The organism is Paenibacillus sp. FSL L8-0641 (assembly GCF_038006265.1).
Taxonomy (GTDB): domain Bacteria; phylum Bacillota; class Bacilli; order Paenibacillales; family Paenibacillaceae; genus Paenibacillus; species Paenibacillus polymyxa_D.
In genome coordinates this window covers 3261856-3319526 of sequence record NZ_JBBOUW010000001.1, presented here as the reverse complement: position 1 = coordinate 3319526, position 57671 = coordinate 3261856, and the positions used below count along the sequence as shown (strand labels likewise).

49 protein-coding genes and 1 pseudogene (1 of these 50 running past the window's edge) are annotated in these 57671 nt (G+C 46.4%); 42 read left to right on the top strand and 8 right to left on the bottom strand.

The features are described 5' to 3' along the window. Positions 1 to 50 carry the final stretch of a tyrosine--tRNA ligase gene (gene tyrS / locus MKY16_RS14875; RefSeq protein ID WP_165150271.1) on the top strand. The gene continues 1204 nt to the left of window position 1, outside the view, so 50 of the gene's 1254 nt are visible here — the last part of the coding sequence; its start codon lies off the left edge, out of view; its stop codon occupies positions 48 to 50. Positions 51 to 251: 201 nt separating this feature from the next. Continuing rightward, positions 252 to 1121, top strand: coding sequence for an AraC family transcriptional regulator (locus tag MKY16_RS14870; protein ID WP_029517647.1), 870 nt, complete (start codon positions 252 to 254; stop codon positions 1119 to 1121). A gap of 78 nt (positions 1122 to 1199) precedes the next feature. Here MKY16_RS14870 and rpsD read toward each other — a convergent pair whose 3' ends face one another. Further along, entirely contained in the window at positions 1200 to 1799 is a 600-nt protein-coding gene (gene rpsD, locus MKY16_RS14865) for a 30S ribosomal protein S4 (RefSeq protein ID WP_013310919.1), read from the bottom strand. 436 nt (positions 1800 to 2235) lie between these two features. Here rpsD and MKY16_RS14860 point away from each other — a divergent pair, with 436 nt between their 5' ends. The 5 genes from MKY16_RS14860 (at position 2236) to MKY16_RS14840 (ending at position 7223) form a co-directional block, all read left to right on the top strand. After that, positions 2236 to 4221 carry a sensor domain-containing diguanylate cyclase gene (locus MKY16_RS14860; RefSeq protein ID WP_340885835.1) on the top strand — a complete coding sequence of 662 codons (1986 nt, stop codon included), beginning with the start codon at positions 2236 to 2238 and terminating at the stop codon, positions 4219 to 4221. A gap of 194 nt (positions 4222 to 4415) precedes the next feature. Further along, positions 4416 to 5267 carry a hypothetical protein gene (locus MKY16_RS14855; protein ID WP_340955869.1) on the top strand — a complete coding sequence of 284 codons (852 nt, stop codon included), beginning with the start codon at positions 4416 to 4418 and terminating at the stop codon, positions 5265 to 5267. A gap of 76 nt (positions 5268 to 5343) precedes the next feature. After that, on the top strand, positions 5344 to 6459 hold the full coding sequence (locus MKY16_RS14850; protein ID WP_029517644.1) for an aminopeptidase: 1116 nt from the start codon (positions 5344 to 5346) through the stop codon (positions 6457 to 6459). Between the two features lie 89 nt (positions 6460 to 6548). Continuing rightward, a complete protein-coding gene (locus MKY16_RS14845) occupies positions 6549 to 6791 on the top strand; it encodes an HPr family phosphocarrier protein (RefSeq protein WP_013310915.1) in 243 nt (80 codons plus the stop codon). Between the two features lie 141 nt (positions 6792 to 6932). Continuing rightward, positions 6933 to 7223, top strand: a complete 291-nt coding sequence (locus MKY16_RS14840; RefSeq protein ID WP_007431028.1) for a YlaN family protein — start codon at positions 6933 to 6935, stop codon at positions 7221 to 7223. A 140-nt stretch (positions 7224 to 7363) separates the two neighbouring features. Here MKY16_RS14840 and cax read toward each other — a convergent pair whose 3' ends face one another. Then, positions 7364 to 8434, bottom strand: a complete 1071-nt coding sequence (gene cax, locus MKY16_RS14835; RefSeq protein ID WP_029517643.1) for a calcium/proton exchanger — start codon at positions 8432 to 8434, stop codon at positions 7364 to 7366. A gap of 314 nt (positions 8435 to 8748) precedes the next feature. On the opposite strand from cax, the gene MKY16_RS14830 reads away from it, so the two are divergent. After that, positions 8749 to 9114, top strand: coding sequence for an Asp23/Gls24 family envelope stress response protein (locus tag MKY16_RS14830; RefSeq protein WP_013310912.1), 366 nt, complete (start codon positions 8749 to 8751; stop codon positions 9112 to 9114). Between the two features lie 224 nt (positions 9115 to 9338). Here MKY16_RS14830 and ftsW read toward each other — a convergent pair whose 3' ends face one another. Then, entirely contained in the window at positions 9339 to 10598 is a 1260-nt protein-coding gene (gene ftsW / locus MKY16_RS14825) for a putative lipid II flippase FtsW (RefSeq protein ID WP_340955867.1), read from the bottom strand. A gap of 249 nt (positions 10599 to 10847) precedes the next feature. On the opposite strand from ftsW, the gene MKY16_RS14820 reads away from it, so the two are divergent. The 9 genes from MKY16_RS14820 to MKY16_RS14780 all read left to right on the top strand — a co-directional run bounded on the left by MKY16_RS14820 (position 10848) and on the right by MKY16_RS14780 (position 20212). Beyond that, positions 10848 to 12053: a M20 family metallopeptidase gene (locus MKY16_RS14820; RefSeq protein ID WP_340955866.1), complete on the top strand. Its 1206-nt coding sequence runs from the start codon at positions 10848 to 10850 to the stop codon at positions 12051 to 12053. Positions 12054 to 12137: 84 nt separating this feature from the next. Further along, complete coding sequence (locus tag MKY16_RS14815) at positions 12138 to 12566, top strand: CBS domain-containing protein (protein WP_029517640.1); 429 nt, start codon at positions 12138 to 12140, stop codon at positions 12564 to 12566. A 297-nt stretch (positions 12567 to 12863) separates the two neighbouring features. Beyond that, positions 12864 to 14630: a DNA repair helicase XPB gene (locus MKY16_RS14810; RefSeq protein WP_340955864.1), complete on the top strand. Its 1767-nt coding sequence runs from the start codon at positions 12864 to 12866 to the stop codon at positions 14628 to 14630. A 6-nt stretch (positions 14631 to 14636) separates the two neighbouring features. Next, positions 14637 to 16661, top strand: coding sequence for a helicase-associated domain-containing protein (locus MKY16_RS14805; protein WP_340955862.1), 2025 nt, complete (start codon positions 14637 to 14639; stop codon positions 16659 to 16661). A gap of 108 nt (positions 16662 to 16769) precedes the next feature. Beyond that, complete coding sequence (locus tag MKY16_RS14800; protein ID WP_013310906.1) at positions 16770 to 17210, top strand: YlbF family regulator; 441 nt, start codon at positions 16770 to 16772, stop codon at positions 17208 to 17210. 38 nt (positions 17211 to 17248) lie between these two features. Then, a complete protein-coding gene (locus tag MKY16_RS14795) occupies positions 17249 to 17509 on the top strand; it encodes a YlbG family protein (protein WP_029517637.1) in 261 nt (86 codons plus the stop codon). A gap of 228 nt (positions 17510 to 17737) precedes the next feature. Continuing rightward, positions 17738 to 18175: a hypothetical protein gene (locus MKY16_RS14790; protein WP_340885824.1), complete on the top strand. Its 438-nt coding sequence runs from the start codon at positions 17738 to 17740 to the stop codon at positions 18173 to 18175. A gap of 211 nt (positions 18176 to 18386) precedes the next feature. Continuing rightward, a complete protein-coding gene (locus tag MKY16_RS14785) occupies positions 18387 to 19343 on the top strand; it encodes a selenium metabolism-associated LysR family transcriptional regulator (protein ID WP_069010585.1) in 957 nt (318 codons plus the stop codon). Further along, on the top strand, positions 19343 to 20212 hold the full coding sequence (locus MKY16_RS14780) for a PHP domain-containing protein (RefSeq protein ID WP_039270856.1): 870 nt from the start codon (positions 19343 to 19345) through the stop codon (positions 20210 to 20212). The genes MKY16_RS14785 and MKY16_RS14780 overlap by 1 nt, the downstream gene beginning before the upstream one ends. Before the next feature lie 93 nt (positions 20213 to 20305). Here MKY16_RS14780 and MKY16_RS14775 read toward each other — a convergent pair whose 3' ends face one another. Continuing rightward, the gene (locus MKY16_RS14775; RefSeq protein ID WP_165150248.1) at positions 20306 to 22051 is read right to left on the bottom strand and encodes an Rqc2 family fibronectin-binding protein; all 1746 of its coding nucleotides are present in this window, start codon (positions 22049 to 22051) and stop codon (positions 20306 to 20308) included. Positions 22052 to 22280: 229 nt separating this feature from the next. On the opposite strand from MKY16_RS14775, the gene MKY16_RS14770 reads away from it, so the two are divergent. The 20 genes from MKY16_RS14770 (at position 22281) to spoVM (ending at position 46425) form a co-directional block, all read left to right on the top strand. Continuing rightward, entirely contained in the window at positions 22281 to 25079 is a 2799-nt protein-coding gene (locus MKY16_RS14770) for a calcium-translocating P-type ATPase, SERCA-type (protein WP_029517633.1), read from the top strand. 109 nt (positions 25080 to 25188) lie between these two features. Then, positions 25189 to 26022: a diaminopimelate epimerase gene (gene dapF / locus MKY16_RS14765; protein ID WP_029517632.1), complete on the top strand. Its 834-nt coding sequence runs from the start codon at positions 25189 to 25191 to the stop codon at positions 26020 to 26022. Between the two features lie 195 nt (positions 26023 to 26217). Then, positions 26218 to 27578, top strand: a protein-coding gene (locus MKY16_RS14760) for an IS1182 family transposase (protein WP_340954273.1) whose coding sequence is annotated in 2 segments (ribosomal slippage) — positions 26218 to 26785 and positions 26785 to 27578 — 1362 coding nt in all. Because the reading frame shifts where the segments join, the coding sequence is not laid out codon by codon here. Positions 27579 to 27808: 230 nt separating this feature from the next. Beyond that, the gene (locus MKY16_RS14755; protein WP_029517196.1) at positions 27809 to 28831 is read left to right on the top strand and encodes a hypothetical protein; all 1023 of its coding nucleotides are present in this window, start codon (positions 27809 to 27811) and stop codon (positions 28829 to 28831) included. A 147-nt stretch (positions 28832 to 28978) separates the two neighbouring features. After that, positions 28979 to 30865, top strand: coding sequence for a bifunctional homocysteine S-methyltransferase/methylenetetrahydrofolate reductase (locus MKY16_RS14750; RefSeq protein WP_340955859.1), 1887 nt, complete (start codon positions 28979 to 28981; stop codon positions 30863 to 30865). A 35-nt stretch (positions 30866 to 30900) separates the two neighbouring features. Then, positions 30901 to 31788, top strand: a complete 888-nt coding sequence (locus MKY16_RS14745) for a YicC/YloC family endoribonuclease (protein ID WP_029517198.1) — start codon at positions 30901 to 30903, stop codon at positions 31786 to 31788. A gap of 56 nt (positions 31789 to 31844) precedes the next feature. Then, positions 31845 to 32105, top strand: coding sequence for an extracellular matrix/biofilm regulator RemA (remA, locus tag MKY16_RS14740; RefSeq protein WP_005548256.1), 261 nt, complete (start codon positions 31845 to 31847; stop codon positions 32103 to 32105). 14 nt (positions 32106 to 32119) lie between these two features. Beyond that, complete coding sequence (gene gmk, locus MKY16_RS14735) at positions 32120 to 32692, top strand: guanylate kinase (protein ID WP_013310894.1); 573 nt, start codon at positions 32120 to 32122, stop codon at positions 32690 to 32692. A gap of 122 nt (positions 32693 to 32814) precedes the next feature. Further along, positions 32815 to 33018, top strand: coding sequence for a DNA-directed RNA polymerase subunit omega (rpoZ, locus tag MKY16_RS14730; RefSeq protein ID WP_013310893.1), 204 nt, complete (start codon positions 32815 to 32817; stop codon positions 33016 to 33018). Between the two features lie 90 nt (positions 33019 to 33108). Next, positions 33109 to 34413 (top strand): bifunctional phosphopantothenoylcysteine decarboxylase/phosphopantothenate--cysteine ligase CoaBC, encoded by a 1305-nt coding sequence (gene coaBC / locus MKY16_RS14725; protein WP_029517199.1) that lies wholly within the window; start codon positions 33109 to 33111, stop codon positions 34411 to 34413. Beyond that, a complete protein-coding gene (gene priA, locus MKY16_RS14720; protein WP_029517200.1) occupies positions 34413 to 36989 on the top strand; it encodes a primosomal protein N' in 2577 nt (858 codons plus the stop codon). Before coaBC ends, priA begins: the two co-directional genes overlap by 1 nt. A gap of 139 nt (positions 36990 to 37128) precedes the next feature. Beyond that, a complete protein-coding gene (gene def, locus MKY16_RS14715; protein ID WP_013310890.1) occupies positions 37129 to 37626 on the top strand; it encodes a peptide deformylase in 498 nt (165 codons plus the stop codon). A 6-nt stretch (positions 37627 to 37632) separates the two neighbouring features. Next, positions 37633 to 38592 carry a methionyl-tRNA formyltransferase gene (gene fmt / locus MKY16_RS14710; protein WP_340955857.1) on the top strand — a complete coding sequence of 320 codons (960 nt, stop codon included), beginning with the start codon at positions 37633 to 37635 and terminating at the stop codon, positions 38590 to 38592. Continuing rightward, complete coding sequence (gene rsmB / locus MKY16_RS14705) at positions 38589 to 40004, top strand: 16S rRNA (cytosine(967)-C(5))-methyltransferase RsmB (protein ID WP_340955854.1); 1416 nt, start codon at positions 38589 to 38591, stop codon at positions 40002 to 40004. Before fmt ends, rsmB begins: the two co-directional genes overlap by 4 nt. A gap of 187 nt (positions 40005 to 40191) precedes the next feature. After that, positions 40192 to 41232, top strand: coding sequence for a 23S rRNA (adenine(2503)-C(2))-methyltransferase RlmN (gene rlmN, locus MKY16_RS14700; protein WP_029517204.1), 1041 nt, complete (start codon positions 40192 to 40194; stop codon positions 41230 to 41232). Between the two features lie 6 nt (positions 41233 to 41238). After that, the gene (locus tag MKY16_RS14695; protein ID WP_069012748.1) at positions 41239 to 42015 is read left to right on the top strand and encodes a Stp1/IreP family PP2C-type Ser/Thr phosphatase; all 777 of its coding nucleotides are present in this window, start codon (positions 41239 to 41241) and stop codon (positions 42013 to 42015) included. Then, positions 42012 to 44291, top strand: a complete 2280-nt coding sequence (pknB, locus tag MKY16_RS14690) for a Stk1 family PASTA domain-containing Ser/Thr kinase (RefSeq protein WP_340955852.1) — start codon at positions 42012 to 42014, stop codon at positions 44289 to 44291. Before MKY16_RS14695 ends, pknB begins: the two co-directional genes overlap by 4 nt. Before the next feature lie 72 nt (positions 44292 to 44363). Continuing rightward, a complete protein-coding gene (rsgA, locus tag MKY16_RS14685; RefSeq protein WP_029517207.1) occupies positions 44364 to 45281 on the top strand; it encodes a ribosome small subunit-dependent GTPase A in 918 nt (305 codons plus the stop codon). Between the two features lie 4 nt (positions 45282 to 45285). Continuing rightward, on the top strand, positions 45286 to 45954 hold the full coding sequence (rpe, locus tag MKY16_RS14680; RefSeq protein ID WP_029517208.1) for a ribulose-phosphate 3-epimerase: 669 nt from the start codon (positions 45286 to 45288) through the stop codon (positions 45952 to 45954). Positions 45955 to 46344: 390 nt separating this feature from the next. Further along, positions 46345 to 46425, top strand: a complete 81-nt coding sequence (gene spoVM, locus MKY16_RS14675; RefSeq protein WP_010345573.1) for a stage V sporulation protein SpoVM — start codon at positions 46345 to 46347, stop codon at positions 46423 to 46425. Between the two features lie 224 nt (positions 46426 to 46649). Here the strand turns inward: spoVM and rpmB are convergent, their stop codons facing one another. Then, entirely contained in the window at positions 46650 to 46838 is a 189-nt protein-coding gene (gene rpmB / locus MKY16_RS14670) for a 50S ribosomal protein L28 (RefSeq protein WP_013310881.1), read from the bottom strand. A 509-nt stretch (positions 46839 to 47347) separates the two neighbouring features. Here rpmB and MKY16_RS14665 point away from each other — a divergent pair. From MKY16_RS14665 to MKY16_RS14650, 4 genes are all read left to right on the top strand, one after another. Continuing rightward, a complete protein-coding gene (locus MKY16_RS14665; RefSeq protein ID WP_069012746.1) occupies positions 47348 to 49132 on the top strand; it encodes a DAK2 domain-containing protein in 1785 nt (594 codons plus the stop codon). 49 nt (positions 49133 to 49181) lie between these two features. Next, positions 49182 to 50051: a DegV family protein gene (locus MKY16_RS14660; RefSeq protein WP_069012745.1), complete on the top strand. Its 870-nt coding sequence runs from the start codon at positions 49182 to 49184 to the stop codon at positions 50049 to 50051. Between the two features lies 1 nt (position 50052). Then, positions 50053 to 52101, top strand: coding sequence for an ATP-dependent DNA helicase RecG (gene recG / locus MKY16_RS14655; protein ID WP_340955850.1), 2049 nt, complete (start codon positions 50053 to 50055; stop codon positions 52099 to 52101). Between the two features lie 111 nt (positions 52102 to 52212). Further along, a complete protein-coding gene (locus MKY16_RS14650) occupies positions 52213 to 52500 on the top strand; it encodes a stage VI sporulation protein F (RefSeq protein ID WP_013310877.1) in 288 nt (95 codons plus the stop codon). Positions 52501 to 52650: 150 nt separating this feature from the next. Here the strand turns inward: MKY16_RS14650 and MKY16_RS14645 are convergent, their stop codons facing one another. Continuing rightward, positions 52651 to 53919: a DNA polymerase IV gene (locus MKY16_RS14645; protein ID WP_340955848.1), complete on the bottom strand. Its 1269-nt coding sequence runs from the start codon at positions 53917 to 53919 to the stop codon at positions 52651 to 52653. Positions 53920 to 54135: 216 nt separating this feature from the next. Between MKY16_RS14645 and MKY16_RS14640 the strand changes: the two genes are divergently transcribed. Continuing rightward, positions 54136 to 56661, top strand: coding sequence for a transglycosylase domain-containing protein (locus tag MKY16_RS14640; protein WP_029517213.1), 2526 nt, complete (start codon positions 54136 to 54138; stop codon positions 56659 to 56661). A gap of 14 nt (positions 56662 to 56675) precedes the next feature. Here MKY16_RS14640 and MKY16_RS14635 read toward each other — a convergent pair whose 3' ends face one another. Both MKY16_RS14635 and MKY16_RS14630 read right to left on the bottom strand, forming a co-directional pair. Continuing rightward, entirely contained in the window at positions 56676 to 56978 is a 303-nt protein-coding gene (locus MKY16_RS14635; protein WP_029517214.1) for a Ger(x)C family spore germination C-terminal domain-containing protein, read from the bottom strand. A 140-nt stretch (positions 56979 to 57118) separates the two neighbouring features. Beyond that, positions 57119 to 57541, bottom strand: a pseudogene (locus MKY16_RS14630) (spore germination protein); the annotation flags it as partial. Positions 57542 to 57671: the final 130 nt, after the last annotated feature.

Below are 57671 nucleotides of genomic sequence, written 5' to 3'. Positions count from 1 at the left end.
ACATTGTGCAGGTAGGTAAACGGAAATTTGCTAAAATCAAGCTTGGATAATGAAAATATATTCAAAAGCAGCTCTGAGATTGTCTCGATCTCAGCGTTGCTTTTTTATTTCTGCCAAGTGAAAAGTCATGGTAAACTTAGCACAAATAATCAAACATGTAGGTGAAGAGTTATACATAATGAAAACGTGGGTTGCACAATTTGAGTGTAGGATCGATAATCAGAACAATTACGAGTGTGGGGAAGGATTATATGGACTATTTTAAACGAATTCAGTGTGCGATTGAGTTTATTGAATTGAATCTCCGGGAGGATCTAAAAATTGCCGATATTGCTTCACAGGCATGCTTTTCAGCTTTTCATTTCCAGCGGGTTTTTCAGGCCATTTCGGGTTTTACGGTTCAACAGTATATAAGAAGGAGAAGATTGTCCGAGGCGGCTGAACAGCTAAAACAATCCAATCAAAAAGTGTTGGACATTGCTATTGAGTTTCAGTACAACTCGCAAGAAGCCTTTACCCGCGCTTTTGAAAAGAATTTTGGGATCACCCCTGGGAAATATCGTAACAGTGATATTGAGCTTCCTGGACAAAGCAAAATTAATTTTCTGGATTATCAAAAAAATACGAAGGGGGATTTGGATGTGAACAAGCCAGTGATATTGCAGCTCGAAACGACCAAAATTATAGGGTATGAATATAAAACAAATCTGAATAATGAGCAGCACTATAAAGAAATTCCAGGATTTTATGGGCACTTTGGAGCCAATGAATATTTTATGTGTATCCCGAACAAGATCGCACCGGGAATGTCATATGGGGTTGCCTGTCGATTTGAAGACAATGGTGCATTTTCATTTGTGGTGGGCGAGGCAGTTGAAAAAGAGTCAAATGAACTGGCAGAGGGTTTCATATATATGGAGATTCCAGCAGGGAAGTATGCTGAGTTTGACGCTTCGGGTTCAGATGGACGGGTTCAGAATATACGAGACTTTATCTATGGCACATGGCTTCCTAATTCTAATTTTGAACGGAGGGAGGGACCAGATTTTGAAATTACGGACGTGATGAATTCCTCCTATCCAGATCATTTGAGCATGAAAGTATACATCCCCATTGAATAAAACTCTCAGGCTCGATCATAAGGAATATAAAAAAAGCACCCGAATAAATTCGGGTGCTTTTTGGTGCTAATGCAGGGATTAGCGGTTGTAGAATTCGACGATTTGTTTTTCATCGATATCTTGGGACAATTCGCCACGCTCAGGCAAACGAATGAATTTACCTTCCAGAGCTGCGTCATTGTACTCCAGGTAAGCTACCAAGTGGTTGCGGTTTTCCAAAGCTTCTTTGATGGAAGACAGGGAACGACTTCTTTCACGAAGACCGATCACGTCGCCAGGGCTTACTTGGTAAGAAGCGATGTCAACTTTTTTACCGTTCACAGTAACGTGACCGTGAGCTACCAATTGACGTGCGCCTGCACGGGAATTAGCAAAGCCAAGACGGAATACAAGGTTGTCCAGGCGGCTTTCCAGCAAGAACATAAAGTTTTCACCAGCGATACCGTGCATGTGTTGAGCTTTGTTGAACAGGGTACGGAATTGTTTTTCACCCAAGCCGTACATGTGACGCAACTTTTGTTTCTCTTGAAGCTGCATACCGTAGTTGCTGATTTTTCTCCGTTGGTTTGCACCATGTTGTCCCGGAGGGAAAGGGCGTTTCAATTCTTTACCTGTGCCGCTCAGGGAAATACCGAGACGACGGCTCAATTTAAATTTAGGACCAGTGTAACGTGCCATTATAGAGTTAACTCCTTCATAATTAAAATTTGAGTTGGGGCTCTCTTTGCGCTCCAATTTGTTCGGCGCTACCTATTAAGGTGAGACGCACTACTGACAGAAAAGTTCAGCCGCTGTCCTGTCAGCAACAAAAAAGATGAGGGTGACACAAACTGTTACGCCCAAAATTTAAGATCCGCACAGTAGATAGTTCTGCCGTACAGTCTTTTTCAATAATATATACTACATGTAAGAGTAGGTCAATGTCAAGAAGAGAAAAAGAATGAAAACGTCAAATTTTGTCGATAGGGCTTTAGAACTAAAAAAGTGGGACGAATTTCTGGAAAATGGATGCAAATTTCTAGAGTTGGGAGTAAAATAGATCATATTATGAGCTATAGTGGTGTATAGCCGCTGTCTTGGTACAGCTAATTTTGCTGTGAAGGAGCGCCTTAATATGTCGGAATTTTCAACAACGGATCAGCAAATGCTTGACAGTAAAACGGTCCAGGCTAGCGGTGCTCCGCTGTTTGATGATAAAGGATATACTTCTTTTGCCTGGCTCCAGAACATGGATATGACACCCTATGATTTCCCCTATATTAACCAGCTGCTTGTTCAAGGATATCGGAGTTGGTTACAACAGGGCAATGGTATATCCTGGATTAACGAAGAATATACTGCTGTTTTTAATTTTATAGGTGTTCGTGTTGCTGGTAAAAAAGAAGATGATGACGAGGATTTGGATTTGGTCGAACGTTGTTGCATATCTAGAGAGATGGAAGTGAGCCAGCGCAAACTTCGTGATGGAAGCCTTGCGTTTGTGTATATGGTTCCCATACTATGCCGTAATTACAAGAGCGAGCCCTTTGCCGCTCTTCGTTTTACACGGCCTGCTCAACATTCTGTCCCAAATCTGGACACATTGTTATCAGCTGCTTTACATTTTAAATCCTGCTTTTACACGAAGTTTGAGTACATATTTATGGAAGATGTCCTTGGGATGCGGAATCGAAGCGATCATGAAGGTAGACGCCGTTCTATTTTATTTCAGATTGTAAAACGGATGCATGACAAAATTGACGTAGAAGGCGTGCTGGATGAGGTATTCGGGAGCATCGCCTATTTGTTTCCCCATGTAGATATCACCTTGTATATGAGTCAGGATCGACATAGTCGCAATCCGCAGGTCAAACCTTTACTGCTGCATGAACGGGACGAAGATGTATGCGTCCGTGCATTTATGAAAGGGCAAATGGCTGTGAATGAGCCTGTCGGTACACAAGATGAAATAACTGAAATCGGCATCCCATTACGTGGTAAGCAGGGCGTATACGGTGTTTTCCATATGATTCTTCCATCGGGCGCGGATAGTATGAAAAAAGTGGATGTAGAGCTGATTGCCATGATGGCGGATACGGCTGGCACCGCATTTGAAAATGCAAAGCTGCTTGAGCAATCGAATGTACTTATCCATGAATTGCGTCTCATTAATGAACTGGTTCAGCGCTTGAATCAGAGCCTGAAGTTAAATGAAATATTTGAATTTGCCGTGCAGGAGTTATTAAAAATGTTCATGGCGGACTTTTGTTGTATTGTACAGCTTGACCAGGATGGAAACTGTTTTAAGGTCATGTCGAGTAATGTGGAAAGCTTAAGACTGGAAAGTTACCCTCTTGAAGATGGATTTGCTGGACTAATACGCTTAACAGGGGAACCAGTGATTGTGTCGGACTATAGAAAGGATGGGAAGATATCCTCTCATTTTATGGATGCGACGCACTCCCAGTCTTTGATGGCTGTACCTATGAAGACCAGCGGTACTCCTAAAGGGGTTATACTATTGTCCAGCAAGCTTCCGCACTTTTTCTCTTACGATAATTACAAAATGTTGCAAATGCTAGCCCCTCATATCGGGTTGGCGGTAACCAATGCTATGCTGCACGCTGAGGTGCGGCGGTTGGCTAATATGGATATGTTAACAGGTCTGTATGTACGTCATTATGTGGACCAAATCATTCAGCAACATCAGGAAAAGGATTTCTGTGGATCTCTTATTTTGGTAGATATTGATCAATTCAAACAGGTGAATGATACGCATGGGCATCAGACGGGTGACGAAATTTTGAAAAGCGTCAGCAATATCGTTCGTTCGGCGACTCGCGATGAGGATGTATGTGCGAGATGGGGCGGCGAGGAGCTTGCCATTTATTTACCGCAGCTGGGGGTACAGCAAGCGCTCGGATATGCAGAAAAAATACGTTACCGCGTACAGCATGAAACTGAGCCTCAGGTGACTGTTTCTTGCGGGATTGCTGAATGGAACTGGCTGGACGAGCAGATCAGTATTGAATCTTTATTTTATAGGGCTGATATGGCCTTGTACGAAGCGAAAAATGAAGGACGCAATCGAATAGTTGTTGATCATGTAGCCAATGTGTAGAGAATATTCCTAGGGAATGTTCTCTTTTTGTCTTGTATAACCCATTGCGGACAGGTAATCCTAAACGTAGCTATATCGTGTGTATGATTGAACTATAGGGATAACACGATGAAGTGAACCAGGTAGCATAACTGGCTTGAAGCAGGATTATTGCTCATGAGTACAGTTATGTTCAGGATAGGACGGATGATGGGATGCATTGGAAAAAGCAATGGATGATGCAGGTTTGTGGTGTGTTGCTTGTAATAGGTGTGTTAAGTGGTTGTGCACTGGATCGACAATATACGCCTGAGCAGATTTTTAAGAGAGCAGTTGCAGGAATGGCTGGCAAAGAGATGGTAACGTTTACTGGACGGACTGCAATTAGAGCAGACAGTGGTCTGCCAACGAATAAGCAGTTTGAATATCGCGGTAGGCTAAGAAATCACGATGAATTGACCATGCACTGGGGTTCTGCAGAGGCTTTCCGTAAGCAAGGTGGCTACACAGCTCTGAAACAAGGTAAGTCCGAGCATGATGTTACACAGGAACGTTTTATTCGTCAGAGTGGGAAATGGGTTTCGCTGACATCCGGTTATCCTCCTGTGGTTGGAAATGGTATGTTAAATCGCTTCAATCCGATTCAGGAGCTTGAGGAATTAAATACACTGAATAAGAGCATTCGTATGGAAACGGGAGCTGCCCGGGGAACTTGGGTGTTGAGGATTGAACCGGAATCTGCTTCGGCAAAGCGCTGGTTGAAAGATCGTTTAATAAAAGAAATGAATACGTTAAACCCTCAACTCGTGATATTAAAAACGCAGCAGACAGGAACGAATCGAGAGCTGCGAAAGAAGCTGAGCCAAATATGGGCGCAAAGTTGTGAGGATATGAATAACCAGCTGGAGCAATCCATTGTGCATACGGTGTATCATTTGACCATAGATCGCCAAACAGGTTTACCCTTAAAGCTTTCATCCGAATGCCAGATTACCCGACAGGGAGAAAATGAAGATCTGCATCAAGAGGCTTTGATAACCAGAGTTACTTTTGAGGACTACAAGTAACGTGGCGGGCGTGATACAATGAATTTTGAATTAACCATCGTTCAAAAAGAATGAAATAGAGAAGGAGAGACACTACATGAAAGATCCTAGAATACTTAAGCTGGCGGAAAATCTGGTAGGTTACTCTGTTGAAGTGCAGCCTGGAGAAAATGTATTAATCGAAATGATTGGTACAGAGCGCGACTTACTTAACGCCATCATTCATGAAGTTGGTAAAAAAGGTGGAAATGTTTTTGTACAACTTACAGACCGTAAGGTACAGAGCACCATGCTTCGTCACGCGACAAAGGAGATGCTGGAGACCTGGGCTGAGATTGACCTTAACCGGATGAAGCAAATGCACTGCTATATCGGAATTCGTGCAGGTGAAAATGTAAATGATTTGTCAGATGTGCCGGAAGATAAAATGAAATTGTATAATTCCATTTATCAGCATGCGGTACATAGCGAACAACGGGTGAAACACACCAAATGGGTAGTGCTGCGTTATCCGAATGACAGCATGGCTCAATTGGCGAATATCAGCACAGAAGCGTTCGAAGATTTTTATTTCGATGTGTGTAATCTGGATTATGCAAAAATGGACAAAGCTCAAGATGCATTGGCAGACCTGATGAATCGGACGGACAAGGTACGGATTAGTGGACCGGGTACGGATTTGAATTTCTCTATTAAGCAAATTGGAGCTATCAAGTGTTCAGGTCAATGTAATATCCCGGATGGCGAAGTATACAGCGCGCCTGTACGTGATTCCGTTAACGGAACGATCAGCTACAATGCACAAACCCTGTATAATGGCATTACTTTTGAAAATGTTAAATTCCGTTTTGAAAATGGTAAGATCGTGGAAGCAACGAGTAACGATACGAAGCGGCTGAATGATATTCTCGATTCTGACGAGGGAGCACGTTATATTGGCGAGTTTGCCATCGGGTTTAATCCGCACATCTTACATCCAATGAAGGATATTTTGTTTGACGAGAAAATCGCCGGCAGCTTACATTTTACACCGGGTCAAGCTTATGAAACAGCGGATAACGGTAATCGTTCATCGATCCACTGGGATTTGGTGTTGATTCAGCGTCCAGAATATGGCGGTGGTGAAATTTATTTTGACGATGTTTTGATTCGTAAAGATGGCATCTTTGTACTGCCTGAGCTGGAGCCATTAAACCCTGAAAATTTAAAATAACGATATCCGTTCTTGCTGAGAAAGCGATTTCAATGTATCATTATGGATGAGTAACGATACATGACAATTCAGTAAAGCGAGGGGTTTCTATGTCCAATAATAACGCGGCGGTTGTTGAAATTGCACAGACGGCGAGCAAGTTCACCTCTTCCATCGTCCTTCATTCCGAAAATAAGTATATTGATGTGAAAAGTATACTGGGCTTGTTTACGACCCTAGTCAGCAGCCATAGCTATGAACTACACGTTCATGGACCAGATGCGGAGGAAGCCAAGAAAGCGATCATCGAGGTGTTCGAGAAGCACGGACTTCATATTTCAGTAGCCAGCTAACTTTATTCTTGAAGCAAAAGCATCCCTACCTGTAACTGTAGGGATGCTTTTTTTGTCAGGTTCTTGTATTAGCCTGCAATTTGGTCTAATATTAAGGATAGGACGTCTTGTGCGACATTGAGACATAGGGGGGAAGAATCCATGACTTCATCTGATTTGCAGGAACAATTGAATATCAAGGCTATTAATCTGCTTCAGGAAGATGCAGATAAAATAAAGAAGCTTATTGAAGTACAGATGGAGAATCTGGCAACCCGTTATTGCCCTCTCTATGAGGAAGTGCTGGATACTCAGATGTACGGATTTTCCAAGGAAGTGGATTTTGCGGTTCGCGCTGGACTTCTTCCGGAAATGGTAGGTAAACAGCTGGTCAGTGAGCTGGAACGCAATCTGGCTATTCTATATGAGGCCATGAATAATAAGGCCAATTAGGAAGACGGTTGAATTGATGAGAGCATGCGGAGCTTGAGAGCATGCTTTTTTTGATGCCTTTTTTTATAAAATGTTCTTTTAGGATGGTAAAAGCGCATCCCCTTCCACCATCCTAATGAACATTTTAAAACCTTAAAAAGCTACACAAGGAAGAAGGATACACCTAACAATACATACACTACCAGTAGCATGAGTCCCTCATACCAGTTGGTTGAGCCGTCCTGGGTGATGGATTTGGCGATAAATACAGCGACAGCAATGGCGACCAGCTCAATTGTGGTGAAAACAATATTCATCGTGTTTCCCATAAAGTAACTGACAAAAATCAGCACGGGGGCGACAAATAACGCAATTTGCAAACTGCTGCCGACAGCAATTTCGACAGATGCACCGATTTTATTCTTCATCGCCAGTAAAATAGCAGCGCTGTGTTCGGCTGCATTACCAATAATAGCGACGAGGAAGGCACCTACGAACAATTCGCTGAGCCCAAATTGGGTCGTAAACACCTCCAGCGTACCTACCAGCCATTCGCTGACAAAAGCGACCATGACGGTAGCAAGTATCAAATAGGCAATGGATTTGTTTCTGGACCATACAGGGGCATGCTCATGTGGTAATTCTTCATCTTTTTGTTCGGTCACATCAGATAAATAGTCCTTATGCGTAATCATAGAAAAAATAAGCCACGCAATATACGCGACAATGAGCGTGCCTGCGACAATGAGGCTGAGCGTATCTGATTCGCTATCCGTGATAACGTGTGTGTTCAAAAAGACAGCTGGAACGAACAAGGCAATAACAGCCACAATCATCAGAGAACCACTTAATCCAGCCAGCGATATATTGAAATTTTGTACTTTGTACTTTAAACCGCCAGCGAACAGACTTGCTCCTAGCACCAACAGCAGATTACCGATGATAGAACCGGTAAGACTGGCCTTTACCATATCGTAAAGACCTTCTTTAACAAGAAAGATGGCGATGATCAGTTCGGCTGCGTTACCAAAGGTGGCATTTAAGAATCCACCTAAACGTTGGCCAGCATAATGCGCGACACTTTCGGTCGCCCTGCCGAGGAAACCGGCTACGAATACAACAGAAATTGCACAAATGACAAATTGGGCTATAGCGTTCCAATGTGTGTAATGAGCGACTGCGCTAAGAGCAAATGTCGCTATAAGCAAAGCGGGAGATAACCATTTTTTCAATGAAGAGCACCTCGATATCAATAGATGTGTACAAGTTTGGTGAAAGCTGTCACTTCAGCATTTTGCATAATTCGATTCCCATCGCACATAAGTACAATATATAGACGAACTAAAGCGTTTCGATCTATATATTGCTGATTGGAAAACACTCTTGGGGTTTATGCAAAATGCTCACTTGTATGGATTTTCTAAATTAATATACCCAAAATGATATAGGTTGTAAACGAAAGTTGTTTTTCATACGTAGAGTTTGCATTTGGACTGGCTGAGGCTTTACAATACAAATAAAGGATGGATGAAGGGGGACATAGGTCATGGCAGAGCAAATTCAACAACTGGAAGCAGGAAACATCAAGATTTCCAACGATGTCGTAGGTAAAATTGCCGGGATGGCCGCATTAGAGACACCGGGCATTGCTGCAATGTCAGGTGGCTTATCGGAAGGCTGGGCCAAAAGGCTGAGCGGTAAAAATGTGCAAAAAGGCGTATCAGTGGAGGTTGGACAGCTGGAAGCTGCCATTGATCTACGTATTATCGTACTCTACGAAACACCTATTCATGAGGTGTCCCGAATTCTTCAGCAAAATGTGCGAGAAGCCGTCGAAAGTATGACAGGTTTGCGGGTCGTGGAAGTGAACGTAAAAGTGGAAGGTGTGGCGTTCAAGGACGACGCCGTGTAAAGAATCAGGAACCGACAAATTGACATTTTTAATCAATTGTATACATGTCGGGAATTCCGTGGGATAACCCGAATTAAAACGCGAAAACTGGTGGTTATAGAATCGCCAGTTTTCGTTTTGTGAATCAACAGTATAGCCATTTTTGCAGAGGGCTCTCGTATTTTATACATAACCAAAAGAACTTCCAAAGCCACCGTGGTAAGTGGTCCTTGGAAGTTCTTTTTTTAACGAAAACGGTTGGTTCTACGGGTTTGAAAGCGGTTGGGTACTTCATTACGCACAGCTACCCCTGTGGTGCGTTCCTGCACCGCTTGTTTGGTGTTCTCACGAGAAATACTGAGCATAATGCCCATGGAAAACATCATGACAAGCAGGGAGGAGCCACCAAAGCTGATAAATGGAAGCGTGACGCCAGTGATTGGAATCGTTTGGGTCACACCGCCAATATTAATGAAGGCCTGAATGGCGATCAAACCCATGATGCCGGTGCCTACCAACGTTCCGAACGGATCATGGCAACGCAGAGCAATGATCATGCCTCGCCAAATGAAATACAAATATAGCATCAGGAATATGGCTGTTCCGATAAATCCGAATTCTTCACCGATTACGGAAAAGATAAAATCATTAAATGAATTAGGAAGATAGTGAAGCTTGATAATACCTTTACCAAAGCCTGAGCCGTTTAAGCCGCCTTCACCTATAGCTTGCAAGGACTGTACCAGATTGTATCCCGTTCCTTGTCTATATTTCTCGGGATTAAGAAAGGCTTGAAAGCGTCCGATTTTATAATCTTGCTTGGCAGCAACTTGTCCATCTGTGGTTCCAGAATCTCCTCCAAACAACGACCCAATACCAAATACGATGGAAGCGCCTAGCACGAGCAGAACAATGGATGCTGTAATATGCTTGACACTGGCTCCCCCGGCATAAATAATCAGACCACTCGTAGCAACCAAAATGAAGCAGGAGCCTAAATCAGGTTGAAGCATGATGAGTCCTGCAACACAGCCTACAATGACTGTTACAGGTATGTAGCCAGTCCGCAGATCTCTAAAGCGATCTCCTTTTTTGACAATCAGTGCAGATAAGTAAAGAATGATGGAAATTTTCGCAAGCTCCGTTGGCTGGAAACCAACACTACCAAACCTGAGCCAGCTTTTTGCGCCGTTAAGTGAGCCTGTAAAAAGAACGATGATTAGCAGTAATATAGTTATGAAAAATAAAGGTACAAAAAGCTTTTTATATTTTTCCATCTTAATATTCATAGCTACCAACATAATAAAAAGTCCAAGTACAGCAAATGCAGATTGGCGCTTCACAAAATATAAAGAGTCAAAATTATATTCTTTATTCAGCAAAGCTACGCTGGAGCTGGAGCTAAATACCATAATTACACCGAATCCAACCAGTAACAAAGTGAGGATCAGCAATTGGAAATCCGGTGTGCCTCTTCTTCGAGTCTCCGGCTTCGTATTTCTCATATCAGCTTCCCCCGGTATTCGCCACAAGGTATATTCCTCGCAGACGGTTATCATTTTATCGTTTACCCATTTTATCATATTATGTTTGATGGGCTTCTGCAACCTCCCTGAAGCAACAGATATCACAACAATTCCATATCTGCTACAATAGGATAAAAATGAAGACTTGAGAGCAGCGGTGCATACGTGGTGACGCTGCAAGATGAATCGGGAACTTGCCCGGTGCTTTAAAAGGAGAGGTGGAGCAATATGACACAACATGCGCTAGACAAGACCTGGTTTGACCAGTTGCAAGAAAATATGGTGGAGTGGCGTAGACATTTACATAAGAATCCCGAAATTTCCTTTCAGGAAAGCAAAACTGCAGCTTTTGTAGCGGATAAGTTGGAGAGTTGGGGAATCGAGATTCGCCGTCAGGTAGGGGGACACGGTGTTGTAGGCACCATTCGTGGTGCTAAACCCGGGCCTGTCGTCCTGCTGCGTGCCGATATGGATGCTCTTCCTATTCAGGATGAAAAGGAATGTGAATATCGCTCCAACGTAGACGGAGCCATGCATGCTTGCGGCCATGATGGACATACATCCGCGCTACTTGGAACGGCTTACTATTTCAGTCTGAATCGGGACGAGCTGCAAGGAGAAATTCGGTTGTTGTTCCAACCTGCGGAGGAATTGCTGCCTGGCGGAGCGGTCAGTGTAATAAAGGATGGTATATTGGAAGGTGTGGACGTCATTTATGGTATCCATTTATGGACACCTTTTCCTGTCGGAACGGCTGCGAGTTGTGCAGGGCCGCTGATGGCGGCGGCAGATGATTTTTATATTGAAATCACAGGTAAGGGTGGGCATGGTGGGATGCCTCAGTCCACTAATGATAGTGTCGTGGCGGGCTCAGCTCTTGTCATGCAATTGCAAAGTGTCGTAAGTCGTTCAGTCGACCCATTACGACCTGCCGTGCTGACGGTGGGAACCATCCAAGGGGGCTCTGCGCAAAATGTGATCGCAGAAACGTGTCGCTTGAGTGGAACGATTCGTACGTTTGATGAGGAGACACGAACGGTGATGAAGGAGCGACTGCATGAGGTAACAGAGCTCACAGCCGCAACATACGGTACAACAGCACAGGTTCGCTATATTATGGGATACCCACCAGTTGTCAATGACGCACATGAAGCATCTCGTTTCTTTAATGAAGCAAAATCTGTTTTCGGCAAGGAGAATGTACAGGAAGCGTCGAAGCTGATGCCTGCTGAAGATTTTGCGTATTATTTGGAACGTGTGCCAGGTTGCTTCATGTTCGTAGGAGCGGGTAACCCAGCTAAAGGAGCGGTTTATCCACACCATCATCCTAAATTTGACTTTGATGAGGATGCTATGATTAACGCGGTTCGGTTGTTTATTGCGATGTCTACGGGATACGCTGCGGAACGAAAAGCAGGGGCAATTAAGGGCTAAAATGAGTTGAATTGGGAACGGTTCAATCTGGAGTATGAGCTGAATGAAATGGGGTACCCTACTCTTGAAAAGGAGGGAGTACCCATGAAAAAGGTTCAGGAAGTTATGACTAAAGAATGCGTAACGGTTACCCCGCAGGACAATATTTATGAAATTGCGGTCAAAATGAAGGACAATGATACTGGTTTTATTCCGGTTGTGGAAAGCGAAGGCAGTGATAAGTTGATCGGCGTAGTAACGGACCGTGATCTTGTCGTTCGCGGTTATGCGGCTAAAAATTCGGGTTCGGGTTCAGTCGATACGGTTATGACGACAGGTATTCGTACAGCCAGTGCGGACATGTCGGTGGACCAAGCAGCTGAACTGATGGCGGAGCAGCAAATCCGTCGGTTGCCTGTGACGGAAGGAGACCGTCTGATCGGGATTGTCTCAATCGGGGATTTGGCTGTTCGTAATATTTTTGCAGACAACGCTGGAGAGGCGCTTAGTCATATTTCCGAGCAGGTCCACTAGAAGAATAATTAAGGTAGGCATTTGTTGGGGGGTCTTAACCCCGGGCGTTAAATCAGGAGTTCAACCCGAATATGGGTTGGACTCCTTGCTATTCTGGTTGATATTCGAATAAACGGATAAGCTATTTATTATATAACTAAATCAATTTCATAATACCTTTAGCTGCTTCAATCAAAACTAGTTATAGATCAAAATGATTCGATTTGTCTGTATCTAGTTACAACCACCAAACTTTAATGAGTTATGAAATTGATTCAACTTTAAAATGATGTATTGTTAGATTATCAGGAGGTAGTCATGAATCCAGATCATCCTTGTATTGTACAACGTGATTTTACCGTTCTGCTGGAAATGGGCTTGCCCGGTTCGGAATGGGCTCGTTCACAGTTGCAGATTTATGCGGAGCTGGTTAAAAGTCCGTCCGCTTTTCATACATACCACATCACTCCACTGTCTTTGTGGAATGCAGTTGCCCTCGGATGGAGTGCTGAGGACATTCAAAATAGTTTGTATTCCATTTCCCGTTGGGATATTCCACGTGATTTGTTGAATGATATTGAACAGCTCGTTTCTCGCTATGGGACGTTAACGCTTTCACGAGGTACGAAAGAAAACGGAGGTATAAAGACAGGGAAAGCCAACAGCTATGCAATAGGTGATCGCTTGATCTTGGCAGCAGAGACCCCCGCTTTACTGGATGAGCTACTGACCAAGCAAGAGCTAATACAGCTTGGTTTACTTCGCGTTGATGAGGAAAGCGCATCGGTCCCGCCCGAAAGTCGGGGCTTGCTCAAGCAGGAATTAACTCGCTTGGGATATCCCGTTGTGGATACGGCAGGCTATCTTGAAGGGAATCAGCTTAGTTTTACCTTGGGAAAGGGACAAACGAAGTTGCGGCTTCGTGATTATCAAGTAAAGGCCGCTGATGCGTTTGAAGGAGCCGACGGCTTAGGGGGTAGTGGTGTACTGGTGCTTCCATGCGGAGCTGGAAAAACAGTGATAGGCATGGCGGTGATGAATCGGCTTCAGTGTGAAGTGCTTATTCTAACATCTAATACTACTTCTGTACGGCAATGGGTAGAAGAATTAAAGCAAAAGACGGATATTTCTGCCGATTCCATCGGGGAATATAGTGGTCAGAAAAAAGAAGTGCGCCCGATTACGGTGGCAACATACCAAATTTTGACACACCGTCGCACCAAGGATGGGGATTTTGAGCATATGAAACTGCTGAGTGAGCGGAAGTGGGGACTCATTATATATGATGAGGTTCATTTGCTGCCCGCGCCAGTATTCCGGGCGACGGCTGACATTCAGGCTACCCGTCGTTTGGGGTTAACGGCTACGCTGGTTCGAGAGGATGGTTGTGAACGGGATGTGTTCTCTTTAATTGGGCCCAAACGGTATGATATGCCATGGAAGGAGCTGGAGCGACAGGGCTGGATCGCTCAGGTCGATTGTGTGGAGTTGCGGCTTCCAATGACAGCTGAACTTTTGGAGCGCAGTATGCGTGCTGAGGGCAGACAGCAGTACCGAATTGCAGCCGAAAATCCGATCAAACTGGAGGCGGTGCGTAGCCTGATGCAGCAGCACAGTGGTTTGCCCACGCTCATTATTGGTCAATATTTGGACCAGTTGCGTACATTGGCTCAGGAGCTCGGTGTCCCACTGATTACGGGTTCAATGAGCCAGACGGAGCGGGTGCGTTGGTTTGATGCATTCCGCAAGGGTGCAATTCGGACCCTATTGGTGTCCAAGGTTGCAAACTTTGCGGTGGATCTGCCGGATGCAGCAGTAGCCATAGAGGTATCGGGCAGCTTTGGCTCTCGCCAGGAAGAAGCGCAGCGACTGGGACGCATTTTGCGACCAAAGTCAGGCGAGAATAAAGCTTATTTTTATGCTCTAGTGACGGAGAATAGCAAGGAGATGGATTTTGCAGCTCGTCGTCAGCTGTTCCTGATTGAGCAAGGCTATGAATATGCGGTTCGCAGATTTAGTGTGACAGAGGCTATTGGAAGCAGGGATGCTAAGTCTGGAGATCGTGGAAAGAAAAAGGAGGCCTAATCAAGAATGGGCGTAACGAACACGCAAGACAGCTGGAATGAGCTTTCATCGGATGAGCTGCTGGTACTTAGACGATGCTTTATTCGGCACGCGGGACAGCCCATGAAGGAAGAAGAACCTATACAGCTTACCCGGGGATCGTTAAGCGGAGTCGAAACGAAACTGGCACTGCGTGGATTACGTGCCCGGGGCTGGCTGGAGGCTGTTACCAAATCGTGGGGCGAACGAATTTTATATATCCCGGTTTATCGACTACCGGATCTGTACGATATGTTGTTAGAGGAAAATCCAATGAACATGATGCATTCGGATCATCCGATAACGGTACATGAATCAATGACAGGCCTGGAGTCGGAATTGCTGCATGCGTTGTCACGTATTGCAGTACAGGGCGTCCCTTTGACGGCCAAAGGAACCATACATAAGCGATCATTGCAAAAATTGAATGAACTGACCCCCTTTCGCCCGGAGGACCTGATGGGTCTTGGGTTGCATTATGCGCATGCAGAGCTGTATCCTGTGCAAACGGTGGTCATGATGGATTTGCTACTCAGTTTGGGGCTGTTAGTGAAAGAAACGGTGTCTTTTCGCATTCAGGAAACGGAACTGGCGACTTGGATTCGTTTGTCTGCTTGGCAAATGCGCAAGCATATTTTTGCTACACTCATGGAAAGATACGGCAAGGCCGAAGCATCCATGCAGCATTTTCGCTATATGCTGTGTGCCGTCTCCCAGTATATGGGAATAGAAGGGTGGATATCTATCAAGTGTCTGCTGCAATGGATGCTTCAAGTAGGCCTAATCCAGCAGGAGAGTACGAGCGGAGCTGATTCCAAGAACGGCGCCCTTTTAGACCTTATTCCTACAACCTCAAATCCGGAAGGGTTTGCGGGAGAAACGGGTTCTGATTTTAATTTTAATGGATCTTTCATGGAGGGATTGGAGGGTTGGCTGAAGGCCCTGACTGCGTTTGGAATGGGTGATTGGGGCCAGACTGCATCGGGTAAACTGTGTTTTCGCTGGAATGTATCTGTGTTAGACATGCTTCGTCCCAATAATTACGAGGATACAAATCAAGAACAAGGTACTTTTTATGTACAACCTGATTTTGAAATATTGGTTCCGCCAGATGTGGCATATGATGTGCGCTGGCGACTGGAATGCTGCTGTGAACGTGTGACAGGAGATCGGATGGCAATATACCGGATCACCAGAGAAAGTGTTACAGAGGCAATCGAGTTAGGGATGGAAGCTAAAGCAATTCCTGCTCTACTGGACAAGTTCAGCCGGACAGGCGTGCCTGATCATGTACGTATGGCGGTAGAACAGTGGGTAGGCGATGTCGGACGGACGGCATTTGCAACGGTAACACTTTTGCGATGTAGCACACAGGAGGATGCAGACATGGTTGCACGCCATCCCGCGCTGGAAGGATTGCTGGAACGGCTTGGCGACAAGGACTTTATTATTCCGGCGAGCTCTGTTGTCAAAATACGAAAAACGCTTGCTGCAATAGGATTAGGTCCACGTCGTGAACCCGAAGGTGTGGACGAGCCAGCTCATCATTATCCACTGATTTCGGAAACAGAGAACATAAATTCAGGCAGCCTCAACAGTGAAATGGAGTCCGAACCTATTCAAGCCCGTTCTATATTTTCCCAAGAGGGGAGAGCAGGTTTGGTTTATACAGGGCGAACGCTGCACTTTTACGAACAAGAGCATACACTGCCTGATCCGTCTGACTATTTTCCAGAAAGATCTACAGTCCCCTCCTCATGGACAAAAGAATGGAGGAGTTACCATACTTCCACTGCCCGGCAGTTGATCGAGCAAGCGATTCGTTGGCAGGCTGCTGTGGGGCTGCGAATCGGTGGGAAAGAGGTTAAATGGATACCGGAGGCGGTGGTTTCCGGTGCACCATGGAGTGTCACAGGCTGGTATGCCTCAGGAAGGGATGACGAAACACTTTCTCCTGCGACCTTACAGCCAAGTGAATGGTCAGACATGCGCTTGCTGGTTCCTTTTACATAGTAGGGCCAGGAAGTGCATGAAACTCCTTCTTCTCAAAAGAAGGATGTGGTATGATAAATGAGTCTACTTTTACAGGGTAGAACTTTATATAAAGTGAGATGAACATTCATGAGCGTAGCCGAATTGAACACGGTCAATATGGCAGAAGTGCTTATTAACGCCTATGAATTGGGCGATATGGTCAACCGATCCTTTGAGGTATCGGATTATTTATATTGGAAACAGCGTGTGGAATTGAATCCGTCTATTCAGGCGTGTGTACGCAAGCTGGATGCCAAAAAGGAGCTATTCGCGGAAACGGAGCGTTTTGGGCATTTTCATCCGAACTATCATGAAGCGAAGGATGCAGTGCAGGTCGTTGAGCTGGAACTGGAACAATTCGTGGATGTTAAGGAGTTCAAACGAGCCGAAAAGGCGCTGGATGATATGCTTCATGCCATGTCTGAAACGATTGCATATTCCGTGTCCGAGACTATTAAGGTGCCGAGCAATGATCCGAATGTGAAAAAAGGCGGATGTGGCAGCGGAGGGAAATGCTCCTGTGGATAGGTCATAGGAATGATACCGAGTGGGGGGAGATGAAGCGAATGTTTGCCGAGCGGACAGGGTACATCATTTGGGTAAGCGATATCAAGGCTGCCCGCAATCTGGAGAAATACGGAAATGTCCACTTTATTTCAAAGCGTATGCATTATGTAGTGATATATATGAATGCGGATCGGGCAGAAGACACCGTTAAAAATATTCGCAGACTTTCCTATGTGCGTAAGGTCGAGCGCTCTTTTCGAAATGAGATTAGGACGGATTACAACGACGATAAGGAAAAGATGAAAGAATATGAAATATAATATTAAATGTCTATAAATTGTAAACATTTTTTGAAAGGTCAGCCTACAGGCTGGCTTTTTTTCGTGAAGTCAGGACTTTTGCATAATGGTCTTGATGCTGTTAGACCTAAAAAATCTTAAATATCACCCATAAACTTCAATTTTGTAACTTGTAGTCCCGGGTCTGTTGAGGTAACATATGAATATATTGGTAGATATAAAGACCTATCTGGTGGGGAGAGTGATCCCGTGCGTGACAAAGCAATGCAGCGATGGAGTACATACGAACCGTTCTACGTGGAGATGGGCGATAAAAAAGTCGCCGATATCGTGATAACAAATCATGCGAAATCACGTTACTTAGATCGGGTAGAGCAGAAACAGTCCGAGACGAATCATATCGCCGCCTGGCTTTGGGAATGCCTGAAGCAAAACAGGATGGAGTCCTATTATCATAACGAAGAGGATGTATATTTAATTGATGGTGATCTGGTCGTCGTGGCCGAATTTGGAGAGTTGCCCGGCGAGATGGATATTGCGGGGAATCCGCTTCACAAAATGATTGTCATTACCTTTTTGGGCCGGATGTCGGAGACCATTGAATTAAGGGATTTGAAGTCATACTATTCATGGTTACGCCATTCGCGGCGCATGACACTGATGAAAAGCACTCGTAAGCAAAAATAGACGGTCATTTGGAGAACGGCTTCAGATGAAAAAATCTCCAAACTTCCTGAATACCGTTAAGTTTAAGTAGAAAGTATGCACTTATTAGCTGCATGCTTTTTTTATTTTCCAATAATAAAACTACCCAATTCAGTAAGTTTACTTGGAAATGCTTCGACAGACGTTTTTCTTATGTTAAAATAGGGAGAACAGAGGGGAGAGGGCTGTCAGTATGAACTTTCATCAGTTGCACATTTTTTATACCGTAGCGGAACGCGGGAGCTTCTCGGCGGCGGCACAAGCGCTGCATATGACACAACCTGCGGTGACGATGCAAATTCAGTCTTTGGAAGATTATTTTGGCACAAAACTGCTGCAACGTTCGACTAAAAAAATCGAACTTTCAGAGGCGGGAGCGACACTCCTGCCTTTTGCGAAAAAAAGCATGCAACTGATCAGGGAAGCTGACGAGGCGATGTCTGCTTTTACTCACATGTTGGAGGGAAGATTGCATATTGGCGCCAGCCTAACGATTGGTGAGTATATTGTACCCAGAATGCTGGGACCGTTTGGTCAGGAATACCCTCATATACGCATGGCGATGAATGTGATGAATACAACTCAGATTATGGATGATATACTAAAACATCAGCTGAATTTAGGACTGATTGAGGCCCCAGTCCAGCATCCGGATATCGTGGTGGAACCTGTGATGCAGGACGAACTGAAATTGATTGTGCCTTCAGGACATGCGCTGGCCAAGGCTAAAAAAGTGGTTCTGGAAGATGTGTTCAAGCATCCTTTTGTAGCCAGAGAAAAGGGATCTGGTACACGTCAAGTAATAGAAGATGAGCTGAAAAATCGTGGTATGGATGCCTCCCGACTTGGGATTGTAATGGAGATGGGGAGCACTGGAGCGGTTAAATCGGCGGTGGAGGCTGGACTGGGTATTACCATGCTATCACCATCTTCGGTGAAGCATGAAGTTGCGCTCGGATTATTGAAAATTGTAAATATTTCAGATATCACGTTCAAACGAGAATTTTATGCAATTCATTTGAAGTCGGCGTTGTTGCCGATTCCGGTAGTAACCTTCCTGTCTTACTTGCGTCGTCATGATCAGGGAACGGACGTCCTGAGGGACTCGCAGGACGAGCTTGCAAAGGTGAAAGAGAAGGAGGATGTATAATGAAGGAGCAGATTAACGTAAAACGATATGATTTACACACACACACCCAAGCATCTGACGGAATGCAACCACCTGCAGATAATGTGCGCTGGGCCAAGGAAAAAGGACTGGCAGGTGTGGCCATTACAGATCATGATACGGTAGCTGGCCTGGAGGAAGCTCTGGAAGAGGGAAAACGCATAGGAATTACTGTGGTGCCAGGAGTGGAAATTAGTACTCGAGCTGGCGATAAGGATATTCATATACTCGGTTATTTTATGGATTACCGCAATAAAGTGTTTTTGGAACGGTTGGAAAAGCTTCGCCAGGCACGGGATACCCGTAATGATTTGATTTTGAGTCAATTGCGTAGTCTGGGTGTGGAAATCACACTGGATGAAGTGGTGGCTACGATGGGCAGACCGCTGGCACCAGATGAAAGCATTGGACGTCCGCATATGGCGGATACGCTGGTTCAAAAAGGATATGCGAAGGATATGCGGGACGCGTTTGACCGTTACTTGGCGGAAGGAGCGCCCGGATATGTGTCTGTACCCCGTGTAGAGCCTGCGGAGGCCATAAACTGGATTCGTGAAGCAGGAGGGGTACCCGTGGTGGCCCACCCTGGCTTGTACGGAAATGATGAGCTGGTTCGTTCTATTATAGAGGAGGCGAAGCCTGCGGGCTTGGAGGTGCGACATTCGGACCATGATGCTGAGGCTGAGAGCCGATATACTGCGATGGCGGCGCAATATGGGCTCATTGCAACTGGCGGCTCGGATTTTCACGGCGCGCGTCAAGGTGTTATTTTTCACGGTGATCTGGGTAGCCGTAGTGTGGAAGGGCAGGTAGTCGAGGAATTGAGGAAGGCTGCTGTTGGACAAAAGTAAATAAAAAGCCCCTTGCCTTATGCATGGAACACAAGAAGTGTATCGTGCAAAGAACAAAGGGCTTTTTTTGTGGATTCAATAGGCTAGTAGGACTTAGCCGTTTTTGATGCGATTCGGCAGCTTTTTGACTAGTTCCTCATCGGGTGTAATGAAAAGCGTACGCTGATGGTCGTAGATGACAAAGCCAGGTTTGGCTCCGCTAGGCTTACGTACATGTCGAATCAGGGTGGCGTCCACAGGTACACTGCTGGACTGCTTGGCCTGACTAAAATAAGCAGCGAGTTGAGCTGCTTCCTCCAGCGTCGCATCTCCGAATTGCTCAGCACGTATAACGACGTGTGACCCCGGAATATCCTTTGTGTGCAGCCAGGTGTCATTTGGTCCGGCCAGTCGATTTGTTACATATTCATTTTGCAAGTTGTTTTTGCCAACCAGTAACTCGATACCTTCGGATGATGTATAGACGTGCAGGGTTGGACGGTCGTTTTTCTTCTTTTTCTTTCCTTTTTTGACCCGATCTCTGAGATAGCCCTGCTGAACCAGTTCTTCACGTATTTCCTCAATGTCATTCATAGAGGCATGGGCTAGCTGCTGAAGAAGACTGTCCATATAACGGATTTCTTCGTGCGTTTTCTCCAGTTGTTCGTCAATGACAGCTAGGCTGTTTTTATATTTGTTGTATTTTTTAAAATACCGTTGTGCATTATCCGACGGGTTGAGTAGTGGGTCCAGTGGGATGGACATTGGACGCTGTTCCTCATCATAAAAGTTGATGATCGTCACTTCTTTGTCCCCTTTTTTCACCTCATGCAGCGAAGCGAACAGCAACTCTCCATAAATGCGAAATTGATCGGCATCTTCCGCCTCGGCCAAATCCTGTTGGAGATAGTCGAGTTTTTTTACGTTTTTGCTCCGCTCATTTTGCAGAAACCGCAGTAGGTCACTGACCTTTTGCTTAACCGTATCCCTTTCTGCTTTTTCACCGAAGAAGTCTTCCATACACTCACTGATCGTAGCGTACTCCTTACGTTCTCCTTGGATCAACGTCAGTGGAATGGCCGAGAATATCACTTTATCTTGTGCGTTTAGTCCAGATACCGGCTGAAAACGATGGTTCCGCACGTCATCCATGATGTGACTGAATGTACTCCATAGTGAACGATCACTATCACCAGATACTTCATTAGTTACTCGAGTTAGTATCTCTTCAGCAATGAGGGGACTGAGTCCAGTAAAAGTGTTCACGATCCAGCGTTTGGGAGCTTCTCCGGCCTCGAGTGCTGTTTGATACGAGGATATGAAAGCTGCCTCTTCTGTTTCTAGTGGATTTAGCTTGTTTTGTTCAGGAGGCTCCGTGTATTGAAAGCCGGGCATAATGACCCGATAGCTGCTAATAGACGGTGTAACATGATGAATGCCATCTAGCATCACGCCTGTTTCCGGGTCAAGCAAAATAATGTTGCTGTGTCTGCCCATCAGTTCAATGATAATTCGTTTGAGTGAAACATCTCCCAGTTCATCACGTTGACGTACATCCATGTGAATAATACGCTCCATGCCCACCTGCGTGATTTTCTCAATAACGCCTCCTTCGCAATGCTTGCGAAGAAGCATACAAAACATAGGGGCTTCTGTCGGATTAAGAAAGCTTTGTTCTGTAAAATGTACACGCGGAAAGGTCGGATTAGCTGACAGCAGCAGCTTTACGCTTCCGCCTTGTGCCCGCAGATTCAGCACGATATCGCGATCGTTTGGCTGATGTATTTTATTAATGCGCCCGCCTCGGATGCCTTGCAGTTCGTGTACGATAGCGCGGGTTACGATTCCGTCCAATGCCATAATTATGTTCTCCTTTGAAGCAAATGTATTTTCGCCTTCCTACTATGATACATAACTTTGGGACAAAACTTAAGCGGCTTTGTGATATTTCAGATCCTGTCCGAATAGATTGAATCTAGAAAGTCTGTCCAGCTTATCAGCAATCGCGGCACAAAAATATAATAACGGGCAGCCATCCTACGCACAACCGACGGAAGCGGACTATCTGACCGGGAGGGAATTGGGGAGAATGGAACAAGCACACTGGCACCAATTAAGCAATGAACAGCTTTCAACAAGTCTGGAAGTCGACCCGAAGCAGGGTCTTTCGGAGGAACAGCTTGCGGAACGAAGAGAAAGGTCAGGATGGAATGAGCTGAGCGAGGGGAAGCGAGTTTCGGCGATCTTGCTGCTGCTCAACCAGTTCAAGGATTTTATGATGCTCGTATTGATGGGAGCGACCCTGATATCCGGCCTGCTTGGCGAATATTTGGACGCGATTACCATTATTGCTATTGTTGTACTGAATGGAATTCTCGGCTTTGTACAGGAATTCAGAGCTGAGCGTTCATTGCGAGCTTTGAGACAACTGTCGGCTCCGACCGCCAAAGTGTTGCGGGGCGGAAAACGAATTCAAGTTCAAGCCAGAGAACTGGTACCGGGTGATATTGTGCTGCTGGAAAGTGGTGATCGCATTCCCGCAGATGTAAGGTGGTTGAGTACGAACGGCTGTGATGTAGAGGAGTCCGCCCTGACAGGTGAATCGGTTCCGGTGAGTAAGCATTGCCGCCCTATTCATGCCGCCGAGGTACCACTTGGGGATCAAAAAAACATCGGTTTTATGGGCACGATGATGACTAGAGGAACCGCACAAGGAATAGTTATACGTACAGGTATGAGTACCGAAATGGGTAAGATCGCAGACTTGATAGAAAATACGGAGTCGCAGGAGACACCGTTGCAGCACAGATTGGAGCAATTGGGCAAAATTTTGATTATCGTAGCGTTGGCGCTAACGGTGCTCGTTGTCGTAGCAGGCATTTTACATGGACAGCCAGCCATGAGCATGTTCTTGGCCGGAGTGAGCTTGGCTGTGGCGGCTATACCGGAAGGGTTGCCAGCTATTGTGACGATTGCGCTCGCATTGGGTGTGCAGCGTATGATTAAACGAAAGGCGATTGTGCGTAAGCTGCCTTCTGTTGAAACGCTCGGCTGTGCATCTGTCATTTGTTCCGACAAAACGGGTACCCTGACCCAAAATAAAATGACGGTTACCAAGCTATGGCTGGACGGCCGCTTCTGGGGAGTTACGGGAGAGGGCTATGACCCTCACGGGCATATTATGGATAGAGACCTTCCTGCCGATCTTAAAAACGGACAATCTCTGCGTAGACTGCTGCAAGCCAGTGTGCTTTGCAACAATGCGGAAATTGTTCAAGCCGATACAGAGGAGCTACGTTCGAAAAAGAAAACCAAAGAGCCGACGCCGTCCTCCGTTTGGGAGCTAAAGGGTGATCCGACGGAAGGAGCGCTGGTCACGTTAGCTGCCAAGGGCGGAGTCACGCGACAAGGGCTATATGAGCTATACACAAGGGAGCGAGAATTTCCTTTTGACTCGGATCGGAAGCGAATGTCGGTACTCGTACGCCACCAGGGAGGACACATTGTCTTTGCCAAAGGTGCACCGGATGTATTGCTGGGCCAGTGCTCCTACATTTTATGGGAAGGAAATGTCGTTCCGTTAACGGGTACGCTGCGCCAAAAGGTACTGGCAGCTAACGAAGGAATGGCCTCGGAGGCGCTACGTGTACTTGGTGTCGCTTACCGTGATATCCGCTCGCATGAGCGTGTCTCCACGGTTGAGGAGGCTGAAGCACAACTGATCTTTATCGGGCTGACAGGCATGATTGATCCGCCACGTCGCGAGGTTCGCGAAGCCATTGGCAAGTGTCGTCGTGCTGGCATTCGCACTGTGATGATTACCGGAGATCACGGTACAACTGCAGAGGCCATTGCACAGCAGCTGGGCATTTTTCAGCGCGGATCCCACGTGTTAACAGGACAGGAATTGTCTGCGATGGATGATGCGTCGCTGGACAAAGCCGTTGATACCGTCTCTGTATATGCACGGGTTTCGCCGGAGCACAAGCTACGGATCGTCAAGTCACTGCAAAGGCGCGGACATGTCGTAGCCATGACTGGAGATGGCGTCAATGACGCTCCAGCGATAAAGGCGTCGGACATCGGCATTGCAATGGGCATTACAGGGACGGACGTGACCAAAGAAGCGGCTGCGCTTGTTCTGAGTGATGATAATTTCTCTACGATTGTAGCCGCAATTGAGGAAGGACGGAATATTTACGAGAATATCCGTAAATTTATCCGTTATCTACTCGCCTCCAATGTGGGTGAAATTTTGACGATGTTTTTTGCCATGATGGCCGGGCTGCCATTACCTTTGTTACCGATCCAGATTTTATGGGTGAATCTGGTGACAGATGGCCTACCAGCGATGGCTCTGGGGGTGGACCAACCAGAAAAGGATCTCATGGAGCACAAACCTCGTGGCGCAAAGGAAAATATTTTTGCTCGTCGACTGGGCTGGAAAATCATTAGTCGTGGCTTGTTGATTGGTTTATGTACGCTAGCGGCCTTCTGGCTGACATTACGTATTGCACCGGATGACGCAGGACAACTGATCAAAGCACAGTCCGTTGCCTTTGCTACGCTAGTTCTGGCGCAGTTAATTCATGTGTTTGATTGCCGCAGTTCCCGTTCTATTTTCCATCGTAATCCGTTTCAAAATAGTTATCTTGTGCTTGCCGTGCTGTCTTCAATAGTACTAATGCTAGTGGTTATGTACGTGCCTATGCTGCAACCTATTTTCAAAACGGTACCGCTCGGTTTGCGTGAGTGGGCGCTATCCATTGTCGCAGCTGGGATTCCGACGTTTCTGATGGGAGCGGGAAGTGTGTGGGGCGGTCGACGCAACCGTCGTCGCGGCGGAAATACACACTTTTCAGCGGGACGTACGAAGTTTTCATCCTAGAAATCGGGTTATGCATATCGCATCGCTTTCCCACTATTGCCCTGTATGATATCATGGGATCAAAGCTTCATGAGGAACATGACATCAGCAGCAACGGCGGAGGTAAGCTATGGAATTCACAAAAATGAACGGTCTAGGTAATGATTTTATCGTTTGGTTTGGGCATCAGGAGTTGCCGTCTGACGCCTCGGAATTAGCTGTTCGGCTATGTGATCGACATTTTGGTGTTGGCGCCGATGGGTTGGTATATATATTGCCATCAGAAAAAGCGGATTTCTGCATGCGCATTATTAACTCGGACGGCTCAGAGGCCGAACAATGCGGTAATGCTATCCGTTGTGCTGCCAAATACGTATATGACCGTAAGCATATCAACCGTGAACAGATCACGATTGAGACGCTGGGTGCAGGTGTACAGCAGGTCGAACTAACTGTAGAGAATGGACTTGTTCGTATGGTGAAGGTAGATATGGGAGAGCCAATTCTTGAGGGTTTGAAGATTCCGACTACTCTGGATCTGACTAGCGTAATTAATGAGCCCATTGAAGCTGGAGGAAGTGGTTTTCGCTTTACGGCTGTATCTATGGGGAATCCGCACTGTGTCATTTATGTGGAGGATGCGCCAAGCTTTGATCTGGAAGCCTGGGGGCCAAAGCTGGAATGCCATCCGTTATTCCCTAAAAAAACAAATGTTGAGTTCGCCACGGTACGTAGCCGTAAGCATATAGATATGAGAGTATGGGAGAGAGGAGCCGGGCCGACGCTAGCTTGTGGAACCGGAGCCTGTGCTACGCTTGTTGCTTCTGTACTAAACGGATATAGCGACCGCCACGCCATTGTAAGCCTGAAGGGCGGCGATCTGGATATCGAATGGAGTGAGGAAGATAATCACATATATATGACGGGTCCGGCTGAGATCGTGTACGAAGGTCGTCTGTTCTGAATCAATCATGTGACTATAAAGATAACGTGCAACTACTAATGAATCGTATAGAAGTGAGTGAAAAGAAGACCTTAGTAGGTCTTCTCAGGCTGTCGAGAAAGTCTCGACAGCCTATTTTATGTTAATTTTGTTTAAGACGACACCGCATTAATGTTATATAATATAGGTAACTATTGTAGAACGGATGGTGTTGATATGCTACGCTCCAACCGCGAAAAACAACAATCCTACGAATTTGTTTCCATCGAAGATCTGGTTCCTCAAGATCACTTGCTCCGCAAAGTAGATAAGTATATCGATTTTTCGTTTATCGATGATAAAGTTCGACCACTGTATTGTGCAGACAACGGGCGTCCTGCCATTGATCCTACCGTATTGTTTAAAATGATCTTTCTCGGTTATTTCTATGGCATTCGCTCAGAACGGCAACTCGAGCGAGAAATTCAGACGAACCTAGCTTATCGTTGGTTTCTGGGGTTGGGCTTAACGGATAAAGTTCCGGACCATACGACGATTAGCTGGAATCGTCGCACTCGCTTTAAAGACACCACGATCTTTCAAGATATCTTCGATGAAATTGTGCTGCAGGCGATCTCTCACCGAATGGTGGGTGGGCGTGTTCTCGTCACCGATTCCACACACGTCAAAGCCAATGCTAACAGGCACCAGTACATCAAAGAACAAGTGTTGCAGAATACTAAAGACTATATGGACGAGCTGAACGAAGCGGTGAAGGATGACCGGAGAAACCACGGAAAAAAGCCTTAAAATCCCGAGAGGAAGTGAACGAAGAAAAAGAAATTAAAGTGAGCAAAACAGACCCGGACAGCGGCTATATGATCCGTGATGGCAAGCCCGAAGGCTTCTTCTATCTGGACCACCGCACGGTGGATATGAAGTACAATCTGATTACGGACGTGCATGTGACACCAGGGAATGTACATGATTCTGTCCCCTATTTGTCCCGTTTGGATCGCCAAAGAGAACGTTTTGGTTTTCAAGTAGAAGCTGTTGCACTAGATTCAGGTTATTTAACAACGCCGATTTGCCGAGGTTTGCAGAACCGAAAGATTTTTGCCGTGATTGCTCACCGAAGATTCCATCCCAGACAAGGACTGTTTCCGAAATGGAAGTTTGAATACGATGCCAAACGCAATGCGTATAGATGCCCAGCCCAACAGGAACTGCCCTACCGAACGACGGACCGTAAGGGATACCGGCAGTATGCCTCTGACCCAGCTCAGTGCCAGCATTGCCCACTGCTAAGTCAGTGTACCCAGTCTCGAAACCACCGCAAAGTGGTGACTCGGCATGTCTGGGAAGACAGCAAAGAGTGGGTACGGAGCAACCGGCTGAGCCCATCTGGTAAAAAGCTGTACCGCAAACGAAAAGAGACGATTGAGCGAAGCTTCGCGGATGCCAAAGAGCTCCATGGGTTTCGCTATTGCCGTTTGCGCGGTCTTCCAAACGTCAGGGAACAAGCCCTTATGACGGCAGCCGTGCAGAACATGAAGAAGATGGCGATCCACCTAGATCGCCTGGAGAAACAGGGGTAACCCCCCCTGCTTCTCCAGAGACCAGAGCATTATGATGTAAAAAAGAAACCCACGTCTCAAAATGACGGGGTTTCTCGACAATCTGAGAAGACCTTAGTAGGTCTTCTTTTTTTGGACTTAGATGCCCCTGTATACAAGGAATATGATGAACAAAGCAACATTCTGTCTTTTTTTGGCGCCTGAACGATGTATAATATAGAAAATGAAAAACAATAAGGAGGCCGTTCATAGTGCGGAAATTTCGTTGGATTTCAGCAGTTGCAGTCCTCATATTTGTAGCCACCGCGCTTCCGGTTCAGGCGGCGACCATTCCTGCCGCCGCGGAAACGACGGACAAGCAGGTTGGGTCGCTAACTCCGACTGTGGTAAGCCGTTTAGAAAAAGCGGTGCAAGAACTCATCGGCTCGAAGACAGCATTTCAATTTGACGATGTGACGGATATGGGGAAAACTTGGATTGTAGAGGGCGGACTGGAAGATGGAACTGCTACGTTGCAGACAGAATATAATAAAGAAAAAAATAGAGTAGATTCTACAACCATACGATATAAAATAAGCAGCTTGGGAAAAGCGATGAACGCGCCACTCAAGACGAAAGTGCTAAACAGCGCCAAAGCGTTTGACAGCAAGCGTCCTTTGCAATTTGAAGCATTTTGGCGGGTCAAATCCCCTTATCAGTCCAACAAGCCATCAAATTACTGGGTATTTTGGGGCGCAGGTGAACAGGCTTCCTCGTTGTATGTGGATGTGGATCGAGGTAACGCTATTACCATCAACGCGGACTATGCGCTGAAGCGGGTGGACCCTCTGATACTGAACCGTGCAATGAACACATTTAAGCGTGTGAGTGGACAGCCAATTAAGGTGCAGCACGCTTCACGGTACAAGGACGAAACGAAGGGGCTTTCATATTGGTCGTTTGAGGATGCAAACGAGGCCAGTGAGGTCAAAATTAGCGCGGTAACCGGTAAAGTGCTGGCTGTATCCACCTATGGGGTGGACTGGAATGATGACGCAGATTTCAAAAAAACATTTGCAAGCCCGAAATATACTGCCTCAGAAGCTTTGAAGCTAGTCAAGCCCAAGGCTCAGATGTTATTTAATATCAATTTGACCGGCTATAAAGTGAAAGTTCAAGGGAATCAATATACGTTCTACAAGCAGCAAAAGGGAACGGATTCTATTGTGGCTAAAGTAAATAAAAAAGGGACTTTTTACGCTTACTCTCTCCATTCTTCCGTTGGGAAAATGTAGTAGGAAATAGAAAAGATGAATCAAGCCGCTCCACTCCTGATATCATATTGTCGGGGAGTGGGGCGGCTTTTTTTGTTTTTGGCTTATGTTTGAAGTCTCTTTATGTTACATTAGTATGAAAATAAAGAGCGGGGTGGAGCAGAGGACATGAAACCGGATTTGCGTACTGTGCTGAATCGTGAAATTATTGTCGGAGACGGCGCAATGGGGACTTTTTTATATCAGCTAGGATTTCCAGTAAATACGTCTTTCGAAGAACTGAACATCACTTCGCCTGATGTTATATCAGACGTGCATGGTCAATATTTAAGTGCAGGAGCTCGATTGCTGGAGACTAATACATTTTCTGCAAATGATTATAAGTTAGCCCGGTTTGGACTGGAATCTAAGGTAGAAGAGATCAATCGTGCTGGTGTGAGAATTGCCAGAGATGCGGCCGGACCTGAACATTATGTGGTAGGTGCAGTGGGTTCCATATGTGGGGGAAAGCGGCTTAACATATCAAAGCTGGAGCTGGCAAGAAACTATGAACAGCAAATTGATGCCCTTCTCTCCGAAGGAGTCGACGGTATTTTGTGCGAAACGTTTTATTCGCTGGATGAAATACGCATAGCGCTTCACAGTGTACGTAAATATAGTGATATTCCGGTGATTTGTCAGTTTGCGGTCGATCAGGTTGGTCGTACTCAGGATGGTTTTTTAGTCGCGGAAGCTTTTTCGGTGCTGCGTAATGAGGGGGCAGACATCCTTGGATTTAACTGTCACTCGGGTCCGCAGGGAATTATGAGTGTAATGGAGCAGCTGGACGGCCCTTTGTCTGTACCGTTGTCCGTATATCCGAATGCGGGACTAGCAGATTATGTGGACGGTCACTATGTATACGGTGCATCACCTGAATATTTTGGAGAATGTGCCAAATCCTTTGTAGACCTGGGAACGAGGCTGCTCGGTGGTTGCTGCGGAACTACACCGGATCATATTGCTGCTATATCCAAAGCCTTGAACCGTTTGCAACCGCCTCCTCTTGCTTCAAAAGAAGCTTTGTCGAAAGAGTCCTTTCAAGTGGCGGAGCAGATTGCAGATGAAGGGGAACGAGGAAATGGCAGACATACCAGTGAGCCCAACATCGTGGATCTTGTAAAGGAACGACATACGGTCATTGTAGAACTGGATCCTCCGCGCGATCTGGACATTACGAGGTTTATGCAAGGTGCTCATGCGTTGAAGAAAGCCGGGGCCGACGCGCTTACACTGGCTGACAACTCGCTTGCAGTCACTCGCATGAGCAACATGGCGCTTGGACATTTGGTCAGTATTGAAACAGGCTTGCGTCCATTAATTCATATAGCATGTCGTGATCGCAATCTGATTGGTACTCAATCCCACATGATGGGTTTTGACGCGCTCGGTATTGACCATGTACTGGCGGTTACTGGAGATCCGGCGCGGTTCGGTGATTTGCCAGGCGCCAGTTCGGTGTATGATATGACCTCTTTTGAAATCATACGTATGATCAAGCAATTAAATGATGGTGTCGCATTTTCCGGTAAGCCACTGAAGCAGAAAGCTAATTTTGTGGTAGGTGCCGCATTTAATCCTAACGTCAAGCATTTGGGTAAAGCCGTACAGCGGTTGGAGAAGAAAATTGCCTCCGGAGCCGACTATGTTATGACTCAGCCCGTATACGACCACGAGTTGATTGCAGCCATCGCGGAAGCGACACGACATTTGGAAGTACCGATTTTTATCGGTATTATGCCGCTGGCTAGTGGGCGCAATGCAGAATACTTGCACAATGAAGTACCAGGCATTCAGTTATCCGATGAGGTGCGTGCACGTATGTCTGGTCTTGAGGGTCCGGAAGGACGAGCAATGGGTGTGTCTATTGCCAAGGAGTTACTCGATACGGCAATGGAACATTTTAATGGTATCTATTTTATGACTCCATTTATGTTCTATGAAATGACAGCTGAACTGACTTCTTACGTATGGCAAAAATCAGGCCGCGCACAGGCCCCCTTGTTTCGACTATAATAATCAATTACAATAGTATAATGGATGTGATGCCGATGTCATTGAGTATGACCGGATACGGTCAAGCCATCCTTCATTATGAGGGCTATAAAGTGCGCTTGGAATTGAAATCGGTGAATCACCGCTATTGCGAAGTGATGATGAGAATTCCGCGCGAATGGACTCGTTACGAAGATGGCTTGAGAAGAACGGTTCAACAGCAGATTAAACGCGGTCGTATCGATGTCTTTATCCACAGGGAACGTGATGAAGAACAGATGCCCGCCGCGCGGTTAAATGACACTGTGGTGCAGGCTTACCTGCATGCAGCGGAGCAGCTGGCGGATCGTTATGGAGTGAAAGGAACGTTAGGGATAAGCGATATTCTTGCTTTGCCTGACGTTCTGGGTGAGCCTGGAGAGGCTTTCCATGGAGACGAAGAGGACTGGGAAGAGCAACTACAGCGAGCTTTGAATGAAGCTTTGCAAGGTTTACTGGAGATGAGAAGGCGAGAAGGCGGGCATTTGGCGCAAGATGTGAAATCCCGTATTTTACGTCTGGAATCCCTGCATCATGAAATGACGGTGCTGGCTCCTCATGTTGTGAGCGACTACCGTAACAGGCTGAAACACAGGCTTAAAGAGCTTCAGGACGGTTCATTTACGCTTGATGAACATAAGTTCGGAATGGAGATTGCGTTATTCGCGGATCGCAGCAATATTGATGAGGAACTTACCCGGCTTCAAAGTCACTTTGGGCAGTGCAAGGGGTTGCTGCTATCGGACGAGCCGGCCGGTCGCAAATTAGATTTTTTAATCCAGGAAATGAATAGAGAAGTCAACACGATCGGCTCCAAGGCTAATCATCTCAACTTGGTTAATTTGGTCGTTGAGATGAAAGCAGAGCTCGAGAAAATTCGTGAGCAGGCTGCAAATATTGAGTAGCTACCTGGTAGCGGCACGGCTGCAAGAGTCACATGTATAGGGGGAAAGACCTGAATATGGCAATCAAATTGATCAATATTGGTTTCGGCAATATCGTGTCGGCCAACCGAATTATCTCCATCGTCAGTCCGGAGTCTGCTCCGATCAAGCGGATTATACAGGAAGCCAGGGACCGTCATATGCTAATTGATGCTACCTATGGCCGCCGGACGCGGGCTGTTATTATTACAGACAGTGATCATGTAATCCTGTCTGCGGTGCAGCCGGAGACGGTCGCTCATCGCCTATCCACTAAAGATGATGACAATGACGAATAAAAATGGAGTGTACTATGGCTAAGGGATTATTATTTGTAATATCCGGACCTTCGGGTGTCGGTAAAGGGACGGTAGGCAACGCATTGCGTGACAAGCTACCAGAGATAACGTACTCCGTTTCTGCTACAACTCGAACACCTCGTTCGGGTGAACAGGATGGAGTGACCTATTTTTTTAAAACGCGTGAAGAATTTTTGGGTATGATTGAACGAGATGAAATGCTGGAGTATGCTGAGTATGTAGGGAACTATTATGGTACTCCACGTGATTTTGTAGATCAGACGCTTGCGCAGGGAAAAGATATTTTTCTGGAGATTGAAGTTCAGGGAGCGCTAAAGGTTAAAGAAAAATTTCCAGAAGGCATATTCATTTTTCTGCTTCCGCCTTCGCTAGATGAATTAAAGGATAGAATCAGGGGACGGGGCACAGAAACTCAAGCGACCATAGACCACCGTATGTCGGTAGCTGTGGATGAAATGAATCTGTTGCGTCACTATGATTATGCGGTTGTCAATGATGAGATTGATTTCGCTTGTAAACGAATAGAATCCATTATTATCGCCGAACATTGTAAGGTTCATCCTTAAACGAGGGCTTTACATATGCCAAGCGTACCTAAAGAGAAATAATACTGTATAAGCTGAGCTTGAAGGTGTACACTGGAGTTCAGCTTATACAGTCCCAAAACTACATGAAGAGGTGTCTATTCGTGCTGTATCCTTCCATTGATGAAATGATGAAAAAGGCAGATAGTAAGTATTCGTTGGTTGTAGCGGCTTCACGTCGTGCCAGACAGTTGCGCGAGGGTGAAAAGACGACTCTCAAGAATCCTAAATCCCACAAACAGGTTGGAGTGGCGTTGGAAGAGATTTACGCGGATCATCTGCGTCTTGAAAGCGGCGAAGACGAGTAAGAATTATACACAACTATTATAACCGGGCGCAATGCCAATTCCTTTGACAACCGCAAGGTTGTTATTTTTTTAGGTCAGGGGGAGTTAACGATGTTGAAGGGGAAAGTTATTATTCTTGGTATAACCGGTGGAATTGCTGCTTACAAAGGGGCTGCGTTATGTAGTAGGTTGACACAAAAGGGCGCCGATGTTCATGTGATTATGACAGCCTCTGCTAAGGAGTTTATTACCGAGCTTACACTGCAGTCGCTCTCTCGTAATCCGGTGTACAGTGATACGTTTGATGAAAGAGAGCCGTCCGTCGTATCCCATATTCATCTGGCAGATGCGGCTGATTTGGTGCTTGTTGCACCTGCAACTGCGAATATTATTGGAAAAATGGCGCATGGCCTTGCTGATGATATGTTGTCTACAACGTTGTTGGCTACAACAGCGCCTATTATGGTGGCACCTGCGATGAATGTACATATGTACACTCATCCGGCAGTCATGCAAAATATGGAGACGCTTGTATCACGTGGTGTGAAGATGATTGAGCCTGGTGAAGGATTACTGGCTTGCGGTTACGTTGGCAAAGGACGTTTGGAAGAGCCGGACACAATTGTGCAAACGATAGAGCACTTTTTTGATCAGCAAGCCCAGGAACAAAAAAACAACATTAAGTCTGAATCCCGATGGTTTGGTGGCGAATCTGTGGAGGCTCAAGTGCCTGAGTCACCTGTGAATGAGAATGAATCGGTGTTTTCAGGTAAAAAAGTCATTGTAACGGCTGGAGGCACGATCGAGCGAATTGATCCAGTGCGTTATATCACAAATGATTCATCTGGAAAAATGGGCTTCGCCATTGCAAAAGTGGCTCAAAAGATGGGGGCAGAGGTGCACTTGATTGCTGCCAATACCAGTGCGGAACCGCCTGCTGGTATTATGCTTGAAAGAGTCCAGTCGGCTGAAGACATGTACGCAGCTGTATTAAAACAATGGGAAACGAGCGATATGGTCGTTATGGCTGCTGCAGTTGCAGATTATCGACCACGTGAGATAGCACAGACCAAGATCAAGAAAAAAGATAGTGTATTTACGCTAGAGTTAGTGAAGAACGTCGATATTCTAGAATCACTCGGACGGAGTAAGAAACATCAATTTTTAATTGGCTTTGCAGCTGAAACTGAACATTTGGAGACGTATGCGAAAGATAAATTAGAACGTAAAAATTGTGATTTGATCGCGGCAAACGATGTAACTGTGAATGGTGCTGGTTTTGGTGTCGATACGAATGCTGTTCAAATTTATGACCGAAGCGGGATCGTTGAGCGTATTCCTGTACAGTCAAAGGAAGAAGTTGCGCGTAAGTTGCTTACTATAGCCGCGGGACGCATGGGTGGGGTGCTGCATTAATGGAGACGGGCAATTTAGTTGCCAAGGTCATTGTCGATGTACCTGCCAAGGATACGGACCGCACCTTCGATTATCTGATACCGGATTCAATGAGACCTTGGATTGAGCCGGGTAGTCGGGTAGCTGTGCCATTTGGCAAACGGACGGTGCAGGCTTTCGTCATCTCGGTAGTCCCAGCTGAGGAACCACCGAAATACAGGATGAGAGCGATTCAGGAGTTGCTGGATTTGGTGCCACCTTTATCTGCCGACCTAGTCGAACTGGGCAAGTGGATGAGTGAACGTTATGCTTGTAATCAAATTATGGCATTGCAAGTGATGATTCCTACCGCGCTCAAAGGCAAAGCAGAACGTTATATCTCAATTGCGGAACAGCATGAGTTAACGCATCCACAGCGTAGTATACAACCGAATCAGGGCGATGAGCTCGAATGGGCACTTCTGACCGACGATGGTATGAGTGATCCGACAGAGCGTCGGATTGTCAGCTTCATTCAGGAGAAGGAGCAAGTCCCGTTGCAGCAACTCAGTCGACGTTTCCCTGAGGAAGCGGAGGTTATTAAATCACTGTTACGCCGGGGTGTGCTTCAGGAAAGTCAAGTTATTAAAGACAAGCTTGGCAAAAAGACCATGAAATCCGTTGATCTGGCTATCGGCATAGACGAGGCATCAACGGTACTGGAGCAATTTTCTGCCAAAGCACAGCGTCAGCGGGAGGTACTTGCTTTTTTGCTGGAACGTAGCGAGTTTTTGCCTCTGTCGCTCAAGGAAGTCATGACCTCATTGAGTGTGTCTGCTGCAACGGTTAAGGCGCTGGAAGATAAGGGCTATGTGTTGCTGGAGGATGTCGAAGTGTTCCGCGACCCGTACCGGGGCAGACACTTCAAGCCTACAGAGCCACTCCCTCTCACAGCAGAGCAGCAGTCGGTGTATGAACGGATTATTCGCCAGCTGGACACGCGTGAGCAAGGAGCTTATTTGTTGCATGGAGTCACGGGGAGCGGTAAGACGGAAATTTATCTACAGACGATTCAACGTTGTATCGAGCAGAATCGGCAGGCCATTGTGCTGGTACCTGAAATATCGTTAACCCCACAAATGGTTGAGCGTTTTAAAGGTCGGTTTGGCGATCAGGTAGCAGTGATGCACAGTAGGTTGTCTGGAGGAGAACGGTACGATGAGTGGCGCAAAATACGCGAAGGCCGTGTGAAAGTGGCGATTGGTGCTCGCTCGGCAGTATTTGCGCCTTTTCGTGAGTTAGGTCTTATTATTATGGATGAGGAGCACGAAACGTCCTATAAGCAGGAAGAGACACCTAAATACCATGCGCGTGATGTCGCCATTCGCAGAGCCCATCAGCATGGGGCTGTCGTTATTCTCGGCTCGGCTACACCGTCGCTGGAAAGCTACTATGCGGCTCGCTCACAAAGCAACGACGAGTTTGCGCCGTTGCTACTTGAAATGCCAACTCGCGCATTGGGGAACACGCTACCCGAAGTACATATCATGGATATGCGTGAGGAACTGCGTGCTGGCAACCGCTCTATGTTTAGCCGTGCGTTGCATAATGGGATTGCAGAGCGGTTAGAGCGTAAGGAGCAGACGGTGCTCCTGTTGAATCGGCGTGGACACTCCACATTCGTCATGTGCCGTAGCTGTGGCTATGTGGCGGGCTGTCCGCATTGTGATATTTCGCTTACGTATCATCAGCGGTCGAACAATTTACGTTGTCATTACTGTGGTTATTCCGAGCCTGTGCCTCAGACTTGCCCTGAATGCGGTAGTGAGCATATTCGCTATTTCGGTACAGGTACCCAGCGAGTGGAAGAAGAGCTGGCGAAGCTATTCCCCGGTATACGTGTTGTTCGAATGGATGTTGATACAACGACAGAAAAAAATGCCCACGAAAAGCTCCTCAAGCAATTTCGTGATAAAAAAGCGGACGTGCTGCTCGGTACTCAAATGGTTGCCAAAGGCCTGGACTTTCCCGATGTGACACTGGTTGGTGTCATTACTGCGGATTCAGCTCTCAATTTACCGGATTTTCGGGCTGCGGAAAAGACATTTCAGCTGTTAACACAAGTAGCTGGACGTGCTGGGAGACATCAATTGCCAGGGGAAGTATTCGTACAATCCTATACTCCAGAGCATTATTCGGTGATTCACGCAAGTCGCCATGATTATGCTTCTTTTGTGAGGGAAGAATTGAAACACCGCCGCAATTTGCACTATCCACCATATTGCCGTCTTATTTTGGTAACCTTTTCTCATGAACAACTCCCGGTGCTGGTCCGGCTGGCAGAGAATTATTCAGCAACACTACAGGGACGGGCCAGACAACGAGGCTGGTTCGGGAATATGGATCGTCTTACATCGGATGTACTCGACATTTTGGGGCCAGTAGCTTCTCCCATTTCGAGAATCAAGAATAGATACCGATTTCAATGTATGATAAAATGGCGTGGAAATATCGACGCGATTAGTTTGGCTCAGCAAGTAGCTGATGAAATGGCCGAATCCGCACAGGCGCAAAAGTTGCTGATTAGTCTGGATGTTGATCCACAAATGCTTATGTAGAGCGTTGCCACAAAAGTTATTAGCACAATTAATGCGGACAAGTCGTCCGTACATAGGATAATGTAGCAGTCGCGTTTGTGATGAATACAGTTAAGCCTAAACGAAGGAAAAAGGATAAAGAGGAAGGTGTTCTGTTGTCATGTCAATTAGAATTATAGTGTTGGAGCCGGATGATGTATTGCACAAAGTAGCAAAGGAAGTTACTAAAATTACACCTAACGTGCAAAAGCTGCTCGACGATATGGCAGATACGATGTATGAAGCGGAGGGTGTAGGTCTTGCTGCTCCGCAAGTAGGTATTTTGAAGCGTCTCATCGTTGTAGATGCTGGAGATGAACATGGTTTGATTAAAATGATCAACCCAGAAATCGTGGCCGAAGAAGGGGAGGAATTGGGTCCAGAAGGCTGCCTGAGTATACCAGGGTTGAACGGGGATGTGCGTCGTGCCGAGAAAGTTACAGTCAAGGGACTGGACCGCGAGGGTAAGGCCATTACCGTTACAGCGACAGGATTGCTTTCTCGTGCTTTTCAGCATGAAATCGACCATTTAAATGGAATTTTGTTCACGGATATTGCAGAAAAAGTATATGAGGTTGCGCTGGAACAGCCAGGACCGAACCGTCAGATAGGAGAGTGAGGTTCGATGAGTCAAGACATTCGTATTATCTTTATGGGTACGCCTGAGTTTGCAGTGCCATCGTTGAACATGTTATTGGATAATGGTTATAACGTGGTCGGTGTGATTACACAGCCCGATAAGCCACAGGGACGGAAAAAAATATTGACGCCTACACCAGTTAAGGAAGCGGCAGAAAAACGCGGATTACCTGTACTGCAACCGACCCGCCTGCGCCAGCCAGAAGCGGTGGCTCAGGTGGCGGAGCTGCGTCCTGATCTGATCGTAACCGCAGCCTATGGGCAAATTTTGCCAAAATCCGTACTAGACCTGCCTCGTTTCGGCTGCCTGAATGTGCATGGTTCGTTACTTCCCCGTTATCGGGGAGGTGCACCGATCCAGCGTGCGATTATTAACGGTGAGACCGTGACGGGTGTGACGCTGATGTATATGGCGGAAGGACTGGATACTGGCGATATGATATCGCGAGTTGAGGTTGCTATAGGACCGGAGGATACCTCCGGTACGATTTTTGAGAAGCTAAGCGTAGCTGGAGCAAAGCTTTTGCAGGGCGAGCTGCCTAAATTGCTGGCTGGGCAATCAGACCGTACGCCGCAAAACGAGGACGAGGCGACCTATGCTCCGAATCTGAACCGCGACGATGAGCGTATTTCGTGGAGTGACAATGCACAGCAGATATACAACCGGATCCGCGGCCTTGTTCCTTTTTCGGGCGCGTTTACGCTTTGGGAGGAAAATGTTTTTAAAATATGGGCTGCTGAGCAGCCTTTCATAGATAATGAAGTGAGTGGCTCAAATGCTCCAGCACCCGGAACGGTTCTTCAATTGACCGCTCGTGGCATTGAGGTGCAGACAGGCGAAGGAACTCTTTGGCTGACTCAGGTTCAACCGGCTGGCAAAAAGGTTATGGATGCCGGAACCTTTGCGCGCGGCGGACAGATGAAGCCAGGCACGGTGCTCGGATGAGCGGGAGTCACTCCCGTCGGGGAGGCCAAGGCAAGGGAGTGGGTGCCAGATCCGGCAATACTCGCAAACAGACGGCGCGGGAAGTTGCACTTGATGTGTTGACCGGTGTGGAGCAAGAGGGTGCGTATAGCAATCTTGAATTGAATCGTCGACTTCAGCAGGCAGGTTTATCTGCAAGTGACGCTGGTTTGGCGACTGAACTTGTATACGGTACAGTCGCACGCCGAAATACACTAGATTATTTTTTGAATAAATTTGTTCAAAAAGGAACGGCCAAGCTTCAGGCTTGGGTACGTTCGTTGCTGCGGATGAGTGTGTATCAGGTGGTGTATCTGGATCGAGTTCCAGATCATGCAGTCGTTAGTGAAGCGGTGACCATTGCCAAGCGTCGTGGACATCAGGGGATTTCCGGTATGGTCAACGGCGTGCTCCGCAGCATGCTGCGTGAGCCGGACAAGCTGCGTATTCCTGACGATTTGTCACCAGAGGAACGGATTTCATTAGAACATTCTCATCCACAGTGGCTGGTTAAGCGTTGGATTAAGCAATACGGTGCAGATACTGCTGAGGCTATTTGTCAGGCTAATAATATGCCCCCTGCGGTCAGCGTACGGGTGAATACGACAATGACCAGCCGTGATCAGCTGCTGGACGAGATGCGCTCAAAAGGACTTGATGCCGTTCCTTCGGCAGTTAGTCCCTATGGGATTGTTGTTCGTAGCGGTGGCAATATGGCGCTTACCTCGTGGTATACGGACGGCTCGCTGTCCGTACAGGATGAAAGCTCTATGCTCGTTGCCGAAGCAGTTGCTCCTGAGCCCGGTATGCTGGTACTGGATTGCTGTGCCGCTCCAGGCGGCAAAACAGCTCATATGGCTGAGCTGATGAAGGATCGCGGTCGGATCGTTGCAAATGATCTGCATGCCCATAAGCATCAATTAATCCGTGAACAGGCTAAACGACTTGGCCTGGATGCCGTGGAAACAGTCACTGGTGATGCGCTAGAACTGAAGGAACGATATGCCCCAGCTTCTTTTGACCGTATTTTGCTGGATGCACCATGCTCTGGCTTTGGAGTAATTCGTCGTAAACCGGACCTGCGTTGGAGCAAAACTGCGCAGGATGTTCGCGACATTACACAGCTTCAGCATGAGCTGCTGGATAGTGTGGCGGGACTGTTGAAGCCAGGTGGCATTCTGGTATACAGTACATGCACGATTGAGCCGGACGAAAATGAAGGACAATTGACTCGGTTTTTAAGCGAACATTCGGAGTATGAATTGGCAGAGGGTCATTCCTTCCCGGACGTGAGCCGCGAAATGGATAGTATACAGGGAGGCTCGGTACAGCTGTTACCGCAGCATTTCCACAGCGACGGATTTTATATCGCGCGCCTACGTCGGGTGAAATAGCGCGGAAGAGAATTCCATGCAGCTGCCCACCAGCATTTCCACATTCCGCCGGAACATTTCCGGCGGTTTTTTGCATGAAGACGAAAAATTTTTACCCCCTCAGGGATTTGTGCTAAAATAGGAAGAATGAAAAATACGATCTGCGATCAAACAGAACTTAATGAAGAAGGAACGGGTGCAAACATTGATGAAACCTTTTATATATGATTTAACTTTGGAGGAGCTTCAGGACTGGGCCAAGAACAATGGCGAGCCTGCTTTTCGTGGAGGACAAATTTTTGACTGGCTGTATGTGAAGCGGGTCAATGATTTCAGCGAGATGACGAATTTGCCCAAGGCGCTGAGAGAGAAGCTTGAGGAGCAATTTAGTTTTGTGACGCTTAGTGAAATTACAAAGTTGGAATCAAAGGACGGTACAGTAAAATTCCTGTTCGGTTTGCATGATGATCATGCCATTGAAACGGTCATTATGAGACACAATTACGGAAACAGTATTTGTGTAACGACACAAGTGGGTTGCCGAATTGGTTGTACTTTCTGCGCTTCGACGCTTGGAGGCCTCAAACGGAACCTGACAGCTGGTGAAATTACTGCACAGGTAGTACAGGCTCAGAAAATTTTGGATAAAACGAATGAACGAGTGAGCAGCATCGTGATTATGGGCTCGGGCGAGCCTTTTGAAAACTATGAAGCGACCATGACGTTTTTGCGTACAATGGTTCATGAAAAAGGTCTGAACATTGGTCAACGTCATATCACAGTGTCGACCAGCGGTATTGTACCGAATATTTATAAATTTGCCGACGAGGATACCCAGATTAATCTGGCAATATCCATTCATGCGCCTAATGATGCACTTCGGTCGAAGCTAATGCCTGTAAATCGGCGTTATCCCTTTAAGGATGTTATGGATTCTCTACGTTACTATCTTGCTAAGACGGGGCGGAGAATTTCGTTTGAATATGCCCTGATTGGTGGGGTAAACGATCAGGCAGAACATGCTGAAGAGCTAGCGGATGTGTTAAAGGACATGCTGTGTCACGTTAATTTGATTCCAGTCAACCATGTGCCTGAGCGCAAGTATGTGCGCACATCGCGTAGCGATATTTTTAATTTTCAACGTATTCTTGCCGAAAAAGGCGTCAATGTGACGATCCGGCGTGAACAGGGTCACGATATTGCCGCTGCCTGCGGTCAGTTGCGTGCAAAGCATATGGAGTTGGGGTGAAACCATTTGATCAAAACAGTTCATGTCAGCCATGTCGGACGTGTACGTTCGGTGAATGAGGATTCTGCCTGGATCAGGCACTTAGAGCAAGGCTATATTCTTGGGATTGTTGCCGATGGTATGGGGGGGCATTTGGCCGGTGATACGGCCAGCCGCCTTGCGGTAGAGACACTTGCCGCTGATTTGGCGACGCTGGAGAGCGGATTATCCGCACATTCTTTGACGGCGGCGCTCAGCGACGCTATTTTGCATGCCAATGAAGTCATCTTCCAGACGGCTGCACGCGATGAGAAGTATCATAATATGGGAACGACAGTTGTTGCGGTTTTACTATACGACGCATCCGGAATTATCGGACATATCGGTGACAGTCGCGCCTATGTCATATCCAAAGGAGCGGTACGTCAGCTTACAGAAGACCATACTTTGGTTAACGAGCTGTTCAAAAACGGTCAGATCAGTAAGGAAGAACGGGAGAACCATCCTCGTCGCAATGTACTGACACGGGCGCTGGGCACTGATTCCGAGGTGAAAGTGGATATTGACTCCATTACGCTGGAAAAAGGCGATGTACTGTTACTGTGTAGCGACGGATTAAGCAATCTGGTAACGGAAGAACAAATCAGTAAAGTAGTAGGTGCCGCAGAGAATCCTTTGGAGGAGCGTGCGGATCGTCTGCTACATCTGGCGTTGCTTGCCGGAGGAGACGATAACATTACTGTAGCTTTGTTTGAATTGCCCGATGACACGGTTTCATTGAATGAAAAGGGGTGTGACGCATGATCGGGCACCTGCTAGGGGGAAGATACGAAATTATTGAGCGTATCGGTGGCGGCGGTATGGCTCTGGTGTACAAGGCTCAAGACATTTTGCTGAATCGCAATGTCGCAGTTAAAGTGTTGCGCCAGCAATTTGTTCATGACGAGGAATTTATTCGCCGGTTTCGGCGTGAGGCGCAGTCTGCGGCTTCGCTTTCGCATTCGAATGTGGTCAGTATTTATGATGTCGGCCAAGAGGATGAAATCCATTATATTGTAATGGAGTGCATCGAAGGTAAAAATTTGAATGAGATTATTAAAGAACGTGCGCCATTGCAAGTGGATGAAGCAGTACGGATTGCTTCCCAGATTTGTGATGCGCTGGAGCATGCTCACCAAAATCAGATCATTCACCGAGACATCAAGCCTCATAATATATTAATTGGACGTAATGGACGGGTTAAGGTAACCGATTTTGGGATTGCTAGAGCTGTTACGTCAACGACCATTACCCAGACGGGTTCTGTTGTAGGTTCTGTTCATTATTTTTCACCTGAGCATGCAAAGGGTGTCGTCACCGGCGAAAAATCGGACTTATATTCTTTAGGTATTGTCTTATATCAAATGCTGACGGCGCAGCTCCCTTTCCTCGGAGAAAGTCCAATTAGTGTAGCGCTCAAGCATTTGCAAGAGGAGTTTGAGGAACCGCGTAAAATTAATCCGTTGATTCCGCAAAGTGTGGAAAATGTCATTCTAAAATCCATGCGCAAAAATCCAGAAGAGCGTTATCAATCGGCAGATGAAATGCTAAAAGATTTGGAAACCTGTTTGCTGCCGGGACGGCGTAATGAATCCAAGCTGGAGTTTACACATTTGGATGATGAGGATCAAACACGGGTTATTCCGGCTATTAAGCCTCAACAATTAGGGATGTCTTCTAGCGGGGAAGATGTACCTGCCCAACCGCGTGAGTCTGAACAGCTTCCGAGCAAGCAATCGTCCAAGAAAAATAGAAAAAAAGCGATCTTGTGGGTAACACTAGTGTTGGTGTTACTTCTGTGCATGGGCGGAGTGGTGTACTATGTGCAAAGTGTACTTGTCGTGCCTGAGGTAAAAGTACCAGGTGTATTGACACAAACAGAAGACCAAGCGAAGGTTAATCTCAGTAAAGCGGGTTTACTCATTGAGGAGCCAATCCAGCATGAATACAAAGAGGGGATCGCGCCTGGAATTGTATTTTATCAAAGCTATCCTGCAGATTCTTTAGTCAAGGAAGGAACCAAGATTAGTCTGAAAGTCGGGATTGCCAAGCCGCTCACCCCAATGCCGGATGTAAAAGGCCAAAGCTACGAGAATGCTGTTAAGCTGCTGACCGCCCAGCAAATTAAGGAGACGCAGATTCAGCAAAATGAGCAGTTCAGTGATCAGGCCGTTGGGACCGTCCTTAGTCAGACTCCAGCTGCAAATGAGCCATTTGATAAGGATTCAGTCCAAGTTGTGCTCACTGTCAGCAAGGGCGCTGACACTGTAAAAATGCCAAGTCTCGTAGGGAAAACGCAGAACCAAGCGGAAAATGAGGTCAAAAAGGCAGGGCTGAAGGTTGGCTCGATTAAAGAAGAATTTAGCTATGAGCAGGAAAAAGGAAGAGTAACCAAACAATGGCCGTCCGAGGCAGGCAGTGAGTTGCCACCAAATACGGAAATTACGTTTTATGTAAGCACTGGTTACCCGCCAGAAGCGATTACGCTGCCATTTAATGTGCCTGTTGCACCGAAGGAAGAGGGTAAAAACAGCAAAATTCGTATTACTTATACGGATGCACGTGGAGAAAATCAGGAATGGGGAAGCCGTACAATTAATACGACACAGGTGTTCACTATCAACCTGCTAATGGCTCCGAACAAAGACAGTGTTGTCTCAGTATTTAGAGATGGTGACTTTATTGATACGTATCCGGTCTCTTATATTGATGCGAAAAATGGAACAGTGACGATGCCTCAAATTGCCCCACCTGCTGGAACTTCACCAACGGATACACCTGATGGTAATTCCTTGCAAAATGGAAGTGGAAACGGCGAGGAAGGTGATAACGGGGGATCTTCTAATGATAGTGGTGACGGTGGAGGCGACTCGAACAATCAGGAGGGCACAGGAGGTAATGGTGCCCCTTCCGCCTTTGTTCCTGGAACGAATTCCACGGGGGCTACGCGCAGTGAGTTGGCAGTTAGCCATAAAAACAACCAAGGTCACGCTTCCCACAAAAAGAAGGAAAAAGTGATTGAGGCTGTTCAGCATCAGTAAACGTGCAATAGGAGATGCTTAACCTGCTATACGCAATAAAACTTAAACATTATGAAGGAGGACATCTTACACATGCCTGAAGGTCTGATCGTCAAGGCGCTTAGCGGATATTATTATGTCTCCAGCCTGGATCAGGATGGGCGTCCGGTATCTGGCGAAGCTACGGTACAATGCAGAGCACGCGGCATTTTTAAGAAAAAAGAGATCACGCCTCTTGTCGGTGATCGGGTCGTTTACGAACTGACTGAGAACGGGGAAGGTATGGTCAAGGAGATTAGAAAGCGTACAACGGAGCTGATTCGTCCTCCGGTAGCTAATACCACGCTTGCTGTGCTGCTGTTTTCCTTACGTGAGCCGGATTTAAACCTGCCTTTACTGGATAAATTTTTAGTCCATATTGAGCACGCCGGGCTGGATACGATTATCTGTCTGACTAAGCGCGATTTGTATGAAGGCAGCCCTTCAGAGGATGACACCGTGCTGACCGTTCAGGAAATGTACCGGAAGATCGGTTATGAAGTGCTGGTAACCAGTGCCCGTACCGGAGAAGGAACGGTTGAGCTTAAGAAGCTATTGGCTGGTCAAATCAGCGTGTTTTCCGGGCAGTCAGGTGTAGGGAAGTCTTCCATGCTTAATGCTTTGGAGCCTGGGTTAACGCTCGAGACGAGCGCCATAAGCAATAAGCTGGGCCGAGGAAGACATACGACTCGTCATGTAGAGCTTATTCCTTTAGACAACGGAGGGTTTGTAGCAGATACGCCGGGGTTTAGCCAGTTGGATTTTCTGGAGCTGGGTGTGGATGAACTATCTCCCTGTTTTCGTGAATTCCAGCAGTATGCGGAAGGATGTAAATTTCGGGGGTGTACCCATATTCACGAGCCTGGCTGTAAAGTAAGAGAGGCCCTGGAAGAAGGACATATTTCACAGGGACGGTATGATAGCTATTTGCAGTTCTATCAGGAATTAAAAGAAAAAAAACGGAGGTACTAAGTTTATGTTAAAAATAGCACCGTCGATTTTATCCGCTGATTTTGCTCGCTTGGGCAGTGAAGTTGCGGAAGCTGCGGCAGGAGGGGCAGACTGGATTCATGTGGATGTAATGGATGGGCATTTTGTATCCAATATTACATTGGGTCCACCTATCGTTCAGGCTATTCGTCCGCATACGACTCTTCCCTTGGATGTTCATCTGATGATTGAGCATCCTGAACGTTATATTGGCGATTTCGTAAAAGCAGGAGCCGATATCATCACTGTTCATGCTGAGGCGTGTGTTCATTTGCATGGTGTCCTTCACTTGATCAAGCAGCAAGGCGCTCTGGCTGGAGTGGCTCTCAATCCGGGTACTTCACCATACGCGATCAAGGAAGTGCTGCCAAATGTAGATATGATTCTAGTGATGACGGTCAATCCTGGCTTTGGAGGACAGTCCTTCATTCCAGAGACGTTGAATAAAATCAGACAAATCCGTGCTTGGTTGAACGAATTGGGTCGTCCAGACGTACATATCGAGGTAGACGGAGGTATTGCAGAGGAGACGGCACCAGCCGTATTTGAAGCGGGGGCTAACGTGCTGGTGGCTGGTAGTGCGGTATTCGGCAGAGCAGACCGCGCAGCGGCTATTGCTACGATTCGGGACAGTGCAGCTCGTTTGTCCAAGTGAAGCTGACCGAAGCATTGTGGATGACTGTCGCGAGCATGGCGACGGGGTTGACCCTTAGCTGTTTCTCGCTTGTGAAGGCTCCTTGGAATGCCGTTCTTTCACTTTTGGCTGTTCTAGTTGTGCTGTTTTATTTTCGTAAAAATGAACGGCGTGGTTTACGAATAGGTTTTGTGGTGTGCAGCGTACTTTATTATATCCTGTTTATTTTCATACTCTCAGCATATCTCTATGTTCGCGGACTTGTCTGATGGTATAGCCTGGGATGGTTGTGCATAAATATGGTTACATGAGCGGGATTCTCATGTAGCCTTTTTTTGTGGGGTAACAACCCTTGACAGGTTGCATAAACTACAGAGAACGGATGCAGGAGGATGATGGGGAGGGTGAGGCATGAAGTTTTACACAATCAAGCTGCCAAAATTTCTGGGTGGATTCGTTAAAGCCATTTTGAATACATTCCAGAAAAACTGAATTCAACGTAATGTAAACACAGGATGTAGGATGAAAGCTAGAGGTACACAGGGCACGCTTCCCGGGCATAACAGATAGGTAGCTCGGTAGTAAAAGATAAGAACGCACGGGAAGGTGCCTGACATTTTGTTCTCCTGAACTAGGCGGGTATTACTTTTCGAATAACCAAAAAAGCACCCGTTTAAAACGAGGTGCCTTTTGTTTATAACGATATTTTTTTACGACTACACGCGAGTCACTTTACCGGCTTTCAATGCACGAGTGCTGACATAAACGCGTTTCGGTTTACCGTTAACGAGAATGCGAACTTTTTGTACGTTGACGCCCCAAGTACGGCGATTACGGTTGTTAGCGTGAGATACGTGGTTACCGCTGCCAGGCTTTTTGCCTGTTACAGAACATTTACGAGACATGATTCCACCTCCTATTCTGAAAATAACCAAATTCCATATGGAACGGGTCTCTCTTCAGGCCGACTGGGTCAGCCGGACTTTGTAAGTCACTAACCTGAACAAAACAATACTTAAATATAATATCATAGTCAAAAAAGCTCCGTCAACTGATTCAAAAACTTTATTTATTTCTCTTTCGCATTATAGTACAATATGGGATAGTTATTGTTGCGATTATTTTGTATTTAAATGGAATGTGAATTCTTATTCCAGTCATGCCGGCGGTTCAGAGGCGGGACTATAGTTATCATTCCAGCCGATGATTTATTGTGGGGCAGTTGACTGGTTTTTCATTGTATATGACCTGTAGAAGAACGACCAGACGTGAGTACAAGAGCTTATGAAAGTGTGACATTCGTATTCGTCGTCTGGCTTTAGTATAATTTAATTGAACCTGTAGGCACAGTTGAATAAGGTGTGGTGAAGGTTGATAGTAAAACAAGTGTATTAAGCTAGGAAGGGGAATTCTCTTGAGTAATCGTTCTTTGAATGGAACAGATTTTACCGCAATGGTTTTAGCCGGGGCGGAACAATTACAGCAGCATGCGGAACATGTCAATTCACTAAATGTATTCCCGGTGCCAGACGGTGATACGGGAACCAACATGAATTTGACGATGAGCGCGGGCGTAACGGAATTAAAGAGGGGGGATTCTTCCTCCATCGGTGTCATGTCCGGCATATTATCCAAAGGTTTGCTGATGGGAGCCCGCGGCAATTCAGGGGTTATCCTGTCTCAGTTGTTTCGTGGCTTCAGCCGTTACGCTGCCCCATACGAGGAATTGAATACCCTTCAGTTCGCATCGGCATTGCAGAGCGGGGTGGATGCGGCCTACAAGGCGGTGGTTAAGCCGGTGGAGGGTACAATTCTTACCGTGGCGAAGGAAGCGGCCAGGCATGCTGTGTTTTTCTCGCGCCGGACGAACGATATCACGGAACTGATGGAAGAAGTGCTTGCCAAAGCGAAGGAAACGCTTGCCATGACGCAGGACATGCTCCCTGTACTGAAGCAAGTAGGAGTTGTAGATTCGGGTGGGCAAGGTCTTGTGTATATTTATGAAGGCTTTATGCAGCATCTTGGAAGCGGCTTGGTGACGTCTCCAATTGCAAAAAGTGATAATGCGCGCCAGGTTTTTGCTCCTCACGTATCGGAGAGACCTACTGCTCCTGCAGTTGTTCCTTCCCCAGATGCGCCGATTTCTGCGCAAGCGAAGCTCGAAACGGATAATATTGAATTTTTGTATGATATGGAGTTTTTTATTAATCGACAACTGGGCGATGCGCAAGGTACCTATTTTGATGAGGAAGCCTTCCGGAAAGCGTTATCTGTAGATGGTGATTCTATTATCGTGATTTCAGACGATGACGTCATCAAGGTTCACGTGCATTCTAAGGCTCCTGGTGAAGTACTGAATTTGGCACTGCGTTACGGAGAAATTACACAGATTCGTATTTTAAATATGCGCGAGCAGCATCGTGATTTGTTGTCTGCGGGTATGGATGTTGCTCCTGAGCCTGAGTGGTTTGCTGAAATACCAACAGAGCCTGTACGTGAGGAAGAGCCGTCTGAGCCTCCCGCTCATGAACTGGCATCCTTTGGTTTTATAGCTGTGGCTTCCGGTGAAGGAATTGCTGATATTTTCAGAAGTTTAGGCGTCGATGTTGTCCTTGCTGGCGGCCAAACAATGAATCCGAGCACAGAGGACTTCGTTAATGCGGCCCGCTCGATTGCGGCTCAACATATTTTTATTCTTCCGAATAATTCCAATATTATTTTGGCGGCAGAACAAGCACGTGAACTGCTAGAGATGGAACGTTTGGTGTCGGTTATTCCGAGCAAAACAATTCCTCAGGGCATTGTGGCAGCATTTGCCTTCCAGGAGGAAGAGGCTTTTGAGGTAAATCAGGACAATATGCGTGACGCAGTCACCCGGGTGAAGTCTGGGCAAGTGACCTACGCGGTACGGGATACGACGCTTGATGATCTGCATATTACAGCAGGGCACTACATCGGTATTCAGGATTCCAAGATTGTTGCGACCGAGGAACACTTAATGGCAACGTCCCGTCTTTTGCTAGCGAAAATGCTGGTGAATGGCGATGAAATTGTTACGATTCTTACAGGTTCGGACGCGAATCAACAAGACACAGATCAGCTTGTTGCATGGATTGAAGAAAATTATGCGGATGCTGAAGTGGAAGTTCATGAAGGTGGTCAGCCGATTTATCCTTATTTGTTCTCAGTGGAAACCTGATGTGCTTTTGCGCGTCCATGGAAGTCCACTACAAAAGGAGGTCTGACTGATGAGTAGTACCATCATTTTGACGGATAGCACGGCTGATATTCCACCGGAATTAGCAGACCGTCTCGGTATAGTCGTTGTACCACTGACAGTGATGTTCGGCAGCACAACTTACCTGGACGGCATTGAGATGTCAGCGGCGCAGTTTTACAGCGAACTGGTACGGGCTGATGAGCTGCCTACGACTTCACAGCCTTCACCAGCCCGTTTTTTGGAGACATACACGACACTATTGGAGCAATACCCTGAGAGCCAGATTATCTCTATCCATTTATCCTCGGGTGTGAGCGGAACGTATCAGTCTGCTCTGCTGGGCAAATCCATGCTGGAGAAGCATGAACATAGAGTGACTGTGGTGGATTCCAAATCAGCTTCATACGGATACGGTATGCTAGTGGTTTATGCGGCAGAGCTGGCGGCAGCCGGGCACTCCCCGGCTGATATTGTTCGGGCTGTGGAACGTCGTGGAGAGCGCCGTTGTTTGTATTTCCTGGTGGATACCCTGCAATACTTACAAAAAGGCGGACGTATTGGTAAGGCAGCGGCAATGGTGGGCACGTTGCTTAACATTAAGCCGATACTTTCGATTGACAAAGAAGGCATTATTTATTCAGTTGATAAGGCGAGAGGGCATAAAAAAGCGACAGCGAGAATTATTGAACTACTGGAGCGGGACTTAAAAGGCCAAAAAATTAATATTGCTGTGGGCCATACGGCAGATCGCTCAGTGGCAGAAGCGTTCGTGGCTCAGCTGGCAGAGCATTTTGAGCTAGGAGATCGAATATATACTGAACTTGGCGCTGTGATTGGGACCCATGTAGGGCCAGGAACGATTGGCATTTTTGTGTGGCCGGCCGGAGATGAGAGGTAATATGCTGCAATTGGATCAAATACCTTTAAAACAAATACATGGCGTGAGTGCTCTCAAAGAGGGAGAGCTTCACGCTTTTGGCATTTTTAACATACAGGATATGCTGGAGTATTATCCGTTTCGGTATGAAGATTACCGACTGCGCTCGCTAAGCGAAGTGAAGGACGGAGATAAGATTACGGTACAAGCCAAAATTATGGGCATTCCAGTGCTTCAGCGTTACGGGCGCAAATCAAGGTTGACTTGTAAATTGATGGCCGAGGATTGGATGTTTACCGCAACGTGGTTTAATCGGCATTTCATGAAGGAACAGCTAACCTCAGGTCGTGAAATTGTGGTGACTGGTAAATGGGACCTCAAACGTATGCAGATGACTGTTGCAGATTCTGAGTTTCCTGATAAAGGAGTAGCCCGCTCGGGGACACTTCAACCGGTGTACTCTATAGGCGGCAAGATCACCCAAAGCTGGATGCGAAAAATAATGAACCAGACGCTCCAGCAGTTTGGTGAAATGATCCCCGAAATATTGCCTGAGTTGCTTGTACGCAAATATAGTATGATGCCGCGCAAGCAGGCTATTGCGGGTATACACCAGCCTCAGGACAACCGCGAGGGGCAAGAGGCTCGTCGGCGGATGGTGTATGAGGAACTGTTTTTATTTCAGCTGAAAATGCAGGCATTCCGGGCGTTAAATCGCGGTCGTGCGGACGGGGTGGTACATACGGTGGATAACGCCACGATTCGTGAATTTGTAAGGGCTTTGCCTTTTGAATTAACGGATGCACAGAAGAAGGTAGAGCTTGAAATACTGCACGATCTACGCTCACCTAATTGTATGAACCGTCTGCTTCAGGGGGATGTTGGGTCAGGTAAAACAGTTGTTGCTGCCATCGGTTTATTTGCCACAGTACGTTCCGGTTTTCAGGGAGCGCTGATGGTGCCAACCGAAATATTGGCCGAGCAGCACATGCGATCGCTTCACAAGCTGTTTGAGCCCTTTGGAATCAGCGTTGGTCTACTGACTGGGAGTACAACCGGGAAGAAGCGTAAGGAACTGCTAGCTGCTCTCCAAATGGGTCTGCTGGACATTGTAGTAGGCACCCATGCTCTCATTCAGGAGGATGTATATTTTCGTCAGCTTGGGCTTGTTGTAACGGATGAGCAGCATAGATTCGGAGTGAACCAGCGAAGTGTACTGCGTCGCAAAGGCTATAATCCCGATGTGCTGACGATGACGGCCACACCGATCCCTCGTACGCTGGCCATCACTGCGTTTGGCGATATGGATGTTTCTACGTTGTCAGAGCGGCCGAAGGGGCGTATTCCAATTTCCACCTATTGGGTGAAGTACGAACTGATGGATCGGGTACTTGGTTTTATTTCCCGCGAGGTAGACCAGGGACGGCAGGCTTATCTGATTTGTCCGTTGATTGAAGAGTCGGAGAAGCTAGACGTACAGAATGCCATCGATTTGCATATTCAAATGCAGCAGGCTTTTCCACATTACCGCGTTGGGCTATTACATGGACGAATGACTCCCGCAGAAAAGGAAGAAGTTATGCGTTCTTTCTATGCGAATGAAATTCAGTTGCTCGTTTCAACGACGGTTGTGGAGGTAGGGGTAGACGTTCCCAATGCGACACTAATGATCATTATGGATGCGGATCGTTTTGGACTATCCCAGTTACATCAATTACGTGGACGAGTCGGACGGGGTGCACATGCCTCGTATTGCGTATTGATCGCTGACCCTAAGTCGGAGGTTGGTCAGGAGCGGATGAAGGTTATGACCGATACGGACGATGGTTTTGAGGTGGCTAGACGCGATCTGGATTTGAGGGGGCCGGGTGACTTTTTTGGTACCAAGCAGAGTGGGCTACCCGAGTTTCGTTTAGCAGATATGGTAGCGGATTTTGAGGTGCTGGAAAAGGCGCGTGAGGATGCAACTGATCTGATCAAGGATGCGTCCTTTTGGACATCTCCGCAGTATGAAGCATTGCGCGGTTATTTGCAAAAAGAGCAGATTTTTCAGGGGGATCTCATCGATTAATCCACCATGAATTATGAGATTGTTTTAAACGTTTTAAACAGATAGGCACAATGGACAGGCTGGCCGTCATATATTTGGGAATGACCGAATGATATGGGAGGTGTGGCAACATTGAGCTATCAGCAATATGGAATCAGTCCGCAACTGGTGGAGCGGATTAAGTTGAAAATGAAGAATCGTGCGCTCAAGGAGCGGGTTAAGCAGCAGATTGAAGGTGTGACTAAAGCGGACCTGCAAAATAAAGCTAAGGTGCGTCATCTTGTGAAGTCCACTTCTGCTATTTTAAACGAGCGTTTGACGGCTGCGCAGGAGGAGCAATTGACCGCCTTCGTATTGGCACAAAAAATTGATCCGTCCAATACATTTCATCTAATCAAGCTGTGGGGAATGTTCCGTTGATTGCTATTTGAAGAGGTGCTTCAAAGCGTTCTCCATGTTTTTTTGTGAAGCACAGATAAAAAAAGGATTGCCTGATATCAGGCGATCCTTTTTGGTTTGTTTTAGTTCATTCCCCGGGCAATAGCTAGTGTGCACTTATCATGAGACTTTTTATTTGTAATGACCGCCAATTTTGATAGAGCGTTCCATGGCCTGCCCGGCATCTGTTAACGATGATGCTCGCATGATGATGGACTGACCATACCGATCCTTTAAAGTGTCCGTCACCTTTTCCAAAGCACGGGATCGCTCCTGATCCTCAAATAAATCCAACTGATATAGTTGATCATCCACCAATCCGCTTAAAGTAACCCCTGCGCGCTTCACGGGCATATGATTCCAAAAAGTATAAAAGATTTTTTTAACGGTTTCATATACTTTTTGGGTATGGTTTGTAGGATCGGGTATCTTCATTTGTCGGGAGAACCCAGTTGGTGCCTCGTAGGGACTGCATATACAATGAACAGTCACAACTGAGCCCATATATCCTTTGCGGCGGGCGTCCCGACACACCTCTTCTGTTAGTTCAAGCAGGATGGTTTCCACTTCCGCAGGCTGGAGATAGTCGCGGGGAAGAGTCATCATATGACCGATGGATTTGGGAGGTGTATTAAATGTTTCCGGCTTGACCGGGCTGTGATCGATCCCGTTAGCAGTCCGCCATATCACCTCTGCCTGAATATCGGACTGCTTGCCGAAATGAGACCGGAATCTGTCCTGTAGCCGGGGTAAGGGGGTACGTGCGATATCTCCAATGCTGTGTAGTCCAAGCTTCTCCAAATGCCGTTCCATACGCGAACCAATGCCGAACATAAGACGTACTGGCTGAGGCCACAGCAACGCTGCAATATCGGATGTAGGCAACAAGAAAATGCCACTGTCATTTTTTTTAGCCCATATATCTGTCGCGGTTTTAGCCAGCATTTTGTTGGAGCTGATGCCAATTCGAATCCATACTCCTGTTTGTGCCAGTACCTTTTGCTGAATTTCACTTGCAATACTCACCGGATCTCCGAACAGAGAGAGACTTCCGCTCATATCCAGAAACTGTTCATCAATGCTGAAAACTTCAACCAAATCCGTATATTCATTATAGATTTCTGTTATTTTTAATGAGACATCGATATAATGCTGCATACGCGGGCGTACAATGATAAGGTCAGGACATTTTTTCACCGCTTCTCCCAGACGTTCTGCTGTAGATATACCGTATTTTTTGGCCAGCGGACATGCAGCTAAAATAATGCCTGAACGAAGTGCAGGGTCACCGGCCACAACGAGTGGCTTATGTTGGTATTTGGGATCATCTGCTTTTTCGATGCTGGTATAAAAACTTTGGCAGTCCGATAAGAATATGGTTCTATTTCTGCGTTCCTTCAAAAATTCGACCTCCTCTCCTGATAGGTGTTGATCATCCTACCAAAATATTCTTGAATGTATACTCTTATAGTAGTATTATATACAGAACAAGTGTTCCTAATACAAATGTATTTTTTGGAACGTTAGAGTTTACGTAAAACCTAACATGGCGTATCATAATATCTTGAGCAAAAACAAGTGGAAATGAATGAATATTGAGGGGAGAAAACCATTTTTATGAACCCAAAACGTCGACCATCATCTCAAAAACGCAGTAGGTGGCGTATTTTTGGCAGAGTTTTGCTAATTAATATCAAGTGGTTCTCGTTTGCGGGTGTACTTGGATTGCTATTTGCTGGAGGTCTTATATCCGGCTATGTAGCGGCACTGGTTCATGATGAACCTGTACGATCACGTCAGTTGATATATGAAAAGGTAAATGAGAACGCTCTGACCAGCTTTGTATTTTTTAATGATCAGGTAACTCCGGTTGGAAGAATGCGCATGGAGGAGGATCGACAGCTCGTTGATCTGAAGGATGTCCCTCAGTCGATTGTGGACGCCCTCATTTCAACGGAAGACAGCCAATTTTATGAGCACCGTGGTGTGGATTTAAAGGGAACAGCTCGTGCCGTTAAGCAGAAGCTTTTGAATGAAAACCGCCAAACAGGCGGCAGCACACTGACGCAGCAGGTAGCCCGAAGGGTTTTTCTCAGTCTGGATAAGACGGACAGCCGCAAGGTGAAGGAAATGCTGCTAGCATTGCGTATGGAACGGTTTATGGGCAAGGATAAAATATTAACGGCTTACTTAAACAAAATGCCTTTTGGTAATGGTTCCGCTGGTTACAATTTATATGGAATCAAGTCTGCTTCGTTAGGAATTTTCAATGTAAGTGATCTACATAAGCTTCATATTGCTCAGGCGGCTTATTTGGCAGGTCTCCCGCAACTGCCATCTGTTTATTCCGCTTTTGATGGTAAAGGGAACTTTGATGAAGAAGGCTTCAATAAAGCGATGGAGCGTCAACGTGTCGTGTTGGGAAGAATGCTGGCAACAGGTAAACTTACGCTATCCGAATATAATGAGGCGCTTCAATTTGATGTGAAAGCCACTCTTGCGCCACATCGCGAAAAAAGTTATAACACATTCCCTTATTTGATGCTGGAGACAGAGCGGGAAGCGGCCCAATTGTTAGCGCTCCAGCAAAATCCGGATATCACGCCAGCCGAAATTTCCAAGCCTGAGCATGCCGAGCTTCTTCAAAATACGCGAGAAGAGTTGCAAAGGTCCGGATATCGAATTTATACAACGATAAATAAGAAAATTTATAATAATATGCGGCAGATTGCAGCCAATCCACAAAACTTTTCTCCATACAGTAAGAAGAAGGGATTAGAGCAGATTGCAGCAATCATGATTGATCATAAAACAGGGGCTGTACTTGGTATGATCGAGGGCAGAGATTTTAATACCGAGCAAATGAACTATGCAACTCAAATGACACGTCAGCCCGGTTCTGCCATGAAGCCTATTGCTGCTTATTTACCTGCTTTGGAAAAAGGCTACACTCAGCCAGCCGGTCTTATTGATGATTCACAAATCATATTGAAAGACGGACGTAAAGGTTATCATATTCCTAAAAATTATAACAGACGGTACGAGGGGCTTATGACAGCCCGTGAAGCACTCAATCGGTCAATCAACATCCCTGCGCTGAGGCTGTTCTTATATGAAGTTAAAATTCCTAACGCTTGGAATTTTGTGCGTTCTCTTGGAATTACGACCATTCAGTCGCAGGATGAACATGCACAGACAGGGGTTTTGGGTGGACTAAGTAAAGGGGTATCCGTCGAGGAACTGACCGCAGCATATGGAACGATTCCCAATATGGGTGTATATAATGCACCTCATCTGATCAGCAAAATTACGGATGCCAACGGGAAGATCGTATATGAATTTAAACCGCAGACGAGACGTGTATATTCGCAGCAAACCGCATTTTTGATGACGGATATGCTCAAAACGGTTATATCAGATCCGAGGGGAACTGGCAAACGTCTGCAAAATGCTTTTAAAAGCTATGGTGACATTGATATCGCCGGTAAAACCGGTACGACACAAAACTTTGGTGATGTGTGGTTTATGGGGTATACACCTGACGTTACACTAGGCGTCTGGGCTGGTTACCGCCAACAGGTTAATACACTATCTCAAGAAGGCCATTCCAGAGCACAGTCAGTGTGGGCACTGATCATGAATGAGGCGGTCAAGGACCAGCCTGAGCTTTTTAAGAATAAGCACTTTATACAGCCGGAAGGTGTTGTAAGAGTTACGGTTTCTAGCCTTACAGGTAAGCTACCAGGGCGTTATTCCCGTCAATCGGGTCAACTCGTGACTGACTGGTTTAATCAAAAATATGTGCCTACCGAGGTTGGAAGAGAACAGATTCCGCGTTCTGCTAGACCAGTGGTCCCATCCAAACCAGATATCAAGGAAAAAGCAGTCCCAGAGGTTGAGGTCCCTGCAATAGATCAAGAGAAAATTCCACCAGAGGAAACGGATCCTGCTATTCCTGACGCAGACACAGAGGTAGATATGCCTGATGAGAACAACGATGTGCCATCAACAGATACTTCGCAACCTTCTGTTGAAAATGAACAGGAGACTCCTTCTGAATCGGAAAGCCAGAGTGAGACTCCAAAAAACCAATCTGATGAAGTTACTTATCCAGAAATAATATCTGATCAACCCAAAAACTAAGCGACAGGAACGGTTTAGTTTAAAATGCCGTTCCCAACAATGTCTACAGTGACCTGCGGATGAAAACGAACATTGGGGTATTCTTCATTCCAATCTACACTTTTCCATACTACTGGATGATGAGCGATCAACTGTCTGTCTACGCCAAAGGCATCACATCCATTTTCCTGATTGCTTTGAGGATCATCTACAGTCTCTAGCGTTTGCGACAACACGCCTTCAGGAGTGAGATCATAAGCCGATGCATTTGCCAATCGGGCATCCTTCAAATTGTTCTGATCCCAGCAGCCTGTTATAAACATGAGTAGAGCCAGCATTCCAAGCGCTCTGCTCTTTTTTATGTTTCAGGTCCCTCCTTTTTTTTGAAGAGATAGGATAGAATTAGCAGCAGAAAAAGGGAACACATTAGGGGGAAATAAGTAAAATTATTGGGCGTAGAACCAATTCCTAGTTATTATTTGATGATATGCGCCAGCTCTAATGGCAAAATAGCTGGATGAAAAGTAATCGTCGCAATGTAAATGGCAAGCAGCGTAAAAGCGATTAAAAAGCTCGTCATTCGAATCGTTCTTAGAAATGAACTAATAATCCAACGAGCGTGATAATCGTCTGGGCTTTGGTAAAATGCAGAAAAAGAGATGGGAGCTATTAGAGTAGTTGGGCTACCATCAGCCAAAATCGCAATCCGTCCCTCCATTAGATTGGCGGTCACACGATCCGGTCGTTCCGTCTGAGCTATTGAGGGAAGAGAATAAGGATTGTTCTCCCTAAATTCTTGAATAAAAACGGGAGGGAGCGCCATATCGGAGGAGATCGCTTTAATTCTCGTTTTCACTGCTTTCACCAGCTCAGGATTAGCCAAGTCTTGAACATAGACAATAACGATTTTAGTTCGGGTTTTAGATCCCACATAAAGAGCGTACAACCAGTGACGGGGTGACAATTTGTTTGCGAATCAGATTCAGATTGATGGATAACTGCTCAAACATTTCTGCTTAATTCAACGGAAG

What these genes read in the sequence shown, in the direction of transcription:
- MKY16_RS14870 (WP_029517647.1), top strand. Translation starts at nt 252, where the DNA reads ATGGACTATTTTAAACGAATTCAGTGTGCGATTGAGTTTATTGAATTG.
- rpsD (WP_013310919.1), bottom strand. Translation starts at nt 1,799, where the DNA reads ATGGCACGTTACACTGGTCCTAAATTTAAATTGAGCCGTCGTCTCGGT.
- MKY16_RS14860 (WP_340885835.1), top strand. Translation starts at nt 2,236, where the DNA reads ATGTCGGAATTTTCAACAACGGATCAGCAAATGCTTGACAGTAAAACG.
- MKY16_RS14855 (WP_340955869.1), top strand. Translation starts at nt 4,416, where the DNA reads ATGCATTGGAAAAAGCAATGGATGATGCAGGTTTGTGGTGTGTTGCTT.
- MKY16_RS14850 (WP_029517644.1), top strand. Translation starts at nt 5,344, where the DNA reads ATGAAAGATCCTAGAATACTTAAGCTGGCGGAAAATCTGGTAGGTTAC.
- MKY16_RS14845 (WP_013310915.1), top strand. Translation starts at nt 6,549, where the DNA reads ATGTCCAATAATAACGCGGCGGTTGTTGAAATTGCACAGACGGCGAGC.
- MKY16_RS14840 (WP_007431028.1), top strand. Translation starts at nt 6,933, where the DNA reads ATGACTTCATCTGATTTGCAGGAACAATTGAATATCAAGGCTATTAAT.
- MKY16_RS14830 (WP_013310912.1), top strand. Translation starts at nt 8,749, where the DNA reads ATGGCAGAGCAAATTCAACAACTGGAAGCAGGAAACATCAAGATTTCC.
- ftsW (WP_340955867.1), bottom strand. Translation starts at nt 10,598, where the DNA reads ATGAGAAATACGAAGCCGGAGACTCGAAGAAGAGGCACACCGGATTTC.
- MKY16_RS14820 (WP_340955866.1), top strand. Translation starts at nt 10,848, where the DNA reads ATGACACAACATGCGCTAGACAAGACCTGGTTTGACCAGTTGCAAGAA.
- MKY16_RS14815 (WP_029517640.1), top strand. Translation starts at nt 12,138, where the DNA reads ATGAAAAAGGTTCAGGAAGTTATGACTAAAGAATGCGTAACGGTTACC.
- MKY16_RS14810 (WP_340955864.1), top strand. Translation starts at nt 12,864, where the DNA reads ATGAATCCAGATCATCCTTGTATTGTACAACGTGATTTTACCGTTCTG.
- MKY16_RS14805 (WP_340955862.1), top strand. Translation starts at nt 14,637, where the DNA reads ATGGGCGTAACGAACACGCAAGACAGCTGGAATGAGCTTTCATCGGAT.
- MKY16_RS14800 (WP_013310906.1), top strand. Translation starts at nt 16,770, where the DNA reads ATGAGCGTAGCCGAATTGAACACGGTCAATATGGCAGAAGTGCTTATT.
- MKY16_RS14795 (WP_029517637.1), top strand. Translation starts at nt 17,249, where the DNA reads ATGTTTGCCGAGCGGACAGGGTACATCATTTGGGTAAGCGATATCAAG.
- MKY16_RS14785 (WP_069010585.1), top strand. Translation starts at nt 18,387, where the DNA reads ATGAACTTTCATCAGTTGCACATTTTTTATACCGTAGCGGAACGCGGG.
- MKY16_RS14780 (WP_039270856.1), top strand. Translation starts at nt 19,343, where the DNA reads ATGAAGGAGCAGATTAACGTAAAACGATATGATTTACACACACACACC.
- MKY16_RS14775 (WP_165150248.1), bottom strand. Translation starts at nt 22,051, where the DNA reads ATGGCATTGGACGGAATCGTAACCCGCGCTATCGTACACGAACTGCAA.
- MKY16_RS14770 (WP_029517633.1), top strand. Translation starts at nt 22,281, where the DNA reads ATGGAACAAGCACACTGGCACCAATTAAGCAATGAACAGCTTTCAACA.
- dapF (WP_029517632.1), top strand. Translation starts at nt 25,189, where the DNA reads ATGGAATTCACAAAAATGAACGGTCTAGGTAATGATTTTATCGTTTGG.
- MKY16_RS14750 (WP_340955859.1), top strand. Translation starts at nt 28,979, where the DNA reads ATGAAACCGGATTTGCGTACTGTGCTGAATCGTGAAATTATTGTCGGA.
- MKY16_RS14745 (WP_029517198.1), top strand. Translation starts at nt 30,901, where the DNA reads ATGTCATTGAGTATGACCGGATACGGTCAAGCCATCCTTCATTATGAG.
- remA (WP_005548256.1), top strand. Translation starts at nt 31,845, where the DNA reads ATGGCAATCAAATTGATCAATATTGGTTTCGGCAATATCGTGTCGGCC.
- gmk (WP_013310894.1), top strand. Translation starts at nt 32,120, where the DNA reads ATGGCTAAGGGATTATTATTTGTAATATCCGGACCTTCGGGTGTCGGT.
- coaBC (WP_029517199.1), top strand. Translation starts at nt 33,109, where the DNA reads ATGTTGAAGGGGAAAGTTATTATTCTTGGTATAACCGGTGGAATTGCT.
- priA (WP_029517200.1), top strand. Translation starts at nt 34,413, where the DNA reads ATGGAGACGGGCAATTTAGTTGCCAAGGTCATTGTCGATGTACCTGCC.
- def (WP_013310890.1), top strand. Translation starts at nt 37,129, where the DNA reads ATGTCAATTAGAATTATAGTGTTGGAGCCGGATGATGTATTGCACAAA.
- fmt (WP_340955857.1), top strand. Translation starts at nt 37,633, where the DNA reads ATGAGTCAAGACATTCGTATTATCTTTATGGGTACGCCTGAGTTTGCA.
- rsmB (WP_340955854.1), top strand. Translation starts at nt 38,589, where the DNA reads ATGAGCGGGAGTCACTCCCGTCGGGGAGGCCAAGGCAAGGGAGTGGGT.
- rlmN (WP_029517204.1), top strand. Translation starts at nt 40,192, where the DNA reads ATGAAACCTTTTATATATGATTTAACTTTGGAGGAGCTTCAGGACTGG.
- pknB (WP_340955852.1), top strand. Translation starts at nt 42,012, where the DNA reads ATGATCGGGCACCTGCTAGGGGGAAGATACGAAATTATTGAGCGTATC.
- rsgA (WP_029517207.1), top strand. Translation starts at nt 44,364, where the DNA reads ATGCCTGAAGGTCTGATCGTCAAGGCGCTTAGCGGATATTATTATGTC.
- rpe (WP_029517208.1), top strand. Translation starts at nt 45,286, where the DNA reads ATGTTAAAAATAGCACCGTCGATTTTATCCGCTGATTTTGCTCGCTTG.
- spoVM (WP_010345573.1), top strand. Translation starts at nt 46,345, where the DNA reads ATGAAGTTTTACACAATCAAGCTGCCAAAATTTCTGGGTGGATTCGTT.
- rpmB (WP_013310881.1), bottom strand. Translation starts at nt 46,838, where the DNA reads ATGTCTCGTAAATGTTCTGTAACAGGCAAAAAGCCTGGCAGCGGTAAC.
- MKY16_RS14660 (WP_069012745.1), top strand. Translation starts at nt 49,182, where the DNA reads ATGAGTAGTACCATCATTTTGACGGATAGCACGGCTGATATTCCACCG.
- recG (WP_340955850.1), top strand. Translation starts at nt 50,053, where the DNA reads ATGCTGCAATTGGATCAAATACCTTTAAAACAAATACATGGCGTGAGT.
- MKY16_RS14640 (WP_029517213.1), top strand. Translation starts at nt 54,136, where the DNA reads ATGAACCCAAAACGTCGACCATCATCTCAAAAACGCAGTAGGTGGCGT.
- MKY16_RS14635 (WP_029517214.1), bottom strand. Translation starts at nt 56,978, where the DNA reads ATGCTGGCTCTACTCATGTTTATAACAGGCTGCTGGGATCAGAACAAT.